This window comes from Sphingobium sp. L-44 (genome assembly GCF_056859495.1).
This window is the reverse complement of sequence record NZ_JBSXOQ010000123.1, coordinates 54,369-109,088: the sequence shown is the minus strand read 5'-3', so window position 1 is coordinate 109,088 and position 54,720 is coordinate 54,369. Positions and strand designations below refer to the sequence as shown.

The following is a 54,720-nucleotide window of genomic DNA, read 5'->3' as shown; positions in this document are numbered from 1 at the left end:
AAATCAGTCTTCCGGCGCGATCGTGACGCGCAGGCCGTCGAGCGCATCGCTCAGCACGACCTGACAGGACAGGCGGCTGGTCTCGTTGCGATGATCGCTGCTGTCGAGCAGGTCATTCTCGTCCTCGCTCATCGCCGGCAGGGCGTCGGCAAAGGCCGGGTCGACATAGACATGACAGGTCGCGCAGGAGCAGCAGCCGCCGCACAGCGCGAGCAGTTCGTCAAAGCCATGGTCGCGAATGACTTCCATCACCGAGAGACCCTTGTCCCCCTCAACAGTCTGTTCGGCACCATCACGGTTGACCACGATCAGCTTCGGCATCTACCCATTCCTTTTGGACTTATCCCCGCCGCTCTGACCGACAGCGACGGCGAAATCAAGGGCTGGACGGGCGGACATGGTAAGCACGGCGGAAGAATTGCGCGTCAGCCTGGACTTCATCGCTGCGGCGGAGCCGGCATTCGGCGCGGCCATCGCCAGCGTCGGCTATCCGGTGCCGCGCGTGCGCGAGCCGGGCTATGAGACGTTGCTGCGCACCATCGTCGGCCAGCAGGTCAGCGTCGCCTCCGCCGCGGCGGTCTGGCGCAAGCTGGAGGCGGAACTGGGCGTGGGCTGCACACCCGAAGCGCTGCTGGCGCGCGATTTCGATGCGTTGCGCGCCTGTGGCCTGTCGCGGCAGAAACAGGGCTATGCCCGCAGTCTGGCCGAACTTGTGGTGGACGGCACGCTGGACCTCCACGCCCTGCCCGCCGACGATGAAGTCGCGATCGCGCAACTGGTGCAGATCAAGGGGATCGGCCGCTGGTCGGCGGAAATCTATCTGCTGTTCGCCGAAGGCCGCCCCGACATCTGGCCGGCCGGCGACCTGGCGGTGCAGATCGCGGTCGGGCGGATATTGGGCTTGGGCGAGCGGCCGAGCGAGAAATTGACCCGCGACCTTGCCGAAGCCTGGCGCCCGCATCGCGGCGCCGCCGCAATCATGGCCTGGCACCATTATAATAGCGGGCAGGACATGCTGCAGAGCTGAGACGCGGCGGGGCAGAGACCCCGCCCGCCCGCCCGCGCTTCAGCCCAGCAGGGCGATGTTGAAGACGATGCCCAGCACCGCCGCCAGCGCCAGCGCCAGCAGGCACAGCGCAATCACCAGCGTCACCGAGATCGGGAAGCGGCTGTCGGAGTGAATCAGCCCATCCTCCGTCATGATCTTGCGCCGATCCCGCAATTCGGTCGCGAACTGGACATGGCGCACGATCCCGCCGGCCAGCAGCACGATGCCGAACACCAGCAGCGCCACGCCGAAATTGCGCGGCGCGTTGACATTCTGGATGCTGCCCGCGTCCTGCATCTTCTGGAATGCCTGGTTGATGGTGAAGCCGAAGCCGATGAGGGACAGCGCGGTGCGCATTTCCGACATCAGGGTCCGGTCCGCGCTCATCCGGGTACGCTGGAACGACATGCCGGTCCGGCGCATCGACATTTCGGTGCGATGCCCGGACAGGTCGGTGCGATATTCGGACAGGTCGGTGCGATGTTCCGACAGGCCCGTGCGATGGCGCGACAGGCCGGTGCGAAAATGCGAATAGGCGGTCGATGCCCCTTCGGGATCGCTCATGTCGACCGACGGAATGGGCGGCACGGGCTCGCCCACATTGCGGGCCGGGCGGATGGGCACGCCCCTGGGTTCCTGCGTTTCGGCCATATGCTCCCCTCCTGTCAGTTCGGCTTGATCGGCGGCGGAAAATTGGCGAGCACGGCGGTCACCGCCTTGTCGATTGTCGCCTGGTCGGGGCTCTTGCGGCTGACTTCCTGCGTGGCCGTGCCGTGCCAGACCGGCTGTTTCGTCCCGGTGTCATAGATATCGACCGTCAGCGTGCCGTCGGTCACGTTGCGCACATCGACATTGCGATAGCCGCCCCAGCCGGCCCACCCGCCCCAGGGACGATAATAGGTGGCGTAGGGACCGAAATCGGTCACCTCCACCCGGTCGCGGGCGCCCAGGGTAAAGCCGATGGCAAATTCGCCGGGGTTGGCCTGGCTATAGCCGCGCGCCGCGAGCGCGCTGTCGATCGACGCCTTCACCCGCTGGAACAGCAATGGGTTCATGCCCTGCGGCACATTGATCGACGCCCAGCTATAGCTGCGATAGCTGGCGAAATTGGCGGCGGGATCGGCATCATAATTGACCCGTGGCGTGGTGGCACAGCCTGCCAGCGCCAGCAGCAGACCCGTGACGAATATGCGCCTGATCATATCGCGACCTCCCTTTGAGCATCCCTGGGCATAGCCAAGCGGACGCCGGGCCAGCCATCGGGATTCTCCCCTAGGGACCGCCCCGGATATCCCTAACCAATGGCGTAAAGCGGCGCCCGAGAGCCGCGGTCGGACCAAAGCGGGACGATCGCCCGACCCCCGGAAAATCCGCTATGGCGCGATGCCCGCGAATGCGCGATCATCCCTATATTCCAGCGTTCGGACGGGTGAGTCGCGGCGCCAATCGCGAAACTTTTCCTGCCGATCGCAGCCCAGCAGAGGGAGCTGTGTGCGATGGTAAGAGACTGGCCTGCAATGGTCGCAGCGGGCGCCGGCATTTGTGTGGCACTGGCCACGGCAAGCAGCATGGGCACGCCGCAGGATGCAACCCCTACCGTCAGGCTGGCGCCACCGGCCCTGCCCTGGCTCGACGATCTGACCGCAGACAAACCGGCGGCGCGCGCCGGGCAGCAGCTCGCCAGCAACCGCTAGCGCGGCCATCATCCGAGCCGGACGGGCCTGCGTTGAACAGGCTCACGGATTCACGCTGAACCGGCCCAATTGAACCGGGAAACATTCGGCCGAGGCGGCACCAACGCCTGCCCAGCCCGCCTGCACAACCCTGCCCGGCGGCACGCCCCTGCCCCGGCGGCGGAATGCCAGCCTTCCTCATGATCGGGAGTATCGATGGATTTCCTACGCCTGTTCCAGTCGCTGGAAGATTTTCTCTATGAGGCGATGAGCTGGCTGGTCTTCTATCCCCGCACCCTATGGCGGACCATCCGCCACCCGATTCAGATGCTGCGCTATTCCGACAAAGAACTGGAGGATGCGCCGGACCAGCAATTCACCGACATGCTGAGCCCGCCCCTGTTCCTGATGCTGACCATATTGCTGTCGCACCTGATCGAGGTGGCGTCGCACCAGAAGATGCCTGAGGTCGCAACCACCGGCATCGGCAAGGAAATCACCGCGTCGGAGATGAACCTGCTGGTGCTGCGCGCCTTCCTTTTCGCCATTTATCCGCTGATGTTCGCGGTGCGGCGGCTGAAGGCGCAGCGCATGGCGCTCAACCGCGACACGCTGCGCCGCCCCTTCTACGCCCAATGCTATATTGCCGGGCCAGCCGCGCTGGTGCTGGGCATCGCGTCGATCCTAGCGCGCCTTGGCGATGTCGGCTGGGCGGTCGCCGCGCTGGTCATCATGCTGGTGACGATCAGCTGGTATCTGCGGATCGAGACGATCTGGCTGCGCCATCGCACCGGAAAGTCGACCTGGGCATCCTTCCGTTCGGCGTTCAACACCTGGCTGCTCGCCTCGTTGATCAACAGCGGGGCGAGCTTCCTGATCCTGGGCGGCTGAACCGGCTATTCGCCGTCCGGCGTCATCGCCATCACGTCGACGAAGCGACGTTGCCATCGAAGCGGCAACGGAAGCGCTTGATCCCCTCGCTGCCCTTGTCGACCGTGCCGTCGATGAAGAAACCACCGGGCGCCTTGGCGATCGCGCCGGTCTTCACATAGGACGGGCGGGTGCCATATTGGCCGGACACTTCCCCCCGACAATAAGCGGGCATGTTGCCGGGCGTCAGCGCCGGGCCGGTCGCCGCCGGCATCACCTGCGCTGCGGTCGCCGCCAGCGCCTGCACGCTGACGGTCAGGGTATAGTTGGCGACTTCATTGCGGCGGGCGGCATTGCGCATCAGATAGACGCGGATGCGATAATCGCCATTGGCGGGCAAGCGGCCGGAAAAGCTGTTGCCGGCGGACGAGCCGACGAACATCGCCGTATCCCCGGCACCGGGTGCCATCACGTTGAAATAATTCGAGGCGTTGCTGGTCTGAAGCCGGACATTCATGGTCTGGCCCGCCCGCGCGCCGACCAGATAATCGACCATGTCATAGCCCTTGAGCGACGCCTTGATAACCTTGGAGGCGGTCCCCCTGGCGAATTGCACCCGCTCGCTGCGCACCGGGGCCTGGGCGATGGCCGGCATGGCCAGTGCCGACAGCGCGATGGTCGCAATCATGGCATTCCTCATGATGCATCCTTTCGTTCAATAGGTGTCCATCGACATCACATTGCCATTGCCCGTCACAGTGCAGCGCGAGCGATAATGGCCGGACGCGACGATGATCTCATAGCGATCCCCACCTTGCGGATAGACGCTGACCGGCACGGAACTGCCCGCCGGCACATTCTGGAACTCGTCGCCGCGCCGGGCACAGGCCCGCTGCGCCGCCGCCGGCGCGCCCCGCACGATCTGGCTGTTGGCGGCAAGGCGATTGCTCCGCTCCGCATTGCCCGCCGAAAAGCCCGAATGATAGGCTTCGCTGTCGTTGCGATCATAGTCACCGCCATACAGGCCGTCATGATAGCCGCGCTCATATTCGCTGTCATGCTGGGCCGAGCTGTCATTATGGCTCTTCTTGTGGCTGGCAAGCGCCGCGATCAGGCCGATCGCTGCCACGCCGGCAACCGCTGCCGCCGCCGTGCTGCCGCTACCATGACCGCAATCGCCGTCCGACGCGCTGTCGATCACATCATAGCGGCCATTATAGGTGATGACGCGGATGCACTGGTCCTTCGCGCTGTTCCACCAATAGTTGGTGAGGCCATTCTGCTTGGCGATGCGATAGCCGCGCGATTGCAGCGCATTTTCGCCCGAAGAGCCTCGCGCGCCGACCAGATCATCGACATCGCGCGGCGGCGCCGCATGGGCCGGCGAGATCGGAAGGGCAGCCGCCAGCAAGGCGGTCACCGACAAGAATGTCGAAAAACGCGTCATCCTCATTTCCCCTGTTCCTGCGACGCCGGAAAGCGGAATCGCAGACGGCCGCATGCTACAGCAATGCTAGCGCGGCGCATTCGGCAAAGCCGTGGATAGGGCTCAGGGAAAATACCGAGAAATAAAGTCCGGGAGCGGTGCAAACACCGCTCCCGGACGGCCATGGTGCCCACCGCGAAAGGGGTTAAGCGGCGGCACGGACCCGCGCGCCGATTGGGGCGACGCGCTTATGGCAGAATTCAGACGACCAGCTTGGCCGCGTAGATCAGGCTGCCCCGGCCCAACTGGGCCATGACCTGCGACCGGACGCTGTCGCCGACCGCGAAACAGCCCTGGCTGCGCCCCAGCTTGCCGCGCGCACCGGCCAGCGTGGGTTCGGCATACCAGGCACCATGCAGCACGATCGCCCGGCTCATCGCATTGTCATTGGTCGGATCCAGCCCCTGCAAGCGCTGCGACGGGCCATGTTTCCCGACATAGGGATCGGCCGTCAGGAATGCGCCCGAACAGGAGGCGTTGGAGCCGGGCGCATTGGAAAAGCGCTCCAGCCAGCCGCTATGATCCGGGTCCGATCCGCTGCCATGCGCCACCAGATAGGAGGTGGTGGTGCCATCCAGCAGATTGACGATGTGCAGCCGCGGCTCCGACGAGGGCGCGGCAAAATCGACCAGCGCCATGCGGTGCCGGTTGACGATCTGCGGATGCCGTTCCAGCGCCGCGCGGGCCTGTGCAAACAAAGCGGGCTTCACCAGCGCCGGCGGGGTCGGCGTGGTGACCGGCGCGATCGGCTGGGCCGGCACCATGGGTTTCAGCGCGCGCATCGGCCCCGGCGCGGAGGCACGCGCGGTGCCAACAGCGCCCGCGACCAGAACGGAAGCGGAAAGGAGAAAACGGCGACGATCGGGGTTCATGGATTGTGCAACTAGGGTGCAGGCCCCGCCAAGGTCTTTGCCGGAATCGGGCGCCGCGCACAAAGTCTTGCGCACATCCGTCCGGCCCGGCATTTTTGTCGGGCGGGGCACGTCGAAGCGGGAGAAGCGGGACATGGCCGGAACGCGGCTATCGAGCGGCATCTATCGGGAAGCGGTCGCCACCATCGTGCGGCGCATCCAGAAGGCCCATGGCCTGTCCGACAGCCAACTGGCGGAGCGGATCGGCTGTTCGGCCGGCACGGTCAAGAATGCCCGCAACGAAGCGAGCAACCTGGATGCCGTGACCCTTGCCAATATCGAGCAGGTTTTCGGCCCCGGCGCGATCGACCCCTATCTGGCGCTGGCCGATGTTCGCGCGGTGCCGCTGACCCCGCCGGTGCCGGTCGAGCGGTTGCATCCGACGCTGGCGATCGTCGAGGCGCTGCACCGGATCATCGAGAAGCAGATGCCCGACAGCGAAGGGGGCACGCGCATCACATCCCACGAACTGCTGACGATCCTGAGCGAATTGCGCGAGGCGCGCGGTGTGTTCGACGCCCTCATCATGATCGCCGATCCCGCGATCGACAGCGGCGAGATCAGCTTCCGCGACAAGGGCCGCAAGCGACTTGCCGTGATCCACAGCCATGGCGGCACCATCACCCGCGCCGACATCATGCACAGCGAGGACGAGGACTGAGGACTAGCGGCAGTCGATATGCGCGCCGTCCAGCCGGTGCAGGCGCAACGCCTTACCGCGCGGTTCCGCCGTCACGAAATTTCGCCAGGACGATCGGGCCTTCGGCAGCCCCACCGCGACCAGCCGGCTGTCATCGCGGATGATGGTCTCCCCTTCCAGCGTGCCGATCCGCACCGCCATCTTGCCGCATTGCCCCGCCCGGTCCTGCGCAGCATCATGGGCCAGTGCCGTCAGCACGGCGCTGCGCTCGGCATAGGCATCGCGCAGGCAGGCCGGCTGATCATCGGCGAAGGCGCAACGATTGCGGCGCTGGAACCAGGCGTCCTGCCGTTCGACATAATTGGACGCGGCATCCAGCAGCCGGGCCTGATCTGCGCTGGGCACCCGGACACGCGCATCGGCAGCCTTGAGCGCCGGGTCGGCGCAGACCAGCTTGTCCACGACGAACGCCGATCCTTCGCAGCCGGCGAGATCGGCCGGGGTTGGCGGCGGCACGGCATCGGCCGCGACCGGCGTCAGGAACAACAGCAGGGAGCAGAGCCGGGCACGCATCATGACGTCAGCCTTTTCACGCGGGGCGCCGCGACCATAGGCCAGCGCCGCCCCGCCCGGCAATCGCCCGTCGTCAGCCCGCCGTCTTGGCAATCTCCGCCGCGTAGATTTGCGGCGCGCCGTCCATGTTGGAGCGGAAGATCATCCATTTGCCGTCGGGCGTGAAGGTGATGTTGGGCTCCAGCCGATAGTCATGCTTGCGCATGTCGACGATCTTCTCGACGCCGAAAGTGCCAGGCGCGATCAGGTCTGCGGCATTGTCGGCATGGATGCCGGCGACGTCGGGAATGGCCTGGGGTGTGAAGAGATAGAGATATTTGCCGTCGGGGGCATGGGCGACCATTTCGCTGTCGCCGCCGTCGCCGGAGAAATGCTGGAGGTCGGGCGCCTGGTTGTAGTGGACCGACCATTGGTTGCGATCGACCTTGAACCATTGGCGATGCCCGGTCGCCAGCTCATAGCCGGCGAGCCAGAACACCTCGCCACGCGGGGTCTGGAGATCATACCAGATCCACTTGCCGTCAGGCGAGAAGAACTCGTGGCCGGCGATTTCCATGTTCATCGTCCGCTTGTGGACCAGCTGCTGGCCGCTGCCGTCGGTGCGGATCGTCCAGATCCGGTCGACCTTGTGCCAGGGGCCTTCATGGCAATACATGATGAGGCCGGGGTCGGTCGGCGAAAACTGGATATGGTTGAGCCAGTCGGTCGAGGCGACCACCACCTTGCGCTCCCCGGTGCGGATATCGATGGTGAAGATCTCCATCGGGATGCGCGCTTCCAGCCGTTCATTGAGGCGCACTTCCTTCGCCTCGGCAAAGCTGAGCGGTTTTCCGTCCGGGCCGTTGGCGGCATAATTGGCCTGGCCGAACTGCTGCTTGATCTCCGGCGCGGCGCGCTTCTGCGTACCGTCGGGCTGGAGCGGCTTGTCGCTGGCCGCCCATTGGCCGAGCAGCAGCGTCTCGTCCGCATTGATCGAGCCGATCGAGCCGCGATCGACGGTCGCGATCTTGCGCACCTTGCCGCTGTCGATGTCGGCGGCATAGAGCGTCGTCGCGCCGGCGCCGTCGTCGCGCTTGTGGCTGGCATAATAGGCGGTGCGCGTCTTGCGCCCGGTGAAGAGCAGCTGGATATCCTTGCCCTTGACCAGCGGCCTGATGCTCCAGTCGGCCAGCGTCAGCACCGAAATGCCGTCGGGGGTGGAAATCACCATCTTGTCGCCCTGCGGCGTATAGCTGTTCTGGTGGAAATAGAGGCTGGCGCTGCCCGGCGTGTCGGTCAGCCGCAGCACGCGGTGGCCGGTAGTCTGGTCGACCCATTCGGCCACGGGCTTGGCCAGCGCCGGGGTCGCCGCGCTCACCGTCAGCGCCGCCATCAGGCCCATCATCATCGTCTTCATCTTATGGCCCTTCATCAGTTGGCAGCGTCAGCGAGCGCGTCGGGAATGAGCGCCAGATTCTCGATCGCGGCAAGGCCCCATTGCGACGCCGCATTGGTGGAGACGTCCGGCCATTCGACGATCGGGCGGACATAGGCCGGCCCCTTCAATGCCACGCGCGGATCGCCGTTCGACAGGCCGAGGCCCGCGTCGCCGCCCAGGAATTCCTTCCAGGCGCGGACCGCCAATTCCTTGTCGCCGGTCTCGCGCGCAACATAAGCGGTCAGGCGCGAATGGCCTTCCTTGAGGTTGCGGCGGCCGAAGGGCTGGTCGAACTTCGCCTTCCACTCCTGCGGCGGGGCATTGAACCAGCGGCAATAATCGAGCCAGGCGGCGCGATAGCGGGGCACGTCGAGCAGGTCGAGAAGCTCGGCATTCACCTCCAGCGCGCCGAACACGGCATTGAGGTGCGAGATGGAAATCTTGTCCCCCGCGCCCATGAAGCGCCCGGTCTTGAGATCATAGGGTGCGCTGCCCGCCAGCCAGCCATATTTCAGCCGACCGATGCTATCCATGCCGTTCAGCAGTCGCTCGCGCCACTTCTTGTCGCCGGTCCGCTCCCATTCGGTGAGCCAGGCCGAGGCGACCGAACACCACATGGTGCCGAAGCTCAAATCAATGACGCCGGCCGGCAGCGGCGTGCGCTCGGCCCCCGGCACCTTGCGGCCGATCTCGACATGCTCCAGCGACAGGTCGGACGTGACGAGATCGCGCATCAGGTCGCCGGCGCGCTCGTCGGCGGTCAGATAATAGAAGATGCGGCGATACATGGCGTTGCTGACGCGCGGCTGCTTGCTGCTGTCGCTCCAGTGCTGGACGCCATGGCGGGTGCCCAGCCCCTTGAACCTGCCGAGATGATAGACGTCGACCTCGCCGGTATGGCGGGTCAGCGCTTCGGCAAAGCGGAAGGCGGCGGCATTGCCGGTGCGCAGCACGCTGGTCCAGAACCACAGGTCCGGCGACAATTCGCTATTGTCCCAGGCGAAGCCGCCAATGTCGTAGCGCCACACATGCCGGTCGAAATCATAGGTGTGCATGATGTCGCCATGGTTCCAGAAACCATACCAGCGGCGGCGATCCACCTCACCGACATAGAAGTCGACCAGATTGCTATTCTGGTCCTCGATCCGCGCCTTCATGGGCGTCGAGCGGTCGGGCAGGCTCCAGATGCCGAACACGCCGGCGGCATGAATGCGGTCGGGCGTCACCATCAGCTGCGGCGGCACGGCGTTCGCCTGCGCCATCGCGGCCAGCGCATCGGCCGAGGGGGTAGCGGCGCAGGCCCACAGGGTCAGTTCGCTGGTGCGGGCAACGCCGGTCGCGGCATCCCAGCCGGGCTCATAATCCTCATAGGTGATATCGAGCCCTTCATTCTGGGCATCATAGCCCTCCATCCCCAGGACGCCGCGATAGGAGCGCATGTCCATCGGCTTGGCGTCGGGCGACCAGAGCCAGGCGGTCAGCGTCGCGGTGTCGCTTTCGGCGTCCCGAATGCTGATCTGGGACGGGTGGCGCTGCCAGAAATAGCGGGTGGCGATCGCCGCGCCGCCCTGGGGCGAGCCAATATAGCCCAGGCCCTGCGACCGGCTGCCAGCGACGGAATCGACCCAGGCATGGCCCTCCTGGGTGCGCTTGGCGATGGCGAAACCGTCGGCCGACAATTGGGTCAGGTCGAAATCGCCCCAGGTCGGGATGCGATCGAGCAGCTTGGCGACGCCCGGCGCCATCGCGTCCATCGGCACCGCCTTGCCGGCGATCTGCGCGGCACGCACTGCCTTGCCCGGATCGCGGCGCAGGCCGGTGAGCGGCCGCACCGCTTCGCTGAACAGGCCATCATCGGCGGTAGCGAGGCGGACATGGCGGTCATGCGGGGCGCCGGCCATCGGCACCGCAGCGGTGAGGCCGATGCCGCTGATGAAATCCTTCGCCGGATCGCCATCGAAGATGAAGCTGTGGACGATGCGCAGATGATCGCCGCCGGCATGGGCATAAAGGCGCAGGGTGAAGGGCAATAGCTGCCGCCCCTGCCCTTCATGCACGCCGGTGAGCTTGACAACGGCGCGGACCGGCCCCTTCTGCTCGACGGTGGCACTGGTGATGCGGCCCGTGAAGGGCGTGCGGGTGCCACCTTCGGGCGCGCTGTCGACGCTGGCGACCAGCGTCAGGGGACCAACGACAGTGCGATTGCCCTGCTGCGCCGACTGGATGATCGCATTGCCCGAACGGCCGATGCTCCAGCGCAGCGTACCGACCTGAATCTCGATCCGGTCGGCGAGTTCGCGCACCAGTACCGGCGCCTGCGGCGCGGCGGGCTTGCCCGACACCACGCGCAGCGCGCCGGGCTGGCCGGTGCCGGCGGGCAGTGCATGAGCGGTCCATTTGATCGACCCGTCGGGCCAGGTGGCCAGGGTCCAGTGCTGCGACGGCAAAGCAGTGCCATCGGCGCCCTGCACCGACAGCGGCTTGCCCGCGCGCAGCACGCCGCGCGGCCATGGCACGCCAAAGGTCTGGCCGAGCGAGAGCGGCGGGGCGGCATCGTCGATCCAGCGCACCGGGGTTTCCGGCATGGCGCCGCCACGCGCGCCAGTCGCCGCCTGCGCCGCGCCCGGCAGCAGCGCGGTCGCGCTCGCCATCAATCCCGCCTTCAGGCTGTCGCGCCGGCTGATCCCCGCCCTGATATCCATGCTGCTCTCCCTTTTTATGTTGTTCAGATCTTGGTGATGGTGAAATTGCGGACCTGAAGATGGCTCTGCGTCGTACGCAGGCCGAAATGGCCGCTGCGATAGGGATCGGGATCGTCGAGCGTGAACAGGGTCACCCCGTCCCGCTCCACCGCGATATGAGAGTCGTTGGCGATCAGGCCGATCGAAAACCACTGATTGGGCACCAGCATCGCCGCCTTGTCGGTGCGGTCATGTTCCGGCAGCAGCGGGCGATGGCCCGGCTCCCCCACATAGCGGCGCATCCGCGTGGTGCTGTTGCGGTTACCGCCAATGCCCACATAATAGGTGCGGAGGCTGTCATAATCCTCGAACGTGCCGCTGCGGGTGCGGCCGAGCGCCGATCCGCCGGGCGCCGCCTGGTCGCGCGCCATCCAGAAGGCGTTGACGTCGCTCACCTCGTCATAAGGGCCGCCGTCCGACACGGCGCGCACGTCGTAGCGGATCGCGACCGGCCCCTTGAGCGCCTGACGGAACCAGAGCGTCAGCCCCTTGGGCGCGACGATATCGAGCAGGCCATCCTGCGCGGTCACGCGCGTGTCGCCCACCGCCTCCAGCTGCCATTGTTTGAGGCCATGGCGGAAATCGTCGCGCCAGAGCGGCCCCCGCGCCGCAGCGTTCAAGGGGCCGGCGATCGGCGCCAGGGCCAGCGATGCAAGGAGGGTGCGGCGAGAGAACATGGCGACCTGTCCCGCTTGATCTTGAAAACATGATGCTGCGGGTCGGGCAGGTCCCGACCCGCAGCCTGTCTCATGACCTGGGGGAGGCCAGGCCATGAGCGCCAATCAGAGCTTGAAGCGGATACCGCCATAGACGCGGCGGCCGACCGTCTCGATGATGGTGCGGCGTTCGACGCTGTTGGCGTTTTCCTTGCGCGTCGCGTCGAGCAGGTTGACGCCTTCCAGGAACATCGAGATGCCCGGCATCAGCGTGACGTTGAGCGACGCATCGAGCTGGCCATAGGCTTCGCCGAACTCGGGATTATTGCCGCGGCCCTGCGCCGTAATCAGATATTTGGACCGCCAGTTATAGGCGCCCCGCAAGCTGACGACGTCGTCTTCATAATAGGCCGAGATATTGTAGGCATGGCGCGACAGGCCCTGGAAGGGCAGGGAATCGCCAGTGAAATAATCCTTCCCTTCGTAGCCGCTATCCTTGGAATAGGTATAGTTGGCCACCACGCCCATCTGCTTGAGCACCGGCACGTCGATGAAGTCGAACGCGATCTGCGCGCCGGCTTCCACGCCGTTGATCGTCACCTTCTGCGTGCCGTTGGTGGGCACGGTGATGGTGTAGGTCACGCCGCTGGCATCGGTATAGGGCTCGGTCGTGTTCTGGATGAACGAGCTGATTTCCTTGCGGAAATAGGTGACCGACGCGAAGCTGGTGCGGTTGATATAATATTCCAGGCCCGCATCATATTGGCGGGCGCGGAACGGCTGCAGATCCGGATTGCCGCGCGAACCCGACAGGCCGACCACGTCGATGGTGAAGCGCGGTGCCAGCTGCTGCGGCAGCGGACGGGCCATCACTTCGGTCGCGGTCGCACGCGCCATCAGCTTGTTGGGGATGAGTTCCGCCTTCATGTTGATCGAGGGCAGGAATTCGGTGCTGTTGCTGTCATAGGATACGGGCGAGATCACGCCACCGGTGCTGAGATAGCCCGAGGTGTTGACCTTGGTATTGACGACGCGCGCGCCGATCACGCCGCTGACGGGCACGGCCCCGACATCGAAGGCAAAGCTGGCCTGGCCATATCCGGCCAGGTTGCGTTCGCCGACCTTCCAGGTGTCGGTATAGACCTGGCAGGTGCCGTCGGCATTGGCCGGGCAGCCGCCTTCCGCGAACGGATCGGGAATGCCTACCGCATCGGCCACGCCCTGGGTCATGTTGAGCCAGCCGCTATAATCGCCGGTGAAGCCGAGATTGCCGGTGTGGAAGAAGGGCGAGGTGCCGAGCGCCGCATTGCCGCTGACGATGCTGTCGATCTGTGCCTGCACCGCCGGATCGCTGAAGCCATTGAGCGTCGTGGTGCGGGTGTAGAAGCGGCTCTTGACCGTCAGGTCGCGATACTGGCCACCGATCTTGAACGAGGTGAACAGGCCGCCATCGGTCTTATATTCCGCGTCCAGCTTGGCCATCTTCTCGGTCTGGTCGTCATAGCGCGGACGACGCAGCACGGTCAGCTGGTTGATGCCGGCCGTGGTGGTCGGATCATTGGGCAGGATGATGTTCGGCGCATTCTGGCCGTTGCTATAGTCGACGATCAGGCTGGACATGCCGGTGACGGCTGCGGTCGCGTTGATCTCGTTATTATAGGCCTTGGCCTTGGACAGCGAGATTTTCGGCGTCAGCGTCAGGTTGCCGGTCGTCCAGTCGGCGCCCAGCGCGACATTATAGGTGGTACGCTTGATGTCGCCCAGAATGTTGCGATAGGACACGCCCAGCTGGCTGGTCTGCGCCTTCGACGTATTGTTGGTCATCACCAGATATTCGACCGTATTGTCCGGGCCGATGATGGTGTTTTCCGTGTCGACGATGCCGCCGCTGGTGCCGGTCTGCAGATATTGCGAGGTCACCGACTGGATCGACTTGGTCCAGTTGCTTTCGACATAGGCCTTGAAATCGTCGCTCGGGCGCCATTCCAGGATGCCGTTCAGCGCATAGCGGCGGGTTTCCAGGCGGTTGATGACATAGCGCGGAATGTCGGGGAAGAAATCGCCGACGCCGTCATTGTTGAGGTCATAGGCCTGCATGCCGGCCGTATTGGGATCGCTGTCCAGCTGGACCCAGCCGGTGGTGCGCGCCTGATGGCTTTCGACATTGCGGTTCTCGAACGTGCCCGACACCAGCACGCCGATCGTGCCGTTGGCGAAGGTGTCGCTGCCGATCAGCGCCAGGCGCGGGTCCATATGGTCGCCGATATCGGCATAGATGGCCTGGGCGGAACCGGCCAGATAGGGCTTGCCGCCATTGTCGAACGGCCGGCGGGTGATGACGCGCACGGTGCCGCCGACGCCGCCTTCGGTCATGTCGGCGGTGGCCGACTTCACCACTTCCAGGCGATTGACGAATTCGGAGGGCAGATCGCGGAAATCGACGTCGCGGCCGCCGCCCACGGTGGTGGACAAGGCGGTGACGCCGTTGATCTCGACGCGGTTCAGTGACGGATCGGCGCCGCGGATGGTGATGCCGGAGCCTTCGCCGTCGGAACGGGTCAGCTGGACGCCGGTCACGCGCTGCAGCGCTTCACCGACATTCTTGTCCGGGAATTTGCCGATATCCTCGGCCGAAATCGCGTCCAGAACCTGCGCGGCGTTGCGCTTGGCGTTGAGCGCGCCCTGAAGGCTGGAACGGATACCGGTGACGACGATATCCTCGCTGCTCGCTTCGGGCGCCTGCTGGGGCTGTTCGGACTGCTGCTGGTCTTGTGCCGCGGCCGGCATGGCGCCCAGCAGGACGGCGGCGACGGCCGACGTCGACAACAAGGCGCGATAATTGGAAAACCTCACTTAAACATCCTCCCTATGCGTGCCCCCCCGTTTGGGCACGGGTTTGAGGTCGACCGCGACCAGACCCCGCCGCGACAACCCTTTGATATCCCATATATTGGGTATTCATATCTATATATGGACACGTAGAGATGGCGCTCTCTTTGCGACAAAGCGAGCTATGCCATCGATGAACCGTTGCCATAACGGACCATGGTTCCATCATGTGGATCATTAGGCGTCACCAGACGCTTCACCGCGAATCCGGGCGCGCCGGTCGCGTTAAGCCGTCCGGCGGATCGAGCGGCAATGCGTTCCAGATTGTGGAATGGGTGCGCCGTTCAGGCGACGGGTCGCGCCAGTAGGGCGTGCAACTGTTGTTCGACCGCGATGTCCGCCTGATCTTCGATCAGCCAGCACTCGCCCGCCATCCAGGGCTGACCGTCGATCAGCCCACTCCCCTGCAACGGAATGAACCAGAACGGCCCCTGATCCTGCCGAACCCGTTCGCCAGCCTCATGCACCAGATTTTCGAGCGTGAAGGGGGCGCCGGTTTCCTCCACCAGCATAGCGGCGCTGTCGCTGGTCACATGCTGTGCCAGCCGGTCATAGGATACGGGCTCACTAACAGCCATGCCGGCATCCAGATGCAGTTCGCGGGGGCGCCCATAATCAAACAGGCGATAGGTCACGTCGTTATTCTGCTGCACCTCGACGAGGGTGATGCCGCCGCCGATGGCGTGGATCGTGCCTGCCGGAATATAATAGAAATCGCCCGGCTTTACCGGCTTCCAGTCGATCAATTCCTCAATCGATCCATCCAGTGCGGCAGCCTTCAGCGCATCGGCATCGACCGTCCGGGTCAGGCCGATGCCCAGCCGAGCGTCCCCTTCGGTTGCCAGCACATACCAGCATTCCGACTTGCCGCCAGCCAGCCCCATGGCCTGCGCCTGGGCATCGTCAGGATGGACCTGCACCGACAATTTCTCGCTGGTGAACAGATACTTCACCAGCAAGGGCAGATGTGCTTCCGCTTCATCAGTGAACCATATCTCACCAATTCTTCGATCGGGATCCACGCCAAATTGCGTGGGCAAACCCTTGCATCCCCAAGGTTTCTCGACGGCGCTAGGAATCAGACGATAGGAAGACATGTGCTTGGCCATAGCAGAAAGGAAATCACTGTCACGCCATCATCGACGACAAATAATCACCCTGCCCCATACTGACATGATGCTTTATTGCGCTACTCGAACTTGATTGCCTAGCCAGCGAGCCCCTTGATATCGGCGGCCAGGTCCAGCACCTGTGCCGCCTCGAAACTGGCGACCGGATAGGCGCAATAATCGGCGGCATAATAGGCGCTGGGGCGGTGGTTGCCCGATGCACCCAGACCGCCGAACGGCATGCCGCCGCTGGCGCCGGTGGTCGGCCGGTTGCGGTTGACCACGCCGGCCCGACTTTCCAGCAGGAACCGGTCCCATAGCGCATCGTCGGCGGATACGAGGCCTGCCGCCAGGCCATAACGGGTCGCATTGGCGGCCGCGATCGCGGCGTCGAAATCGGCGACGCGGATCACCTGCAACAGCGGCGCGAAAATCTCCTCGTCGGGGGCATCCACCCCGGTCATGTCGATGATGCCCGGCGTCAGGAAGGCCGCGCCGAGGTCCGCAGGCTGTTCGAGCGGCAACAGCTCGACCCCGCCCAGCGCCAGCAGCGCGGCATGGCGCGCTTTGGCATGTTCCGCCGCCTCAGCGGAAATCAGCGCGCCCATATAAGGCTCAGGCTGGCTGTCCCAGGCACCGATCGTCAGCCGCCGGGCGAGCGCCACCGTCGCGTCGATGATCGCGTCGCCCGCCGCGCCCTGCGGCACGATCAGCCGGCGCGCGCAGGAACAGCGCTGGCCCGCGGTGATGAACGCCGACTGGACGATGATCGAGGCGACCGCCTGCGCATCGCCGTCCCAGGCGACCAGCGGATTATTGCCGCCCAGCTCCAGCGCCAGGATGACGCCCGGCCGGTCGGCCATCACGCGCGCGAAATGAGCGCCCGCGCCCGCCGATCCGGTGAACAACAGACCGTCGATATCCTGCGCGATCAATGCCGCGCCGGTGTCCCGCCCACCCTGCAACAAGGTGAAGACGCCATCGGGCAGGCCCGCGTCGCGAAACGCCTGCGCCATCAGTTCGCCGACCAGCGGGGTAAGTTCCGATGGCTTGAAGATAACCACATCGCCCGCCAGCAGCGCCGGCACGATATGGCCGTTGGGCAGATGGCCGGGGAAATTATAGGGGCCAAGCACCGCCATCACGCCATGCGGCTTGTGGCGCAGCACCGCCCGGCCGAACGGGGTCGCCTGCACGCGCGATCCGGCGCGCTCCGCCTGCGCCGCGATCGAAATGTCGACCTTGCCGATCATCGAGGCGATTTCGGTCTTCGCCTCCCATAGCGGCTTGCCGGTTTCCCGCGCGATCGCCTTGGCAAAGACATCGCTGCGGTCCGACAGCAGCGCCTTGTAGCGCCGCACATGATCCTCGCGCGCGGATTGCGGCAGTGCCGCCCAGGCCGGAAAGGCGGCGCGGGCGCGCGTCACGGCCGCCGCACAGGTCGCGGCATCAGCCGCCTCCCCTTCCCACAGGAGCGTGTCGCTGGCCGGGTCGATCGAACGGAAAATCATATGGCCTCCAGAAAGCGGGACAAGGATAGCGCACCCTTTTCCAGCCTCCTAGCGCCTTGCGGGCGCGACGGGATAATGAATCCCGCCGCGCCCTTCATGCCGATCCGGAATAAGCGGTGCCTATTCCAGATAGGTGGTACGCAGCGCCGCAATGTCCACCGGCGTCAGGCCGATTTCCTGAGCCAGATAGGCGTCCACCGCCCCCCAGCGCTTGTCGATCTCGGCAAAGGCATAGGAGAGGAAGGGCGTGCCGTCGGGCAGCACCAGCGGATTGGCCTTGGCCATCGCTCCGCCCTTCTGCATCTGTGCGAACATGCCGGCGATCGGGCTGCTCTGCGCGACGGCATCGCTCATCGGCGGCACTTCATATTGCGGGCGGCGCGACGGCGTCGAGAGCACATAGTCGCGATAGATGACATCGCGCGGCACGCCGAGCGCCGACAGGATCATCGCGCTGACAAAGCCGGTGCGGTCCTGCCCGGCCGAGCAATTGTATAGCAGCGGCCCGTCCTTCGACAGCAGGCGGGCAAAGACGATACGCAGTTGCGGCTTCAACTGGGTCGCCATGCCGCGATAGGTGCCGGCATAGGCTTCGGCCTGCTTGGCCATGTCCATATTCTTGGCATCGAACTTCATGCCGCTCATCATCGCGGCCATCGAATAGCCGACCGCATTATAGGGAATGCCGTCGAGCTTGGTCGGCGCGAACAACCGTTCCTCGTCCGAGCGCAGGTCGACCAGATTGGCGACGCCCAGCGCCTTCACCTGCGCCACATCGGCCGGGGTCAGCATCGCCTGCCCGCCCGAGCGATAGATCCGGCCCCAGCGGACATGCTTGCCACCGGCCGCCGGATAGCCGCCCAGATCCCGGAAGTTGGAGGATTGCTCCATCACCAGCACACGCTCGGCCACGCGCGTCACCGCGCCGCTCTTGCTGTCGCGCAGCAGGAAATAGGGCCGGGTGCCCGGCGCCACCTGCACCTCCTGCACGCCGTCCTTGTCCCTGGCCGACAGCAGCGTGGCGCTGGCGATGGCGGCATCGGGGCGATCCGCCTGCAACAGATCGACCGGATCGGCATCGCTCCAGCGGATCGCCAGCTTGTCGGGCGCCACCCGTTCCACCACCGGATCGGCGATGGTGCCGGCGAAGGCTGCGACTGACATCGTCAGGGGCAGCGCCACCAGCGCGGCGCGGATCATCATCTTGCGCATGATCTTTCCTCTCTCCCTCTATTTTAGAAGCGCACCGTGGCTTCCAGGCCATAGGTGCGCGGTTCGTTGAAAATGCCCAGTTGCAGCGACGAAGAGCCGGTCTGGAAGAATGTGTGCTGTTCGTTGAACAGGTTGCGCGCCCAGGCCGAAATCTGGAGCTTGGCGTCGCCCTTGAGCGTGATGTCGGCGAGCGACAGGCGGGCATTCACCAGGAAGGAGGAGTCGGTCAGCGCCGCGTCGCTGGACTGGGAATGATAGCCATCGCCGCCATTGGCATCGACATGGGCGCGCAGCGTCGCCCAATCGAGCGGCAGGCTATAGTCGATCGCGCCGCTGAAGGCGTTCTTGGGCGTGTAGACCACGAACACGGTTTGCAGCGCATTGCCGGCGAAGGGGTTGGCCGCCTGTGCCAGATCGCCCTTGGTATAGGCATAGGCGGCGGTCAGCGTCAGCCCCTCGACCGGCATCACCACCAGATCCGCCTCGAAGCCCTTGATCGTGCCATGGCCATCGACATTGACGGTCTCGATCGTGGTGCGGGTCGGACCGCCCGGCACTTCGGACAGCACCGCGTTGAAGTCGATCTGCTGATTCTTGTAGATCGTCTTGTAGGCGGCCAGGTTCAGCCGGACATGATGGTCGAGAAACTCGCCCTTGAAGCCGATTTCGGAGGTTTCGACCTCCTCCGGCTTATAGGCGCGATAGGTGACGGAGCGCGAATTGGCGCCGCCGGCGCGATAGGCGGTCCCCCATTTGCCATAAAGATGGATATTGTCGGTCGCGTCGAACGCCAGCGTGACGGTCGGGTCGACCCGGCTGCTGGAAATGTCGAAGCGGAAATCCTTGTCGACGCCATTGACCTTGAACAGGTCGCCGCTCTTCTTGTCGCGGGTATAGCGCGCGCCGCCGGTCAGGTGCAGCGCATCGTCCAGGATCGCCGGGGTCCAGGTCGCCTGGCCATAGAGGGCGAAGCTATCCGCCTTGGCGTCGCTGGCACGGTCGGGATAGGGCGTGACCTGGCCGGCTTCCAGCGTCGGCAGCCGGGTCGGCGCGTCGGCCGCGGTTGCGCCCCACTGCATAGTGTAGGGCGCCCAGGCCCAATCCTCGCCCTTTTCATGATAATAATAGGCGCCGGCGACGAAATCGATGCGCGAGGTCGAACCGACCAACTGCACTTCCTGGCTGAACTGATTCTGGTCGAGGCCCGCCAGGCTGTAGCGCGCGAACTTGGCATAGGGCGCAAAGGCGCCCTGATGCGCACCGCCATTGTCATATTGGCTCTGGCTCAGCTCACGATAGGAGGTGATGGAGCGCAGGTTGATGCCATCGGCGACCTGCCAGTCCATATGCAGCGCATGGCCATGGGTCTTGCCGATGCTCTTCTGGATCGGCACGCCGATGTCCGCGGTCCTGGCCCGATCGGGCTGGACCTCGACCATGTCCGCGACCGGCAGACGATCCGACTTGCCCAGCATCTGGAAATAATAGGGCGTGCTGGCGTCGTAGGAGGTGTCGAAATCATATTGGGCGGAGAAGCGGCTGCTCGGTTCCCATAGGATCGCGCCGTGCATGCCGCGCTGGTCGAGCTGGTTATAATCCTCCTCGCCCGCCATCGGATTGTCGGTGGTGCCGCCGCGCTTGGTGACGAGCGCGTCCAGCTTGACGCTGAAATTGGCGAAGCTCGGCAGGTCGAGATGGGTTTCGACCTTGTAGCCGTCATAATTCATGACGCCCATCGTCTGGCTGAGGTGAAACTCGCCGCTCGGCTTCCTGCTGACGATGCTGAGCGCGCCACCGGTCGAGTTGCGGCCGAACAACGTGCCCTGCGACCCCTTCAGCACCTCGATCCGTTCGACGTCGAACAAAGCCGTGCCCAGCCCCTGCGACCGGCCGAGATAGACGCCGTCAATATAGATGCCGACACCGGCGTCGCGGCTGGGCTGGTTGGCGTCGAACGGTACGATGCCGCGGATGCCGACGGTCAGCGCCGAATTGCGCGAGGCGAAGGGGGCGATGCGCAGCGATGGCACCGCACCGTCGCCCAGATCCTTCAGGCTCACCACACTGCGCGCCTTGAGATCATCGCTGCCCAGCACCGAAATGGCGATCGGCGTCTTCTGCAGATTGGTCTCGGTCTTCTGTGCGGTGACGACAATCGAACCAAGGCCGGCATCCCCTTCGTCAAGCGGCGCGTCCTCCGCATGGGCCTGAGCCACGAAGCCCGCCCCCATCAGCATGGTGCCGGCCAGAATGAGTGCGCGACGGCGCAGGACAGACGAACATTTCATGATGCGTATCCCCCGAATGATGTTGAATTCGGAGGGGCAGTTAGAACGTATGTATGCAGCCGCAGTTACATATGTATCTCAGTTTGATGACAGGAACAGCGGCAATATGACAGCGGCGAGACACGGATATCGCCCTGACGCAGCCTTTGCCAGTTCGGCGGGATATGGCATAGAGGACGTTATGGCGACGGCGGCACATTCGGAAAAAACATCGGAAATCGGCGCGATGGCGCGGCTTATCGAGGCCGTCCTCGACCTATGGGAACGTGATGGCGCGAGCGACACATCGGCCCGCGCGATCAGCCGCCTGGCCCAGACCCCCGTATCCGGAATCTATCATCACTTCGGATCACTGGAACAGTTGTTTCTATCCAGCCACGAGCAGGCCCAGCGCGAGTCGGAACGCTGGTGCGCGGCGCGGCTGGCGGAACTGGAGGGGGGCGTGCCCCTGTCGCGTGACGCCTTTGCGCCCCTGCTCGCCGCGCTGATCGACCAATGGTGCGAGGAACAGCGCCGGCTGGCCTTTGCCTGGCGCGAATGCCAGCTGATCGCCGCGCGGGAGGATCGCTATGGCCCGATCACTCAACGCTGGACGACCATGTGGCGCAATTTCTGGGAAGAGGTCTGCGTGCGCTGCGGCCATCCGGGCCGGGGCACCTTCACCGCCTATCTGTTCGACGGTGAGGCCACGCTGCACCTGATGCGCTGGCGCCGACCGGTCGACCGCGCCGCGCTGGACGACATGTGCGCCGGCTGGAGCGACTGGCTGTGCGGTCGCCCGGTGCGCGCCGGCCATTGGCGTCAGTTCGCTCGCGAACAGGCCGACCTTGCCCTGCCCGAACAGACGATCAGCAGCGGCACGATGGAACAGATTGCCGAGGCGGCTGCCGATGTGCTGGCGCAGGAGGGCATGGCGGCCCTGACCCATCGCGCCGTCGCCACGCGGGCGGGCCTGACGCTGGGCGTCGTTTCCTATAATTTCCGGTCCAGCGCCGAACTGGTCCGCGCGGCGTTCGAAATGATCTATCGCAAGGCGGTGGAATCGGGTGGCGGCGCCGTGCCCGAGGCAGTGACATTGACCGACGAGCAGTTGCTCGCGCGCTATTCCACCCCCCCGCCCCGCAACGACCGTATCCTGCCGGCGATCGACGAACTGATGCTGGCCGCCGCACGCGACGGCGACCTGCGCGATTTCGCGCCCCAGTTGCGCTATCGGCGCGGCCGTACCAGTGGCGGCCTGCTCCGCGCGATCCTGGGCCGCGATGTCGCGCCGCTGGAGCCCGCGCTCTTTTCCGGCGTCATATCGGGCCATCGCAAGACCTGTTTCGGCCTGACGCCGGCCGAAGCCGCCAGAGCCGGCGCACAGGCCATGCTGGACCTGCGCACGATGGTGCGCGCCGCTGCGGATACGGCTCAGTCGGAAAGCGCCTGAGCCCGCATCATGCGCCTCAATCCCGCCGCGTGCAACGGATCGATGGCCAGCGAGGCCAGCATCACCCGTGGCGCGCCGTTGCTCGGCGAGCATAACCATCTGGTCTATGGCGAGATATTGGGATTGCGTGACAGCGAAATTGACGACCTGATCGCCCGTCGCGTCATTTGGTAATCAGCCGCTCTTGCAAGTTCATCGCCAGCCATTAGAATTTTGCGAACGATTCGCAAAAAGGAAAGAAGATGGCGCAGCCCAATGTCTATCAGGTGTCGGACTGGAATGGATCGAGCGGTGAACGCTGGGTCACGCACCGGCAGCGGCTCGACGCCATGCTCGCGCCCTTTGGCGATGCGGCGATCGCGGCGGCGGCGGTCCGGCCGGGCGAGCGCGCGCTGGACGTGGGATGCGGCGCGGGCACCAGCAGCATCGCCCTTGCCCGCCAGGTCGGCGCGACCGGCGAGGTGCTGGGCCTCGACATTTCCGGGCCGCTGATCGCGCTTGCCCAATCGCAGCAGCCCGCCGACCTGCCGATCCGCTACGCGCTGGCCGATGCCGGCAGCGCGACATTGAACACCCACGGCTTCAACCTGCTCTTCTCGCGCTTCGGCGTGATGTTCTTCGACGATCCCGTGGCCAGTTTCGCGCATATGCGGCGCTGGCTGCGGCCGGGCGGGCGGATCGCCTTCGTCTGCTGGCGCGCGGCGGCGGACAATGACTGGGTGCGCCTGCCGATGGGCGCGATCCGCGACATCGTGCCGCCGCTGGCGCCGCCCGATCCCGAAGCACCCGGCCCCTTCTCCTTTGGCGATCAGGCACGGGTAACGCGCATCCTGACCGACGCCGGCTTTGCCGCCATCGACCTCACTGCGGTCGATGGCGTCATCCCCTTCGGCCAGGGCGCCGATCGCGAGACGGCGCTGGACGATGCCCTCGCCATGGCGTTCGAGGTCGGCCCGCTCTCCCGCGCGCTCGCCGATCAGCCTGCCGATATACGGGATCGCGCAGCCCAGGCCGTGCGCAGCGCCTTCGCCGCGCGGCCTGGCGAGACGGCGATCCTGATCGACGGCGCCGCCTGGATCGTGACCGCCACCAATCCGGGCTAGAGTAGCCGCACCGGCCGGGATATAGGCGCGCCATGACCGAGCATCCCGCCTATCGCCAGATCGGCCTCATCGGCACCGGCCGGGTCGCGCGCGCGCTGGGTCTGGCGCTGGCCCCGCACAGCGCCGCGCCGATCCTGGTGCAGGGTCGCAATCCGGATCATGCCGCCGCTGCGGTCGAGGCGATTGGCCGTGCGCAGGCCGTTGCCCTGTCACCTTCGCTGTCATCCGGCTGCGACCTGATACTGCTGGCGGTGGCGGACGACGCCCTGCCGGCGGTGATCGCGGACCTGGCTACCATGCCCCTGTCCGCCACCATCTGCCATGTCAGCGGGCGCAGCGGCGCGGCGCTGCTCGATCCGCTCCGGGCACAGGGCGCGACCACCGCCGCCGTCCATCCCGCCATGACCTTCACCGGCGATCCGGCCGCCGAAGTCGCGCGGATGCACGGCGCCCGCTTCGCCATCACCGGGGCCGACGCGCCTTCTATCGCGGCGGCGCGCAGGCTGGTCGCGCTGCTAGGCGGCGTGGCGGTCGAGGTCGCGGAAGAACATCGTGCCCTCTATCATGCCGCCCTCTGCCATGCGGCCAATCATCTGGTCACGCTGATCGCCGGGGCCTCCGATGCGCTGGTGACAGCCGGCGTGGCGGAGCCCGGCGCGCTGCTGGCGCCACTGGTCCGGGCCGCGCTCGACAACAGCCTGGATCGCGGGATCGATGCCCTGTCCGGCCCGCTGCTGCGCGGCGACCGACAGACGATCGGCAATCATCTGGCAGCGCTGACCTCGCACGCACCCGAGCTGCTGCCGGCCTATCGCGCCATGGCGCTGGCGACGCTCGACGCGCTGGACCGGGACGAGCGCGCGCTGCGCGACGATCTCAGCCGGCAAAGCGGCTGTTGATCATCCGGGTGGTCGACCAGCCGCCATCCACCGCGCCCGAGCGGTCGATGCGCCGCCAAATTGATGTCCCTTCTGCACAACAAGGACCGATAGGCCCAGATGGACCGCATGCACACCTATATCTGGAAACCGGCCACGCGATGACCCCGCCGGCCAAGGCGCCGATGAATGTCTACGAGGTGCGGGTTGTGGACGATCGGATCGAGATCGCCCGCTAGCCTGCCCGCGGCCGCATCAGGGCCAGGAAATCGGCCAGTGCCAGCCGCGGATCGAGCTGGGTGAAAAGCCGGATCGAGCGCCCGGGGATTTCAGCGCCATAGCGGGAATCATCCAGCAGACGCCGGCCGGCGATGATCGACGAGGCACTGCTCTCCGAAGACACGGACGTCAGCAATACCATCGGACTGTCGCCCAGGGTGATGGCGCCGCCCAGCTGGACGAAGGGCGGCAGATCGGCATAGCGGCCATAGAGCCAGTTCGCCGTCGCCGACATCGGCCGCAAGGTCGCCGTCATTTCCGCCACCGACATCTGTAGCTGGCGATAGGCACCGGCGGGAATTTGCCAGATCGGCATGCGGCTCCGCTCGATCACGGCACGCGCGGCTTCCAGATCGGTGGACAGATTATATTCGCTGCCGCCCTGCGGATAATCGGCGCCGCCGATCCAGACCAGTGTCATGCGATCGGCGATCGCCGGCTCCAGTTGCAGCGCCTGGGCGAGATTGGTGAGCGGCCCGCCGCAGGTGAAGAAGAGCGGCAGCGGATCGTCCCGCATCGCCTCCGCCACGATCGCCCGTGCCGCCGCCGACGCCTGTGCCCCGGCGACGCCGAAGCGCTCGCTGCCTGCGATCACCGGACAGAGATTCGTCAGCCCCATGATCTTCATCAGGTCGATCGCCGCCTGTTTGCCCGCCGCGGCGGTTGCGCCGGCCGGCTGTCCGCCCAGTGCCGCCAGCTTCGCGTCGAGCGCCGATGTCGTGACCAGCACTGGCCGGGCCGCCTTCGTCGCCAGTTGATGCGCGAGCGCGATCAGGCCGTCGGGATCGCCGGCGAAATCATTGTCGATGATGATGCGCGCCTTGGGCGCCTGCCGGATCACCGGCAGCGCGGATCGGGCGGCCGTGCCGATCATCAGGCTGGCGCCCGCTGCGATGAATCCGCGCCGATCGATCTGTGTCCGCATGCCTCTCCCCTGTCTGGGCCGAGGGCTGGCATGGAGCGGCCAAAGGGTCAAATAGCGATTTTCAGGTAGGCCATAGGCCAGCGCTATGGATGGCTGAGCAGCCCGCGCTGGCCCAATTTTCGGCGACCTGTAAGCACGTCCATTGGTGCGGCCGGCCGGTGAGGAATGCCGAGCGCCACGGCGGAGCGGCTGGGCTATGCTGAACAGACCAGCTTCGGCCGCGCCTTCAAGCGCTGGACCGGGCAGACGCCAAGGCAATTCCGTAACGCCTAGCGCAGCAGCCGCACCCAGGCATCGGACAGCGCCTCCAGACCGAAATGGTCGATCCGGTCGCCGGGGCGGATCGCGGTGGCGAGGTCCAGTTGCCGTGCCAGCGCATCGGCCATCGCCGCCGCATCGGCCGGGTCGACCAGTAGACCGCAGCGTCCATGATCCAGCAGGTCGACGGCGTTGCCGGCGCTGCGGGACGCGACGATCGGCACATCCACGGCCATCGCCTCCAGCAACACATTGGGCGATCCTTCCCACCAGCTGGGCAGGACAAAGGCATCGGCATGGGCGAGCCAGGGGAAGACATTGTCGACCGTGCCGGGCAGGTCGAGATCATCAGCTATACCGAGCGCCTTCGCCTGCGCGCGCAGGCTGTCGCAGGCGCGGTCGCGGCTTTCGCCCAGGATGATGAGGCGCGCCGGCCTTTGCCGCCGCAGCAGCGCAAAGGCCGCGAGCAAGGTGGCGAAATTCTTCTGCGGCGCCAGCCGGCCGATCGCCAGGATCACCGGCGGCGAGCGCCCCATCCAGCGATGCGGCACCGGCCCGTCCGCCAGGAAGCGGGCGGCATCGGCATCGATGCCATTGGGGATCACCGCCACCTTGCCCGCCCGCGCCGCGCCGGCAAAGGCAGGCGTATCCGCCAGGGTCGGCGACACCAGCACCAGATGATCGGCATCGCGCGCCAGCAGCCGCGCCATCGCGGTGCGACCAAGGCGTCCAAGCCCGCCCGAGGGCGCCCCCGCCGCATTGCGCATGATGTCGTTGCTGATGCGATAGATGCGCCGCACGTCGCGCAGCCCCTGGCTCGCCGCCCAGGCGGTGCCATGGCCATGATTGCCCGCCGAAATCAGCGTCGCCCGCCCCCGCGATCGCAGATGCCGCCGCAGCGCCGCGATCGCCTGCAGCTTTTCGCGCGGGCGCGACGGGTTTGGCCCGGCCAGCAGCGCATGATGCGGCACGCCGGTCACGCCCTCGCCGCCCGGCAGCGCCGTCACCAGTTCGACATCCAGCCCGCGCGCCGCCAGTTCGGCGGCCAGGATACGGACATTGCGCACCACGCCGGTCGCGGCCAGCGCATGGACATAGAGGATGATCACGCCCGGCGCGGGTCGCGCTCGATCGCGCCGGCCGCCTGCCAGCGCTGCGGCGGCAGATGGCGCAGATGATGGCAGTAAAGCGCGCCCAGCCGGCTGTCGGCCAGCCCCCGGCCGCTCACCAGTTGCATGATGTCGGTGCCGGGGTTCCAGTTGCCTTCGACCAGCATCGGGCCGTCCGGCGTCAGGCCAATATCCCAGCCGATCACGGTAAAGCCCGATCGGAAAGCGAGATGCGCGCGCAGCGCGAGCGCCACGGCGGCATCGAGATCGGGCACCGGCCGGCCGCTGATGGGCGCACCGGTCAGCGGATGCCGGTCGCAGCGGATCGGCGCGCCGTCCGGCCCCGCCTGCCAAACGGGGCCGCAACACCCGTTGCCGTCGACCGACAGCACCAGATTGCCGGCATTGAAATTATCCACGGGTCGGCCACCACCGGCGGACAGGCGCAGCGCCAGCGCGCAGGCCTCGGGCGTGCCGACCTCGTCCAAACAGGTAACGACCCGCAAGGTCGGCAGCGCGCCCGGCGACATGTCCGCCAGCGCTTCATGGGTGGCCAGGCAACGCTGGATCACCCCGCCGGCCGCCCACAGCGCCAGCAGGCGCGCGCGCAGCGCGTCGTCGGCGATCGGCCCTTCACCCCCTTCCCAGCGTCCACCCTTCTTCTCGAAGCGCACCACGCCCTGCCCCTTGGAGCCATAACTGGGCTTGGCGATGATGACGCTCTGGCCATGCAGCCAGCTGGCGATATCACTCGTCTCCAGCGCGAAGCTGTCGGGCAGCGGCAAGCCGGCAGCGACGGCATGGCGGGCGAAAAGCTGCTTATTCTTGAGCGGATTGGCCTCGGCCGGGAAGGCACCGGGATTGAGCAACCGATGCAGCCCCTTGCGATCGCGCATGCTGAGCCCCTGCGCCCGCACCGTCTCGCACAACAGGCGCCGTTCCGACGCCGCCCAGCCGCTGCGCCCGCTCGCCGCGATCAGCCGCGCAACCGTTCGGCGACCCACCGGCCAATGTCGACGCAACCCGTCATGATAGGCCGCCAGCAGGACATTGCCGTCGGCCGGGGGCAGCGCACGCAGCGTGAACAAGGGTCAGGCCGCCTCGACCCGCGCCAGCCGCCGCTCCAGCAATTCGCTTGCCACGCCATGGCTGCGCGCATTGTCGACGTCGATCGCGACCGCGCCGTCGCTCAGGATCACCGGCGCGATCACCATGCGAAAGCGGCGGGAGAAACGCGCGAAAGCCTGACCCAGCGTGCCGATGCCGAAGCGGAAACGGATCAGGTTGAGCAGGCCGAAGGCGCCGATGATGCGCATCGGATGCTTCACGAATTGCCCGCCCGAGCGGAAGGTCTCGGCCGCCGCCAGCGCCTTTGCATCCTTCAGCCAATAGGTGTTGCAGTTGGAAAATTCGTCGTCGGCGAAGCGATAGAATTTGCGTTGCCCCTGCGGATGCGCCGCCAGCACCGACGCGCGCCGGGTGAAGGCGACGGCGGCGTTCGCACCCTGCGCCGCGCAGCCGTCCAGCATTTCGGCCAGGGCATCGGGCGTCAGCAGCACATTATCGGCGGTGGTGATGAGCAACGGGAAGCGGGCGCCATCGGTCGCCGCCAGCACGGAATCAACCAGATTGGGCCGGGCCGGAATCGCGACCAGCCGCCCGGTGTTCCGTAGCCCCCGCAGCTGCGGCAGGGTGTCGAGCACCGCCACATCCTCGATCGCGACGCGGATCTCGCCAATGCGCGGACTGGCCGCCAGCGCCTCGATCACATGGACCAACATCGGCTGGCCGACCACCGGGACCAGGCATTTATGGGTGACGCCCGCCGCCTGTGCGAGCGGATCGGTCGCGCCGTCGCGCTTGCCGGCGAGCACCAGCGCCGTTGCCGTGCCGGGCATCAGGCGGCCTCCAGCACCGGCATTCCGGTCAGCAGGCCATGGCGGGCCAGGCTGTGCGCGACGATGGTTTCGACCAGGCTCTGATGATCGACGCCGATCGACGCGGCAGAGCGCGAGATCGTCTTTTTCGACCAGAGATTGCAGGACAGGTTCACTTCCATGAACAGCAGCTCGCCCGACGCCGGATCGTAGCGATACTCGAACCGGCCATAGTCGAACGGCCAGAGTTCGGGCAGCAGGCGGCGGGTCATATCCTCCAGCCGCGTCCGCAGGTCATGGTCCTCGACCAGGATCAGCGGATCATCGCCCGCATCGATCAGGCCGCGCTTTTCCTCATAGCTGCGCTCGCGATGCGGATCGGCCGGCACATACATCATCGGCGGGAGAATCCAGGGCTGGCCGCCGCTGCCGCCGACGACCGGCACGGCCACGTCGAGCAAGGGCGCCCAGGCCTCGACCAGCACGTCATGGCCCAGGCCATGGAGATGATCGGCATGGGCATGGGCCTCCGTCCAGTTGTCGACCATCGCGAGGCCCCAGGAGGCCGAGGACGCGTTGGGCTTCACCACCAGCCGTTCCGCCTGGAATTCCGGGCCGGCCGGCATGGCACCCCGACGCAGGATACGCGCCGGCATGGTCGGCACGCCATGGGCGCGAGCGATCAGCTTGGAGAGATATTTGTCGTCGGACACGCCACGGACGATCGGGCTTGCACCCAGGAAGGGCACGCCGCGCCAGGACAGCAGGAGCGGCGCCAGCATCTCGCTATTCTGGAATCCGCCGCGATTGAGCAGGGTGACGACGAAGTCGACATCCGGCCTGTCGAACAGCGCATCATAGCTGTCGGCGACCGCGACATGGAGGCCGATCGCCTCCAGCGTCGATCGCATCTCATGATGATAGACGGCATGATTGCCATCCACGCTGTCGGCGCCGCCGCCCTTGCAGGCATGCTTGGCCAAGAACAGGAGGCGCAGCCGGGCCTTGTCGGCCGGGGAGATGCGCATGCAACGGTCGATCGGGTTCAGCATGGCGCCGCAATAACGCGCGCCCGTTACGCTGGATTGACGGTGCGATGACGCCGGTTGGTCGATCCGGCGACAGGGTCGTTACGAAATGGCTTCAGTTTTCGGACAATGGCTCGAACAGGGCCGGGTGGCGCGCGCGCAGCGTCAGCAGCAGGATCACCAGCTTGCCATCCTGCAATTGCTGCGTCTCGAACCGGCGCCACAGGTCGGCGAGCGGCAGTTCATGGACCAGGATATTCTCCTGCTCCTCGACCAGGCCACCGCCATCGGCGACACGGTCCCCCGCGTAATAGGGTGCCAGGAAATAATCGATCTTCTCGGTGACGACGCTGGGAATGCTCCAGATCTGGCCGACCGGCTCCAATATGTCGAGCGCCACGCCCGCTTCCTCCAGCGCTTCGCGCCGGGCGCAATCGGCCGGTTCATCCTCCAATATGCCGGCGATCGCCTCCAGCATGTCGGGCAGGCCCGCGAGCATCACCGGCGTACGCGGCATCGAGACGACCAGCGCAACTCGCCGTTCCGGATCATAAGGCAGCACCGCAACGGCACGGCGCATCTCCACCACATGGCGGTCGCATTCCACGCCGTCGTCCATCCGCAGCCGCACCAGCCGCAGGTTGAGCCAGCCTTCATACAGGGCGCGGCTCGACAGGATTTCGGTCACGCCGCCACCATCTGAACCGCCACCGCCTCGGCCACCTTGATGCCGTCGATCGCCGCCGAGAGGATACCCCCGGCATAGCCCGCGCCCTCGCCCGCCGGGTAGAGGCCGGCAACGTTGAGGCTCTGAAAATCCTTGCCGCGCGTGATGCGGATCGGCGAGGAAGTGCGGGTCTCCACGCCGGTCATCACCGCGTCGGGATCATCATAGCGGGCGATCTGGCGACCAAAGGCGGGCAGCGCCTCATGAAACGCCTCGATCACATAGTCGGGCAGGCAGAGCGACAGGTCGGTCGGCGTGACCCCCGGCTTGTAGGAGGGCACGACCGATCCCAGCTGGGTCGAAGGCCGACGCGCGAGGAAGTCGCCGACCGTCTGCCCCGGCGCCCAATAGGAAGAACCACCCGCGACATAGGCCAGGCTTTCCCAATGGCGCTGCAGTTCGATCCCGGCCAATGGCCCCTCGGGGAAATCGCGCGCCGGATCGATGCCGACGACCAGCCCCGAATTGGCGTTGAACTCGGCGCGGCTATACTGGCTCATGCCATTGGTGACGACGCGCCCTTCTTCGGAGGTCGCAGCGACCACCCGGCCACCCGGACACATGCAGAAGCTGTAGACGGTGCGGCCATTGGCGCAATGATGGGCGAGGCTATAGGCGGCCGCGCCCAGGTCGGGATGGCCAGCGCAATTGCCATAGCGCGCCTTGTCGACCCAGCTTTGCGGATGCTCGATCCGCACGCCGATCGAGAAGGGCTTGGGTTCTATATGCACGCCCTTGCCGTGCAACATCTCGAAGGTCGGGCGGGCACTGTGGCCCACCGCCATCACGACATGATCGGCCTCGATCACGCTGCCGTCGTGCAGCACCAGCCCGCGCAACTTCTGCGTGCCGTCGCCCTGCCGTTCCAGCACCAGGTCATCGACGCGGTGCTGCCAGCGATATTCGCCGCCCAGCGACTCGATCTGCTTGCGCATGGCTTCGACCATCGAGACCAGGCGGAAGGTGCCGATATGGGGGTGCGCCTCCCACAAGATATCGTCAGGTGCGCCGGCGGCGACAAACTCCTCCAACACCTTGCGACCCAGGAAGCGGGGATCCTTCACCCGGCAATAGAGCTTGCCGTCGGAGAAGGTGCCGGCGCCGCCTTCGCCGAACTGGACGTTGGAATCGGGATTGAGTTCGGCCCGGCGCCACAGGCCCCAAGTGTCCTTGGTCCGCTCGCGCACCACCTTGCCGCGATCCAGGATGATCGGCTTGAATCCCATCTGCGCCAGGATCAGGCCGGCGAACAGGCCGCACGGCCCGGCGCCGATCACCACCGGGCGCTTGCCCTGCCAGCCGTCGGGCACATGGGCGACGAACTTGTAGCTGGTGTCGGGCGTCGGCCGGACATCATGGTCCTTGGCAAAGCGCTCCAGCACCGCGGCCTCGTCGGCTACCTCAATATCGAGCGTGTAGACCAGCTGGATCGCGCTGCGGCGGCGCGCATCATTGCCGCGCCGCACGACGCTGTGGCCAAGCAGTTGCTGCGGCTCCAGCCCCAGGCGTTCGCAGATGGCGACGGGCATCGCCTCGGCCGGATGGTCGAGGGGCAATTTCAAACCGGAAAGACGGATCATGGCGCCGCCCATAGTCGCAAATCGCCCGAAATGCTATTCCCCGAGGCCGTGGCACGGCCGATCGTCCTGCGCATCTTCTAACCTTGACGTAAACGTAAAGCCGTCATAGTCTTTGCTCATGAACACGCGCACCAGCATTGCCGGCATCGAGCTTCCCGATGACCGTGACCAGCAGAGCTACAGCATCACCGACCTCAGCGAGGAATTCGGCGTCACCGCCCGTGCCCTGCGCTTCTATGAGGATGAAGGGCTGATCGCGCCGGAGCGCCAGGGCCTAGCCCGCGTCTATTCGCGCCGCGACCGGGCGCGTCTGGCGTGGATCCTGCGCGGCAAGCGCGTGGGCTTCAGCCTCAACGATATTCGCGAGATGATCGACCTCTATGACGCCGACGAAGGTCATGAGGAACAGCGCCGCGTGACGATCGACAAGTGCCGCGCGCGCATCGACCTTCTGACCCGCCAGAAGGACGATATCGATGCCGCCATCGCCGAACTGGCGAGCTTCATCGGAACGATCGAGAAATAAGCCGGAGCCGCATCGTCGGCTCCCCCGCAGCAGAACAAAAACGCCTGGAGAAGATTCATGCCCAGCTATAACGCCCCTGTCCGCGACACCCGCTTCGTGCTCGACCATGTCGTCGGGCTGGATCGCTACGCCAATCTGCCCGGTTTCGAGAATGCGACCCCCGATTTGGTCGAGGCGATCCTGACCGAAGGCGGCAAGATCGCGTCGGAAGTGCTGTTCCCGATCAATGCCGTGGGCGACAAGGAAGGCTGCACCCGTCATGCCGACGGCAGCGTCACCACGCCGACCGGCTTCAAGGCGGCCTATGACCAGTTTGTCGAGGGCGGCTGGACCACGCTGCACGCGCCGACCGAATTTGGCGGCCAGGGCCTGCCCAATGTCGTCGCCACCGCCGTCACCGAATATGTGCTGTCGGCCAACCAGGCGTTCGAAATGTATCATGGCCTGACCGCCGGCGCGATCGCCGCGCTGATCGCCAAGGGCAGCGACGAACAGAAGGCTACCTATCTGCCCAACATGGTGTCGGGCGTCTGGACCGGCACGATGAACCTGACCGAGCCGCATTCCGGCACCGACCTCGGCCTCATCAAGACCAAGGCCGTGCCGAACGGCGATGGCAGCTTCGCGATCAGCGGCACCAAGATCTTCATCTCGGCCGGCGAACATGACCTGGCGGAGAATATCATCCACCTCGTCCTCGCCAAGACGCCGGGTGCGCCCGACAGCAGCAAGGGCATCTCGCTATTCGTCGTGCCCAAGTTCATCGTCAACGAGGACGGCTCGCTGGGCGACCGCAACGCCGTGTCCTGCGGTTCGCTCGAACATAAGATGGGCATCCACGGCAACGCCACCTGCGTCATGAACTATGACGGCGCCAAGGGCTGGCTGGTCGGCGAGGAGAATAAGGGCCTGGCCGCCATGTTCATCATGATGAACGCCGCGCGCCTAGGCGTCGGCCTGCAGGGCCTGGGCCAGGGCGAGATCGCGTTCCAGAACGCCGTCCATTATGCCAAGGACCGTCGCCAGGGCCGCGCGCTCACCGGCCCCAAGGAGCCGGAGGAAAAGGCCGACACGCTGTTCGTCCATCCCGATGTCCGCCGCATGCTGATGGAAGGCAAGGCGCTGACCGAGGGCCTGCGCGCGCTGATCCTGTGGGGCGCATTGCAGCATGACCTGTCGCACAGCGCCGCGACCGAGGAAGAGCGTCAGGCGGCCGACGATCTGCTGCAACTGCTGACCCCGGTGATCAAGGGCTATGGCACCGACAAGGGCTTCGACGTTGCGGTGTCGAGCCAGCAGGTGTTCGGCGGCCATGGCTATATCTGGGAAAATGGCGTCGAGCAGTATGTCCGCGACGCCCGCATCGCCCAGATCTACGAAGGCACCAATGGCGTGCAGGCGATGGACCTGGTCGGCCGCAAGCTGCCGATGAATGGCGGCCGCGCGCTCCAGGCCTTCCTCAAGATCCTGGCCACCGAAATCGCCGAGGCCAAGACCAACGAGAAGCTGGCGAGCTTCGCCGATGCACTCGAAAAGGCCAAGGGCCAGCTCGAAGCGGCGACCATGTGGCTGATGCAGAACGCGATGAAGAACCCCGACAATGCCGGGGCCGGCGCGCATCATTACATGCACATCCTGGGCATCGTCGCCACCGGCCTGATGTGGCTGCGCATGGCGAAGGCCGCCACCGGCCTGCTCGACGCGGGCGAGGGCGATGCCGGCTTCCTGGAAGCCAAGCTGGTCACCGCGCGCTTCTTTGCCGAACGCATCATGCCCGACGCCGGTTCGCTCCGCCGCAAGATCGAGGGTGGCGCCGACACGCTGATGGCGCTCGACCCGGACATGTTCCTGGCGGCCTAAGCAGGCTTAATCCCGCCCTGCCGTGCCTTCGGGCCGGGAGGGCGGGCATTCGCCGATGCGGCGGCCGTTGAGGAGATAGCGTGTCTCGCCGCGAACCCGCTCCATTTCGATCGTTGCGAGCATCACCCCCTGGATTGTCTCGGCGGACAATATCGCGCTCAGGCGCATGTCGGTGCTGCCATAACGCGACGGACAGGAGCGGGTGACACTCAGCCGCCCCTCCTCCACCTCCATGCGTGCCAGCATGCAGCCCTTGAGCCCCTCGCGCTCGAAATGATCATCGACAAATTGCTGCAACGTCTCCGCATCGCTGCGGCTGAGGCATAGCTGATAGCGATAGCCCGGCGGCGCCGGCGCCGGGCTGCTCTGCGGGCGGGCGCCGATCACCTTCCACCCTACCATCTGGGTGAACATCCGGCCCTTATCGATCTCCCACAGGCCCGGCCTGATCCGGTAGCGCGATCCGGTCACAAGAATATCCGCATTCCGTTCGACCGGCGGCAGGCTGATCTGCGGACCGGGCAGCGCGACCGAAGCGACCGGTTGCCGCGCCTGTTCCAGCGCAGCGGGACGAACGAGGACCACATCCTCCGCTTCCATATCCGCATCGACCAGCGCCGCGATCCGGTCGCTGACGCAGGCCTGCGCCTCGCGCCGTCGGCCATGGCCATCGGCCACGCACTGGCGCACGAATTCACACATCGCCTGATCGACCCGATCCTCGCCGCTGCTGCGCGTGATCGTGCAGCGGACAAGGTCGCGGCCGCGCACATCATAGTCGATGCCCACCTTGCGCAACTTGGCGGCGGTGACGACGATCGGATCGTCCGCATCGGCCGCGACGAGCGACGAGGACAGAAGCATCAGCGCGCCTGTTGCGATCGGTCGCATGTCCCGCCTCTCCTGCTCTGTCCTTGGCCAAGGATCACCCGAAGCGCGCCGCCATGCAAGTCCGAACGAAGGCGCAACGATCCGCTCTGGCCCTGCACCCTTTTCACCGATAGACAGGGGCGATGAACAGCCCGCCGCCGGCACAGGATGTGATCCCCCACCGCCCGGTGCGGACGCTGGGGCTGGCCGCCTGCATCGCGCTGGTCATGGGCAACATGATCGGATCGGGCGTGTTCCTGCTGCCCGCTGCGCTCGCCCCCTTCGGCTGGGATGCGGTCGCCGCCTGGGTGTTCACCATCGCCGGCTCCTTGATCCTGGCCTTCGTGATCGCCCGGCTGACCGTCGCCATGCCCGATGCCAATGCCGCGCAGATGAGCGCGCGCGCCTATGACCCGTTGGCCGGCTTCGCGATCGGCTGGATCTACTGGCTGTCGATCATCATCACCAATGTGACGATCGCGGTCGCGGCCACCGCCAACCTGTCCAGCCTGCTGCCGGTGCTGAACCGGCCGGGCATGGGCGCGCTCTGTTCGATCGGCTTCATCTGGCTGACCACCGCGATCAACCTGCGCGGCGCCCATGCCGCCGGCACGGCGCAACTGGTAACGACGATCATCAAGGTCGTGCCGATCCTGGTCGTGCTGGTGCTGCTGGCGCTGACGATCGGGCGCGGCACGGCGGAAATCGTGCCCTTCCCGGCCCAGGGCTTTACCGGCAGCGGCATCACGGCAGCGGCGGCACTGACGCTGTGGGCCCTGCTCGGTTTCGAATCTGCCTCGGTCGCGGCCGACAAGGTCAAGGATCCCGCTCGCACCGTGCCGCGCGCGACGATGATAGGCACGGCGGTCACCGGCCTACTCTATCTGTTCGTCTGTTCCGGCATCGCCCTCACCCTGCCCGGCGCGGAAAGCCAGACCGGGTCGCCCTTCGGCGCCTATGTCACCCATTATTGGTCGGCCGGCCCCGCCAGCCTGATCGCGACCTTCGTCGTCATCAGTTGCCTTGGCGCGCTCAATGGCTGGACCTTGCTGCAAGGCGAAGTGCCGCTGGCGATGGCGCGCGCGGGCGAACTACCGGCCTGGCTGGCGGGCACGGATGCGCGCGGCACGCCGGTGCGCGGACTGATCCTGTCGAGCATCCTTGCCAGCCTGCTACTGGTGGCCAACAGCCTGCAGGGGCTGGTGGCCTTGTTCACCGCCATGGCGCTGCTCGCGACATCGGCTACGCTGTGGCTCTATGTGGGTTGTGCGCTGGCCGCGCTGCGGCTGCGGATTGCAGTTCCGGCGGCGGCGATTGGCCTCGCCTATGCCTGCTGGACTTTATGGGGCGCGGGTCTCATTCCCAGCGGCGCCAGCTTCCTGCTGATGGCGGGTGGCCTGCCCTTCTACTGGTGGGCGCGGCGCACCAGCGCCACGCCCTGACCAGCCCTGTGGGGAGGCTCAGTCCCCCCACAATTCCTTGAGCTTGCCGAAGAAGCCGCTCGATTGCGGGCATTCCTCGCCGGTCTCGGTCTCGCGGAAGGCCTCCAGCAGTTCGCGCTGCTTGGCCGTCAGCTTGGTCGGCGTCTCGACATCGACCTGAACGACCAAGTCGCCCTGACCGCGGCCGTTCAGCACCGGCATGCCGGCGCCGCGCTGCTTGATCTGCTTGCCCGACTGGATGCCGCTCGGAATCTTGATCTCATGCCGCTGGCCATCAAGGCCCGGCACTTCGATCATCCCGCCCAGCGCCGCCGTCGTGATGCTGACCGGCACGCGACAGAATAGCGTGGTGCCATCCCGTTCGAAGATGCTGTGCCGCTTCACATGCAGGAAGATGTAGAGGTCGCCCGCCGGCGCGCCACGCGCACCGGCCTCGCCCTCGCCCGACAGGCGAATGCGAGTGCCTTCGTCAACGCCCGCCGGGATATTGACCGACAGCGTCTTGGGCCGATCGACCCGGCCTTCGCCGCGACAGGATTTGCAGGGGCTTTCGATCACCTGGCCCGCGCCATGACAGCTGGGGCAGGTGCGTTCAACCACGAAGAAGCCCTGCTGTGCCCGCACCTGGCCATGGCCATGGCAGGTGCCGCAAGTCTTGACCCCGGTGCCCGGCTGGGCGCCCGACCCTTCGCAACTGTCGCAGGCGGCCGACACCTCGATCTGGATCTCGGTCTTCTTGCCATGATAGGCTTCGTCCAGCGTGATTTCGAGATCATAGCGCAGGTCCGCGCCGCGGCGCTGCTGCTGGCGTCCGCCACCACCGCCGCCAAAGCCGGCCTGGCCAAAGATCGTCTCGAAAATATCGCCAAGGTCGGAGAAACCACCGGCACCGCCGTGGAATCCGCCGCCGCCGCCGCCCTGTTGCTGCTGCTTGAACGCGGCATGACCGAACCGGTCATAGGCCGCCCGCTTCTGCGGATCCTTCAGGCAGTCATAGGCTTCGGAAACAGCCTTGAACTTGGCCTCGCTGTCGGTGCAGCCCCCGGTCTTGTCCGGGTGATATTTCATCGCCAGCTTGCGATAGGCGCTCTTGATCGCGGCCCCGTCGGCTGTGCGTTCTACTTCGAGCAGTTCGTAATAGTCGATTTCGGTCGTCATCTCGCCCTCGGCGCGCACGGTCCCCGGCCTCGCTCCGAACGGATGCACTGGTCAGAAACCAGCATGTCCGCCCGAAGCGAAGTCGAGGAGCGTTTCATGGGGCTTACGCCTTGTTGTCGTCCACTTCGGAGAATTCGGCGTCGACGACGCCGTCATCGGCCTTCGGCGCTTCGGCCTCCGGCGAGGCTGCAGCAGCCTGCTCCTTCTCGTAGATCGCCTGGCCCAGCTTCATCGCGACGGTCGCGAGTTCCTGCGCCTTGGCCTTCATGGCTTCGGCGTCGCCGCCTTCGATCGCCGACTTGGTTTCGGCAATCGCGGCTTCGATCTCACCCTTCAGCGAAGCGTCGACCTTGTCGCCATGTTCGGCCAGCTGCGCCTCGGTCGTGTGGACCAGGCTTTCGGCGTTGTTCTTGGCTTCGGCCGCCTCGCGACGCTTCTTGTCCTCTTCGGCGAAGCGCTCGGCATCCTTGACCATCTGGTCGATGTCGGAATCGCTGAGGCCGCCCGAGGCCTGGATGCGGATCTGCTGTTCCTTGCCGGTGCCCTTGTCCTTGGCGGACACGTTAACCAGGCCGTTGGCGTCGATGTCGAAGGTGACTTCGATCTGCGGCACGCCGCGCGGCGCCGGCGGGATGCCGACCAGGTCGAACTGACCGAGCAGCTTGTTGTCCGCCGCCATTTCACGCTCGCCCTGGAACACGCGGATGGTCACCGCCTGCTGATTGTCGTCGGCGGTCGAATAGACCTGCGACTTCTTGGCAGGGATGGTGGTGTTGCGGTCGATCATGCGGGTGAACACGCCACCCAGCGTCTCGATGCCCAGCGACAGCGGAGTCACGTCGAGCAGCAGCACGTCCTTGACGTCACCCTGCAGCACGCCGGCCTGAATGGCGGCGCCCATGGCGACGACTTCGTCCGGGTTCACGCCGGTGTGCGGTTCCTTGCCGAAGAATTCCTTCACGGCTTCGCGCACCTTGGGCATGCGGGTCATGCCGCCGACGAGGACGACTTCACTGATCTCGCTGGCGGTCACGCCGGCGTCGGCCAGAGCCTTCTTGCAGGGCTCCATCGTGCGCTTGATGAGGTCGGCGACCAGACGCTCCAGATCGGCGCGGGTGATCGTCTTCACCAGATGCTTGGGACCATTCTGGTCCGCGGTGATGAAGGGCAGGTTGACTTCGGTCGACTGGGCCGAGGACAGCTCGATCTTCGCCTTTTCAGCGGCTTCCTTCAGACGCTGGAGGGCCAGCTTGTCCTTGGTGAGGTCGATGCTTTCCGCCTTCTTGAAGTCGGCAGCCAGATATTCCACCAGCTTGGCATCGAAATCTTCGCCGCCCAGGAAGGTGTCACCGTTGGTCGACTTCACTTCGAACACGCCATCGCCGATCTCCAGGATCGAGATGTCGAAGGTGCCGCCGCCAAGGTCATAGACGGCGATGGTCTTGCCGTCCTGCTTGTCGAGGCCATAGGCGAGCGCGGCCGCGGTCGGCTCATTGATGATGCGCAGCACTTCCAGGCCCGCGATCTGGCCGGCGTCCTTGGTCGCCTGACGCTGGGCGTCGTTGAAGTAGGCGGGAACGGTGATGACCGCCTGCGTCACGGTTTCGCCGAGATAGCTCTCGGCGGTTTCCTTCATCTTCTGCAGGATGAAGGCGCTGATCTGCGACGGGCTATATTCCTCGCCACCAGCCTTGACCCAGGCGTCGCCATTCGGGCCCTTCGCGATGTCATAGGGGACGAGTTCCATGTCCTTCTTGGTCATGGGATCGTCGAAGCGGCGGCCGATCAGGCGCTTCACCGCGAAAATCGTGTTGTCCGGATTGGTGACAGCCTGGCGCTTGGCCGGCTGGCCGATCAGACGTTCGCCATCCTTGGCGAAGGCGACGATCGACGGCGTGGTGCGCGCACCTTCCGCATTCTCGATCACCTTGGGCTTACCGCCGTCCATCACAGCGATACAGCTGTTGGTAGTGCCAAGGTCGATACCGATAACTTTTGCCATTTGTGTCCTCTTTGAACCCCAAAATAAATTCAGCGGTTGACGGCCCAATACCTCACGTAAGCGCCAAGGCAAGGCCGGTTTGCGCAAGGGATATAGGCGCGCTTTCGCTTGGCACAAGGATCAGGCGCGATTAGTCAGGCATTGACCGGAAACGAGACAGTCACGGAGCCCTGATCCATGCGTGCGCCCCTTGCCCTTATTGCCCTCGCCGCGCCGCTGGCCCTTGCCGGCTGCGGCGACCCTGCACCCAGCTATGTCGACCAGGCCTGGGTCCGGCTGTCACCCAACAAGGAGACGCCTTCGGCCGGCTATTTCGTGGCGCATGGCGGCGACGCCGGGGTGCAGTTGCGCGGGGTGATGACCGACTATGCGCTCAAGGTCGAGATGCATGAAAGCGTCGGCAAGGACGGCATGATGTCGATGCAGCCGATCGAAAGTGTCGACGTACCCGCCAAGGGCACGGTGGCCTTCGCGCCGGGCGGCAAGCATCTGATGATCTGGGGCGTCAACGATACCGCGATCAGCCGGGGCAAGATGCAACTCACCTTCCTGATGTCGAACGGCGATCGGTTGCTGGTCGATGCGGTGATCCGCAAGCCCGACGGCAGCGCACCGGCGGCGCCTGCTGCGGACAACGCGACGGAAGAGCATAAGGCGCATTGACCAGCCGCCCGCTGACACTTGAGGAGGCCGCGCTCGCCCGGACGATGTTCGGCGGCGCGATCGCCTATGACCGGGTGCGGGTCCACAACCGGAAATGGTGGCCGTTCCAGCCGCGCGCCGTGACCATGGCGCCCGACGGCGACCTGTGGTTTCATCCCGAAGGCGGGCTCTTCTGCGACGATTTCTGCGCCAGCCCGCTCAGCCTGCAGGGCCTGTTCATCCATGAGATGACCCATGTGTGGCAGGCGCAGCGGTCGGGCAAATATTGGCTGCCGCTGATGCGCCACCCCTTTTGCCGTTATGATTATGCGATCGAGCCGGGCAAGCCCTTCGCCCGATATGGCATCGAGCAGCAGGCCGAGATCGTCCGCCATGCCTTCATCCTGCGCCAGGGTGGCCGGGTGGAAGACAAGCCGGGGATCGAGATTTATGAGGCACTGTTGCCGTTTGCCATGACCTGATCGCTCCCCTCACCCGCCATGGCCGCTGCGGCAGCCGTCGGGGACGACACTGCGGCTGAGCGAAGCGGTGGAGAAGATATCGGCTTCGGGCAGGCTGTGGCTGTAGGTGAGGACCGCGCTGGTCAGGCGCTCCGTCGCGTCATCATTGGCGTCATGGATCGTCGCCGCGATGATCGCGCCATCGTCGAGCACATCATAGGTGCGCAGATTGCCGTCATCGGCGACCGCGATGCGGGATACAGGGCCATAGCGACCGCCGGTCTCCCGCCCCAGAAATTCCTTGGCGACCAGCTTGCGGTTGGCGTTGACGCCACAGGCGGCGGCCGCGAGTGACGGCGAAGTTGACACTTCACCAGTGCGCACGTCGAGATGCTGCGCCTCCCCGGTCGCGCAATTGGCGACGATGCGGTCGCGCGGGGTTTCGACCCGGTGACGGTCGCCCTGATGATATTCGGCCGCCCATTCCTTGAGCTGCACTTCCTCGCTGGGCGTCACCACATTCCAGGTGCAGACCGCATATGTCGCTTTCGTTGTCCGCGTCAGCGCCAGCACCGCGCCCACATCTTCAGGCGGGGCCGCTGCCGTCAGCAGCAAGGGCAGCAGGATCATCCCCTGACGTCCAACAGGTTTCCGCATCGCCGGCACCTCCTTGATCGATCGGTACCCAAGCTAGAGCCTGATCGCGCGCTGGCAATGGGCAAAGAAAAAGGGCGGACCAGATGGCCCGCCCTCTTCAGATTTCCGGCATGATGCCAGAGACTTAGTATACGCGCGCCTTCGGCTTGATATACTCGGCCTCGTCGGTCATCGTATAGTCGTGGACCGGACGATAATCGAGCGTCACCTTGCCGCCCGAACCACCCCAGCCTTCGAACCAGCTGATGGTGTGCTTCATCCAGTTTTCGTCGTCGCGGTTCGGGAAATCCTCATGCGCATGGGCGCCGCGCGATTCCTTGCGGGCCTCGGCGCCTTCCATCGTGCAGATGGCCTGGCTCATGAGATTGTCCAGTTCCAGCGTCTCGATCAGGTCGGTGTTCCAGATCAGCGAACGGTCGGCGATCTTGACGTCCTGCAAGCGCTTGTTGACCGCCTGCATCTTGACGACGCCATCGGCCAGCAATTCGCTGTCGCGGAACACGGCGGCATGCTTCTGCATGGTGCGCTGCATGTCCATGCGGATGTCCGCCGTCGAGGTGGTGCCGTTGGCGTTGCGGTAGTGATCGAGGCGCGACAGCGCCAGATCGGCCGCATTGGCCGGCAGCGGCTTGTGCGGGGTGTTGGGCTTGAGATTGTCCTTGAGGAACAGGCCGGTTGCGCGGCCGAACACGACAAGGTCGATCAGCGAGTTGGAGCCAAGGCGGTTCGCGCCATGGACCGACACGCAGGCCGCTTCGCCGACCGCGAACAGGCCCGGCACCACGACTTCCGGATCGTCGCCGACCTTCGTCACCACCTGGCCATGATAGTTACAGGGGATGCCGCCCATATTGTAATGGACCGTCGGGGTCACCGGCAGCGGCTGGCGGGTCAGATCGACACCGGCAAAGATCTTGCCGCTTTCGGTGATGCCCGGCAGGCGCTCGGCCAGAACCTTGGGGTCGATATGGTCGAGGTGCAGGAAGATATGATCCTTGTGCTCGCCGACGCCACGGCCCTCGCGCATTTCCATCGCCATCGAGCGCGACACGACGTCACGCGACGCCAGATCCTTCGCCGACGGGGCATAGCGTTCCATGAAACGCTCGCCTTCGGAATTGGTGAGGTAGCCGCCTTCGCCGCGCGCGCCTTCGGTGATCAGCACGCCCGCGCCGTAGATGCCGGTCGGATGGAACTGGACGAACTCCAGATCCTGCAGCGGCAGGCCGGCGCGCAGCACCATGCCGCCGCCGTCGCCGGTGCAGCTATGGGCCGAAGTGGCCGAGAAATAGGCGCGGCCATAGCCACCGGTCGCCAGCACAACGGCATGGCTGCGGAAGCGGTGGATACTGCCATCTTCCATGCAGATGGCGATGAGGCCGCGGCATTCCTTGCCGTTCGGGCCATCTTCCATGATCAGGTCGATGGCGAAATATTCGATGTAGAAGTCGGCGTCATACTTCAGGCTCTGCTGATACAGAGCGTGCAGCATGGCGTGGCCGGTACGGTCGGCGGCGGCGCAGGTGCGCTGCACCGGCGGGCCGGCGCCCATATTCTGCATGTGGCCGCCAAAGGGGCGCTGATAGATGGTGCCGTCCTGGTTGCGGCTGAACGGCACGCCGGCATGTTCCAGCTCGATCACCGCCGCCGGCGCTTCGCGCACCATATATTCGATCGCGTCCTGGTCGCCCAGCCAGTCCGACCCCTTGACGGTGTCGTACATGTGCCAAGTCCAGTGGTCGGGGCTGTTATTGCCGAGCGAGGCGGCGATGCCACCCTGCGCCGCCACGGTGTGGCTGCGGGTCGGGAACAGCTTGGTGATGCAGGCGGTCTTGAGACCCGCTTCGGCGCTGCCCATGGTGGCGCGCAGGCCCGAGCCGCCGGCACCCACGACGACGGTGTCGTAGGTATGGTCGATGATCTTGTAGGCTTCGCTCATTACTTGACGACCCCGATGAAGGCGATCTTGGCGATCGCGAAGACGCCCGCGGCAGCGCCGGCATAGGCATAGAAGTTCAGCAGCAGCATCGAGAAGAAGGCCAGGCCCTTGTCGTGGACATAGTCCTCCAGCATGACCTGCATGCCCAGGCGCAGATGCATGAAGATGCTGACGACCATCAGCATCAGCGGCACGGCGACCAGCGGATTGTGGATCCAGTTGACCACGCTCTCATAATCGAGGCCGGGCAGTGCGATCAGGCTGAAGAGCAGCCACAGCACCAGCAGCAGATTGCCGATGGCGGTGTAGCGCTGTGCCAGCCAGTGGTGCGCGCCATGCTTGGCCGAGCCAAGACCGCGGACGCGGCCGATTCCGGTTCCGGTACCCATCAGAATTTCCCCAGGCAGATCGCGGCCCAGAAGGCGGCGGTAGCGATCGTCGACAGCACGAAGGTCAGGATCGACCAGGTCTTGCTGGTCTTGAGATCATAGCCCGCACCCATGTCGAGCACGAAGTGACGCAGACCCGAGAAGAGATGCTGGAAGAAGAACCAGGACAGGCCCGCCATGACCAGATAGCCGATCGGCGAGGTCGCGCAGGTGACGAAGGTGGCATAGGCTTCCGGGCCGGTCGCGGCGGCCATCAGCCACCAGATGAGGCCAAGAGCACCAGCGGTGGCCAGGCCATTGCCCGTCACGCGGTGAATGATGGAGACGGCCATTGCCGGCCCCCATTTCCAGATCGTCAAATGCGGCGAGAGCGGCCGGCTTGTGGTTCGCGCCATGTCTACCCAGGTCCCTGCTATGTCCTTTGAGTCCGCTCCCCTTAGGAGCGAAGACGCCGAAGGGCAAGCCGCGCGGAACATGTCGATGCGCGCGCCCAAATAAGAAGTGATTAACCAAATGGCGCTATCACCGCCTGGTTCGTCCTGACACCTATTTGGGGTTCTGCAATCCATGACTTCCGCCACCACGCCCAGGAACGCCATCGCCCAGATGCTGGCCGAAGTGGACCCCCGCGGTGATCTGGCCCGTGGCATGGCCGAAATCGAGCAGCTGGTTGCCGACGATGCGGTGATTGCCGCCCGCACCTTCTTCTCCACCTATATGGACAGTTCGGGCCTGCGAAACCGATTGCAGCCAACGACGCTGGCGAAGATCGAGACCGCCGCGCATGAATATGTCCGCCAGAAGCTGCGCCATTACAGCGCCGGCGACTGGGCGCTGTCCTCCACCGCCTGCGTCCGCCACGCCCGCAAGCACGGCATTTCGGTGCGCGGCGTGCTGCTGCCCGTCGCCGCGGCCAACGAGAAACTGACCGATATCATCTGGGAACGCGCAGCCGACGACGCCACCCGGCGCCGGCTGGTCGACATCATGGCGCAGGTCGGCATGGTCGATGCCGGGCTGATGGCCAATGTGATCGCGATCGACGATGCCGAAAGCCAGCGCAATGCGCGCCAGCAGTTCGGCGTCCTGTTCGAACAGCGCATCATGGGCGAGATCGACGGCGCGTCGCAGCTGGGCGAATCGCTGCGCGAACAGGCCAAGGATGCCTCCGCCGCGACCCGCGGCATGCTGGGCAAGGCGTCGGAAGTCGCCGCCGCCGCCGAACAATCCGCCCTTGCGATGCGCGAGGCCGCCCGCACCTCGGCCGGCCTGATCCGCGCGATCGAGGACGCGCGCACCGAAGTGGAAAGCGCCGCCGAAGTGGCACAGCGCGCCGCGTCGCAATCGGGCGACGCCGTTTCCATGTCGGCCACCCTGTCGGACCATGCCAAGTCGATCGAATCGATCCTGGGCCTGATCCGCGACATTGCCGGCCAGACCAACCTGCTGGCGCTCAACGCCACGATCGAGGCCGCCCGTGCCGGTGACGCCGGTCGCGGCTTTGCCGTGGTGGCGCAGGAAGTGAAGAGCCTGGCCAACCAGACTGCCCGCGCCACGGACGAAATTGCCGGCAAGATCGCCGCCATCCAGGCATCGACCCGCCAGTCGGTGGAGACCAACGAGCGCATCCGCGACACCGTCGGCGAAGTGCAGGCCAGTGCCCAGCGCATCCGCCACGCCATGGACGCCCAGGCCCAGACCGTGACGATGATCACCGCCGCCGTCGACGAGACCGCGCTGGCGGCCGACTCGATGTCGACCACCATTTCGGCGATCCGCCAGGACACCGAAGTGGTCGCATCGGAAATCGACCAGCTGGAACGCGGCTTCATGAGCGTCGAGGGCAAGCTGTCCAGCCTGCGGCATGCCTCTAGCGACTTCGGCCGCCAGGTCGCCTGAGACTGGGCTGAGGCCGGGCTGCAAATAGCGCCTTTCTGCGCTTCCGGTGCTCACGTGCTTCAAGCACGTTCCGTCGGACCGAGGCACGTGACTCGGTCCGAGGTTCTCGAAAGTCACTATTTTCGCTCCGGCCTGAGCCCAATCTGACAATTGCCAGATGCTTCCCCTCTTCCCTCTGCTGGTCTAAAGGCGGCGGCATGAATGATGTCGCTGCGCCAGCCGCCCAGAGCTGGAAAGTCACCCTGCCCTGCACCCGCGCCGAAGCGGAGGCGCTGGACGGGGACATCGCCGCCTTCGCCCTGATGGAGCATCCGCCGGTGCTGATGACCAGCGAGGCGGAGCCGGACGACGAGAATAAGTGGCAGCTCGACGCCTATTTCGAAGGCAAGCCGAGCCCGGCGGCGATCAAGCTGCTCAAGACCCTGGTGCCCAGCGCATCAGGCATCAAGCCGCAGGTGGAAGCGCTGCCCGACGAGGATTGGGTAACGATGAGCCAGCAGGGGCTGGAACCCGTCACCGCCGGCCGATTCCATGTGCGCAATGTCGCCAGCGACCCCGAACAGCCCGGCCATGTCAATTTCCTGATCGAGGCGAGTCGCGCCTTTGGCACCGGCCAGCATGAGACCACCGCCGGCTGCCTGGCGATGATCGACCGGATGCGCAGCGTCGGCATGCGGTTCCTCAATGTCGCCGATATCGGCACCGGCACCGGCCTGCTCGCCTTTGCCGCAATGACATTATGGCCGCGCGCCCATGCGATTGCTTCCGACATTGATCCGGTGGCGGTCGACATCAGCCGGGAAAATGCCGTGGCGAACGGCATTGCCCTGGGCGGGGGTGCCGGCCAGTTGGCGCTCTGCACCGCCGCCGGCGTAGATCATCCCGCGCTGGTCGGCCGCGCGCCCTATGACCTGCTGATCGCAAACATCCTGGCCGGGCCGCTGATCGAACTGGCGCCTTCGCTCTGCGCGCTGGTGGAGGATGGTGGCACGATCGTGCTCGCCGGCCTGCTCAATGAACAGGCCGATGCGGTAATCGCCGCCTATCGCGCGCAGGGCATGCGCCTCGCCGAACGCAGCGATCGCGGTCATTGGCCGACGCTGCGCCTGCGCAAACGGCCGCAGATCGGCTGGAAGCGCCCCCGCCGCATCAATACCGCCGCGCGTGGCGAAGCCCCCGGCTTCGGCAGCATCTGACTTTTCGACTTATCCACAGGAGACGCTTTCATGGTCCTCACCCGTCAGACGATCATCCATGACGGTCCGGGCGGCACGTTCGAAAGCGTCGCCGTGGTCGACAATGCTGCCGCCGGCCCGGTGCCGGGCATCCTGCTCGTTCCCAATGTCCTGGGCACCAAGGAAGCCGACTTCCTCTATGCGGAGAAGGTAGCGGCGCTGGGCTATGCGGTGCTGGTCGCTGACGTCTTTGGCCAGGGCAAGCGCACCACCCGCACCGATCCCGATGCCGGGCGCTATATGAACGAACTCAACGCCGACCGCGCGCTGCTGCGCGATCGGATGCTGGGCGCCCACGCGCTGCTCAGGGATATGCCGGCGGTCGATGCCACCCGCACGGCCGCGATCGGCTTCTGCTTCGGCGGCAAATGCGTGCTCGACCTGGCCCGCGCGGGCGCCGACATTGCCGGCGGCGTCAGCTTCCACGGCGTCTATGAGGCACCGCCCTTCCCCAACGCCACGATCACCGCCAAGCTGCTGGTCTGCCATGGCTGGGAAGACCCGATCGCGCCGCCCGAGGCGACCGTCGGCCTGGCGAAGGAACTGACCGAGGCGGGCTGCGACTGGCAGATTCATGCCTATGGCCACACCGGCCACGCCTTCACCGACGAAAGCGTCCATATGCCCGAAAAGGGGCTGGCCTATAGCGCCGACGCCGACCGCCGCAGCTTCCGCGCGATGGTGAATTTCCTGGAGGAACTGTTCGGCTAAACCGCCAGCAGCTTCTCCACCGCTGCCGCGATCGCGAACAGGCGCTGGTCCTGCCCTGCCCGCGCCATCAGCATCAGGCCGACCGGCAGGCCGTCCTCGCGCGGCAGCGGCAGGGAAATGGCGCACAGGTCGAAGCTGTTGCCGAGGCCGGTGTTGCGCAGCAGCAGCCGGTTGCGGGCCACGAAGGCCTCGGCATTCGCCACTTCGGCCTGAGTCGGCGCGACGATCGGCGTGGTCGGCAGCACCAATATGTCCAGTCCGGTCAGGCGCGCGTCCATCGATCGCACCAGCGCGGCGCGCTCCACCAGCATCTGCCGGTGGCGTTCGGGCGTCACGTCACGGCCTGCCTGCATCCGTGCCAGCACGATCGGATCGAAATCCTGCGCACGGGTCGCGATTCGATCGCGATGAATGGCATAGGCCTCGACCGAGGCGATCGGCACCGGCGACTGAAGCGCCTGCATCGCGTCGAATTGCGGGAAGACTTCGTCACTGAGCGTCATGCCCGCCTTGCCCAGCCGCGCCAGCGCATCGGCGAAACGCGCCGCGACGGTCGCGTCGAGATCGCCCAGCGGCAGGCCCTGCGGAATGCCGGCGCGCAGCCCCTTGAGCGGCGCGATATCGAGCGGCCGTGCTGCTTCCCCCGCCAAGATCGCATCGGTGCGGAAACAGGCATCGACGCTGGTCGCGATCGGTCCGATCGAATCGAGCGTGGGCGACAGCGGAAAGGCGCCATCGGTCGGCACCCGCGCCTTGGTCGGCACCCGCGCCTTGGTCGGCTTGTAGCCGACGACGCCGCACAGCGCGGCGGGAATGCGGCAGGAACCACCAGTATCGGTGCCGATGGCGATCTCGCACATGGCATCGGCCACCGCGACGCCGCCGCCACTGGTCGATCCGCCCGGCACGCGGGCCCGGTCGGCCGGATTGCCCGGCGTGCCATAATGGGGATTGGCGCCGACGCCGGAAAAGGCGAATTCGACCATGTTGGTCTTGCCGACGATCACCGCACCGGCCTGCTTCAGCCGGGCAACGACCGGCGCATCGACGGTGGCGGGCGGGGCATCGGCCAGGATCAGCGAACCGGCGCGGGTCGGCTCGCCCGCGACATCGAACAGATCCTTGATGCTGACGATGGCGCCGTCGATCGGCGAGAGCGGCGAAGCGGCGCGGGCATCGGCGGCGTCCGCCGCCGCCCGCGCGCTGTCCGCATAGAGGGTGAGGTAGGTGCGCCTGCCCTCCCCCGCCGGGTCGGCGATGCGCGCGAGCGCTGCTTCCAGACGCTCGCGCGACGGGCGGGATTTGGCAATGGCCGGCGCGCCGACCATGCCGAGCGCCATGGCGCCACCGGCGCCGTGCAGGATCGTCCGTCGCGTCACGCCACCATGCTCCATCTATTGCCCCCGATCAGCCCGGTCAGATATCCTCGATCATCTCCGCCAGCACCGCCAGGCAATCCTTGCCGAGCTGCGCGGAACGGGCCGGCGACCAGCCGAAATCGGCGTCGGGCAGATCGTCATTATCCTTGAACGGCATTTCCAGCGTCATCGCGACCGCGCCGAAGCGTTCGGCCAGCTGGTTGGTCGACATGGCGAGATTGGCCTTGCCGCCGCCCGCCACCGGATAACCGAGGCGCGTCTGGAAATCGGGCGTGCGGGCCGCCAGCGTGTCGCGATAGCGATGATAGAGCGAGAGCTGTCGGTCGGTGATCGAGGGAATGCCCTCGAAGCCGGCCAGGAACACCGCCGGGATCGCCTCGTCGCCATGCACGTCCATGGCGAAATCGACGCCGGTCTCGTCCATCGCGGCGCGGACCAGATAGACTTCCGGGCTCTTGTCCATCGACGGCTCATGCCATTCGCGGTTGAGATTGATGCCCGCCGCATTGGTGCGGAGATGACCGCGCCGGCTGCCGTCGGGATTCATGTTGGGGACGATGTGGAAGGTCGCCTTCTGGCGCAGATAGCGCGCCACCGCATCCTCGTCGTCGGTCAGGCGCTCCAGCGCGCCTTCCATCCACCACTCGGCCATGCTTTCGCCGGGATGCTGGCGGGCATAGAGCCAGACATTCTTGGGGCCTTCGCCGACGCTCAGCATGTCGAGCGGCTGGCCGTCCAAGGTCAGGCCCAGTTCGCGATGCTCGACGCCCGGCTGGCACGCGGCCCAGGCGACCAGGTCATGATGGCGCTCCATCGAATAGGGCGCAAAATAGGCAAGCCAGACGGCATTGCTGTCGGGCGAGAGGCGGATCGTCAGCGTACCGGCGGCATAGTCGGTATCGGCCTGCAGCCAATTCTCGCGATCCTCGCTCATCCGCGCCTTGTAGCCCGGCCAGCCGTCGGGATAGGCCGAGCCCGCGCAGTTCACGATCGCCAGTTCCACCTCCCGTCCGGCGGCGCCCGCCAGACGGAAATGGAACCATTGATAGAAGTCGCTGTCCTTGTCCTTGACGATTTCCAGCTCGGCGCGGACGCCTTCTGGACTGTCGGTGATGGAAAGAACGCGGATGTTGCCGCTGTCGAAGGCGCTCGAAATGGAGATGGTCATTTGACCGTTATAGTGCGCCCGGATTCGCCCGGATAGCCCCCGAGGAGGGCGGCAGCGAGCTTTTGCGCGACGGCGCGCGGCTGCGACTCGGGCGTGCCTTCACGCGATTCGGTCGAGGCGCGGCCTTCCCAGATGGCGGCCTGATCGCTGCGACGGCGAATCTGGATCTGCAATTCGGTGGAGACGATATCCTTGGGCTTGCCCGACAGATTGATGCCGACGCCGAGACCGAGGCCGGAATAGCCGCCACTGCCCAGCGCCCCGCCAACGCCCACGCTGACCGGCTTGTCATTGCGCGCGGTGCCGGTCGGGCGGAAGCTGCGGCGGAAGCCGACCAGCGCGACATAGTCGCTGCCCGCATCGCCCGCATTGGTGAAGCCGATCCGCTGCAGTTCCTGGCTCACCGCGCCGGCATAGGTGCGAAATTCCAGGCCAACGTCCGGATTGCCGGGGATTTCCTGTACAGCGATCGATCCGGTCTGTGCCGGGCTGCCATTGTGGAATCGCGTCACCTCCACCGACGGCACCGTCGCGCAGGCGGCGAGCGACAGGGCAAGACAGGAGGAGAGGATGATCTGTTTCAACATGCGATTGCACTCCAACGGGACTATGTCCAACACGCCGCCGACATAGCATTCCCTTCCAACGGGTGAAGCCATGACTTGGCTGCATGCAGGATGAACGGTGGCAAAAGGCGGTGGCCTGCGCTTGACTTTCGGCCGCCTCCCCCATAGGGGCTGCGCTTCGATTTTTCCAATCAGACATGATTCCAGAAGGCTGACAATGAAGATCCGCAACTCGCTCAAGTCGCTCAAGGGCCGCCACCGGGACAACCGCGTGATCCGTCGTCGTGGCCGGACCTACGTCATCAACAAGACCAACCGTCGCTTCAAGGCCCGCCAGGGCTAATAAGCGCGGACGGATCGGCTCGCCGATCCTCCGGACCTTCCAAAGGTCTTATTGAGCGCCCGATCCCATGGATCGGGCGCTCAACGTGTTGGCGCGGCATTTTTACGCGAATCGATTCGCGGCCATGAAAAAAAGCGCGGCCGCCCGAATGGGGCGGCCGCGCCGAATCGATCATGCCAAAGCCGTCAGGCCGGCAGGCTGGGCGTTTCGTCGCGCCCCTTCAGCTCGTCGCCGCGCACGGTCGCCACGTGCAGCACATTGGTCGAACCGGGCGTGCCGAAGGGCACGCCGGCCAGCACCACGATCTTGCCGCCCTTGGCGCTCATGTCGTGGCGCAGCGCCATGCGACGCGCCTTGCCGATCATTTCCTCGAAATTGCCGATATCCTTGGTGCGGATCGCATGGACGCCCCAGGTCAGGCCCAGCTTGCGCGCCGTGTCCGAACGTGGCGTCAATGCCAGGATCGGCGCGGACGGCCGCTCACGCGCCACGCGGCGCACGGTGCTGCCCGACGAGGTGAAGCAGGTGATGACGCTGGCGCCGACGACCGGCACGATGCCGGCGGCAGCCTCCGCCAGGGCGTCAGCGGTGGTCGGATCAGGCCGCGTTTCGGTGAAGTGCAGACGGGCGAAATAGCCCGGATCGCGCTCCACGCTATGGGCGATGCTGTCCATCATCGACACTGCCTCGACCGGCCAGTCGCCCGCCGCCGTTTCGGCAGACAACATGATCGCATCGGCGCCGTCATAGACCGCGGTGGCCACGTCCGACACTTCGGCGCGGGTCGGGGTCGGCGCCTTGATCATCGATTCGAGCATCTGGGTCGCAACCACCACCGGACGGCCCATGCGGCGCGCGGTGGCAACGATCTGCTTCTGCAGCGGCGGCACCGCCTGCGGCGGCAATTCGACGCCCAGATCGCCGCGCGCAACCATCACGCCGTCGGCCATCTCGATAATCTCCTCCAGCCGCTGCACGGCCGAGGGCTTCTCGATCTTCGCCATCAGCGCGCCATGGCCGCCCATCAGCTTGCGCGCCTCGGCCAGATCCTCGGGCCGCTGCACGAAGCTCAAGGCGATCCAGTCGCAGCCCTGATCGACCGCGAAGCTGAGGTCTCGGCGATCCTTGTCGGTCAGCGCCGGCACCGGCACGACCACGTCAGGCACATTCACGCCCTTGCGGTTGGACAGGGTGCCGCCGATTTCGACGATGGTGTCGATTCGCGTGTCCGTGACGGCCTTCACCCGCAGCACCAGCTTGCCGTCATCCAGCAGCAGCCGGGTCTCGGGGACCAGCGCGGCATAGATTTCGGGGTGCGGCAGGTTCACGCGCTCAACGGTGCCCGGCGTGTCGTCCCGATCGAGGACGAAGGGCGCGCCGGTCTCCAGCACCACCAGCCCCTTCTCGAACGTGCCCACGCGCAGCTTGGGGCCCTGAAGGTCGGCCAGGATCGTGGTCGGCCGGGAAAATTCCTTTTCCAGCTCGCGGATCGTGGCGATGCGGGCGGCATGATCCTCATGCGCGCCATGGCTCATATTGACTCGAAAGGCGTCGGCACCCGCGACAAACAATGCGCGGATCATCTCTGCGCTCTCGCTGGCGGGACCGAGGGTCGCGAGAATGCGAACCTTGCGCGAGCGGGGCGATAGTCGTGTCATGTCTTCTCCTGGCCGTATTGATCGCCTCTGGCTTGCCAGGGCGTCGTTATCGATTATCCGTGCTGCACGACAGGATGATGTAGATTAAGCGAAAGGTTCCGCCTGTGTCCGCTACCATACTCAGTGACGCCGTCGCTGCAACCGCCTTCCGTCGGCTGATCGCGCATTTGCAGCATCGGACCGACGTGCAGAATATCGACCTGATGGGCACGGCCGGCTTCTGCCGCAACTGCCTGGCCGACTGGATTGCCGAGGCGGACGGCGATCTGACCCGCGACGAAGCTCGCGAGGTCGTCCACGGCATGCCCTTTGCCGAATGGAAGGCCCGCCATCAGGGCGAGGCGACGCCGCAGCAGATCGCGAAGATGCAGGAGAGCGTGGCGAAAAACGCGGACAACCATTAAGCGTTCAGCAGATCCTGCCGGACCGGCGCCGCGCGCGAAACGCAGTCCGAATTTCCCGAATGGAGCCTGATTCACGGTATCGGCGGACGCGCAAAGCGCTTCCACCTCGCCCGATCAGGCTCTAGGAGCGTCCACCAACCGATTCACACTGACACGGAGATTCCCATGAGCGAGGGCAATATCGCAGCCGACCAGCTGCGCCTTCTAATCGAGCGCATCGAGCGCCTGGAAGAAGAAAAGAAGGGCATCGGCGACGACATCAAGGACGTCTATCTGGAAGCCAAGGCGACCGGTTACGACCCCAAGATCATGCGCCAGATCATCCGCCTGCGTAAGATGCAGCCGCATGACCGCCAGGAAATGGAAGCGATCCTGCAGACCTATCTGTCCGCGCTGGGCATGGAATAAGGCGGTCCACGCCTTATTCCCGACCGGTGCATGCCACCGGACCTTGCCGAGGGGTGCTGTCGACCTACATCTGGTCCAGCCCCCTCGCGCCAGGGGCGCCACCAAAGTGAGAGGACGCCCCTTATGACCGACATCATCGTCAGCACCACCAGCCGCCTGGAAGGCCGTCCCGCCCAGGATTATCTGGGCATTGTCACCGGCGAAGTGATCGTCGGCGCCAACCTCTTCCGTGACCTGTTCGCCAGCGTGCGCGACATCGTCGGCGGCCGATCGGGCGCCTATGAGGATGTGCTGCAACGCGCCCGCAGCGAAGCGATCGAGGAGATGCAGGGCAATGCCCGCAAGCTGGGCGCCAATGCCGTTGTCGGCGTCGACCTCGACTATGAGGTGATCGGCGCCAATGGCTCCATGCTGATGGTCTCCGCCTCGGGCACCGCGATCCGCTACTGATCACCGCGCCTCCGCCATCCTCTAGCGTTGCAGGATGGCGACGCGCTCGCTAGAGAGCGCGCTTCGGTTTCACAGAAAATGTCAGGAGAAGGCCGTGGCCGGCCATTCCAAATTCAAGAACATCATGCATCGCAAGGGTGCGCAGGACAAGAAGCGCTCGTCGATGTTCTCCAAGCTGTCGCGCGAAATCACCGTCGCGGCCAAGATGGGCATGCCCGATCCGGACATGAACCCGCGCCTGCGCCTGGCGGTCAACGCCGCCAAGGCCCAGTCGATGCCCAAGGACAATATCCAGCGCGCGATCGACAAGGCGATCGGCGGCGACATGGAGAA

The 54,720-nt window shown here is 65.7% G+C and carries 56 protein-coding genes (1 of these 56 cut by a window edge); 23 read left to right on the top strand and 33 right to left on the bottom strand.

Going from position 1 to position 54,720, the window contains the following annotated elements; all coding sequences use genetic code 11:
- Window positions 1-3 precede the first annotated feature (3 nt).
- Window positions 4-321 (bottom strand): 2Fe-2S iron-sulfur cluster-binding protein, encoded by a 318-nt coding sequence (locus tag AC13EK_RS24420; RefSeq protein WP_004210272.1) that lies wholly within the window; start codon window positions 319-321, stop codon window positions 4-6.
- A 76-nt stretch (window positions 322-397) separates the two neighbouring features.
- Between AC13EK_RS24420 and AC13EK_RS24415 the strand changes: the two genes are divergently transcribed.
- The gene (locus AC13EK_RS24415; RefSeq protein WP_004210270.1) at window positions 398-1,027 is read left to right on the top strand and encodes a DNA-3-methyladenine glycosylase family protein; all 630 of its coding nucleotides are present in this window, start codon (window positions 398-400) and stop codon (window positions 1,025-1,027) included.
- A gap of 39 nt (window positions 1,028-1,066) precedes the next feature.
- Here the strand turns inward: AC13EK_RS24415 and AC13EK_RS24410 are convergent, their stop codons facing one another.
- Both AC13EK_RS24410 and AC13EK_RS24405 read right to left on the bottom strand, forming a co-directional pair.
- A complete protein-coding gene (locus AC13EK_RS24410) occupies window positions 1,067-1,699 on the bottom strand; it encodes a YidH family protein (RefSeq protein WP_069336510.1) in 633 nt (210 codons plus the stop codon).
- A 14-nt stretch (window positions 1,700-1,713) separates the two neighbouring features.
- Window positions 1,714-2,250 carry a DUF4136 domain-containing protein gene (locus AC13EK_RS24405; protein ID WP_069336511.1) on the bottom strand — a complete coding sequence of 179 codons (537 nt, stop codon included), beginning with the start codon at window positions 2,248-2,250 and terminating at the stop codon, window positions 1,714-1,716.
- A 294-nt stretch (window positions 2,251-2,544) separates the two neighbouring features.
- On the opposite strand from AC13EK_RS24405, the gene AC13EK_RS24400 reads away from it, so the two are divergent.
- Both AC13EK_RS24400 and AC13EK_RS24395 read left to right on the top strand, forming a co-directional pair.
- A complete protein-coding gene (locus AC13EK_RS24400) occupies window positions 2,545-2,742 on the top strand; it encodes a hypothetical protein (RefSeq protein WP_069336512.1) in 198 nt (65 codons plus the stop codon).
- A gap of 195 nt (window positions 2,743-2,937) precedes the next feature.
- Entirely contained in the window at window positions 2,938-3,612 is a 675-nt protein-coding gene (locus tag AC13EK_RS24395; protein WP_069336513.1) for a hypothetical protein, read from the top strand.
- A 31-nt stretch (window positions 3,613-3,643) separates the two neighbouring features.
- Here the strand turns inward: AC13EK_RS24395 and AC13EK_RS24390 are convergent, their stop codons facing one another.
- The 3 genes from AC13EK_RS24390 to AC13EK_RS24380 form a co-directional block, all read right to left on the bottom strand.
- The gene (locus tag AC13EK_RS24390; protein ID WP_234792141.1) at window positions 3,644-4,291 is read right to left on the bottom strand and encodes a hypothetical protein; all 648 of its coding nucleotides are present in this window, start codon (window positions 4,289-4,291) and stop codon (window positions 3,644-3,646) included.
- 15 nt (window positions 4,292-4,306) lie between these two features.
- Complete coding sequence (locus AC13EK_RS24385) at window positions 4,307-5,038, bottom strand: hypothetical protein (RefSeq protein WP_069336514.1); 732 nt, start codon at window positions 5,036-5,038, stop codon at window positions 4,307-4,309.
- Between the two features lie 239 nt (window positions 5,039-5,277).
- Window positions 5,278-5,949: a murein L,D-transpeptidase catalytic domain family protein gene (locus AC13EK_RS24380; protein WP_037506242.1), complete on the bottom strand. Its 672-nt coding sequence runs from the start codon at window positions 5,947-5,949 to the stop codon at window positions 5,278-5,280.
- Window positions 5,950-6,082: 133 nt separating this feature from the next.
- Here AC13EK_RS24380 and AC13EK_RS24375 point away from each other — a divergent pair, with 133 nt between their 5' ends.
- A complete protein-coding gene (locus tag AC13EK_RS24375; protein WP_069336515.1) occupies window positions 6,083-6,649 on the top strand; it encodes a helix-turn-helix domain-containing protein in 567 nt (188 codons plus the stop codon).
- Between the two features lie 3 nt (window positions 6,650-6,652).
- Here AC13EK_RS24375 and AC13EK_RS24370 read toward each other — a convergent pair whose 3' ends face one another.
- From AC13EK_RS24370 to AC13EK_RS24330, 9 genes are all read right to left on the bottom strand, one after another.
- Entirely contained in the window at window positions 6,653-7,204 is a 552-nt protein-coding gene (locus AC13EK_RS24370) for a lysozyme inhibitor LprI family protein (RefSeq protein WP_234792144.1), read from the bottom strand.
- 70 nt (window positions 7,205-7,274) lie between these two features.
- Window positions 7,275-8,597: an oligogalacturonate lyase family protein gene (locus AC13EK_RS24365; protein ID WP_277788294.1), complete on the bottom strand. Its 1,323-nt coding sequence runs from the start codon at window positions 8,595-8,597 to the stop codon at window positions 7,275-7,277.
- A gap of 14 nt (window positions 8,598-8,611) precedes the next feature.
- Complete coding sequence (locus AC13EK_RS24360) at window positions 8,612-11,320, bottom strand: exo-rhamnogalacturonan lyase family protein (protein WP_069336518.1); 2,709 nt, start codon at window positions 11,318-11,320, stop codon at window positions 8,612-8,614.
- 23 nt (window positions 11,321-11,343) lie between these two features.
- Complete coding sequence (locus AC13EK_RS24355; RefSeq protein ID WP_069336519.1) at window positions 11,344-12,036, bottom strand: DUF6250 domain-containing protein; 693 nt, start codon at window positions 12,034-12,036, stop codon at window positions 11,344-11,346.
- Window positions 12,037-12,141: 105 nt separating this feature from the next.
- A complete protein-coding gene (locus tag AC13EK_RS24350) occupies window positions 12,142-14,868 on the bottom strand; it encodes a TonB-dependent receptor (RefSeq protein ID WP_069336520.1) in 2,727 nt (908 codons plus the stop codon).
- A gap of 320 nt (window positions 14,869-15,188) precedes the next feature.
- On the bottom strand, window positions 15,189-16,001 hold the full coding sequence (locus AC13EK_RS24345) for a type I phosphomannose isomerase catalytic subunit (RefSeq protein ID WP_069336533.1): 813 nt from the start codon (window positions 15,999-16,001) through the stop codon (window positions 15,189-15,191).
- Between the two features lie 110 nt (window positions 16,002-16,111).
- Window positions 16,112-17,524 carry a succinylglutamate-semialdehyde dehydrogenase gene (gene astD / locus AC13EK_RS24340; protein ID WP_483022428.1) on the bottom strand — a complete coding sequence of 471 codons (1,413 nt, stop codon included), beginning with the start codon at window positions 17,522-17,524 and terminating at the stop codon, window positions 16,112-16,114.
- A gap of 120 nt (window positions 17,525-17,644) precedes the next feature.
- Entirely contained in the window at window positions 17,645-18,736 is a 1,092-nt protein-coding gene (locus tag AC13EK_RS24335; RefSeq protein ID WP_069336522.1) for a tyrosine-protein phosphatase, read from the bottom strand.
- A gap of 23 nt (window positions 18,737-18,759) precedes the next feature.
- Window positions 18,760-21,024 carry a TonB-dependent receptor gene (locus AC13EK_RS24330; protein WP_069336523.1) on the bottom strand — a complete coding sequence of 755 codons (2,265 nt, stop codon included), beginning with the start codon at window positions 21,022-21,024 and terminating at the stop codon, window positions 18,760-18,762.
- 181 nt (window positions 21,025-21,205) lie between these two features.
- On the opposite strand from AC13EK_RS24330, the gene AC13EK_RS24325 reads away from it, so the two are divergent.
- The 5 genes from AC13EK_RS24325 (at window position 21,206) to AC13EK_RS24305 (ending at window position 24,676) form a co-directional block, all read left to right on the top strand.
- The gene (locus AC13EK_RS24325; protein WP_069336524.1) at window positions 21,206-22,456 is read left to right on the top strand and encodes a TetR/AcrR family transcriptional regulator; all 1,251 of its coding nucleotides are present in this window, start codon (window positions 21,206-21,208) and stop codon (window positions 22,454-22,456) included.
- Between the two features lie 9 nt (window positions 22,457-22,465).
- On the top strand, window positions 22,466-22,630 hold the full coding sequence (locus tag AC13EK_RS24320; protein ID WP_234792148.1) for a hypothetical protein: 165 nt from the start codon (window positions 22,466-22,468) through the stop codon (window positions 22,628-22,630).
- Window positions 22,631-22,698: 68 nt separating this feature from the next.
- Window positions 22,699-23,559 (top strand): class I SAM-dependent methyltransferase, encoded by an 861-nt coding sequence (locus tag AC13EK_RS24315; RefSeq protein WP_069336525.1) that lies wholly within the window; start codon window positions 22,699-22,701, stop codon window positions 23,557-23,559.
- A gap of 32 nt (window positions 23,560-23,591) precedes the next feature.
- Window positions 23,592-24,458, top strand: a complete 867-nt coding sequence (locus tag AC13EK_RS24310) for a Rossmann-like and DUF2520 domain-containing protein (protein WP_069336526.1) — start codon at window positions 23,592-23,594, stop codon at window positions 24,456-24,458.
- Window positions 24,455-24,676, top strand: coding sequence for a Rieske (2Fe-2S) protein (locus AC13EK_RS24305; RefSeq protein WP_069336527.1), 222 nt, complete (start codon window positions 24,455-24,457; stop codon window positions 24,674-24,676). The genes AC13EK_RS24310 and AC13EK_RS24305 overlap by 4 nt, the downstream gene beginning before the upstream one ends.
- Here the strand turns inward: AC13EK_RS24305 and AC13EK_RS24300 are convergent.
- Window positions 24,673-25,641, bottom strand: coding sequence for a nucleoside hydrolase (locus AC13EK_RS24300; protein ID WP_069336528.1), 969 nt, complete (start codon window positions 25,639-25,641; stop codon window positions 24,673-24,675). The genes AC13EK_RS24305 and AC13EK_RS24300 overlap by 4 nt on opposite strands.
- Before the next feature lie 165 nt (window positions 25,642-25,806).
- Here AC13EK_RS24300 and AC13EK_RS24295 point away from each other — a divergent pair, with 165 nt between their 5' ends.
- Window positions 25,807-25,914, top strand: a complete 108-nt coding sequence (locus AC13EK_RS24295; RefSeq protein ID WP_010339317.1) for a helix-turn-helix domain-containing protein — start codon at window positions 25,807-25,809, stop codon at window positions 25,912-25,914.
- Here the strand turns inward: AC13EK_RS24295 and AC13EK_RS24290 are convergent.
- From AC13EK_RS24290 to AC13EK_RS24265, 6 genes are all read right to left on the bottom strand, one after another.
- Window positions 25,911-27,008, bottom strand: a complete 1,098-nt coding sequence (locus tag AC13EK_RS24290) for a glycosyltransferase (RefSeq protein ID WP_069336529.1) — start codon at window positions 27,006-27,008, stop codon at window positions 25,911-25,913. The genes AC13EK_RS24295 and AC13EK_RS24290 overlap by 4 nt on opposite strands.
- Window positions 27,005-28,096: a sugar-transfer associated ATP-grasp domain-containing protein gene (locus AC13EK_RS24285; RefSeq protein WP_069336530.1), complete on the bottom strand. Its 1,092-nt coding sequence runs from the start codon at window positions 28,094-28,096 to the stop codon at window positions 27,005-27,007. Before AC13EK_RS24285 ends, AC13EK_RS24290 begins: the two co-directional genes overlap by 4 nt.
- Window positions 28,097-28,099: 3 nt before the next feature.
- A complete protein-coding gene (locus AC13EK_RS24280; RefSeq protein WP_004210209.1) occupies window positions 28,100-28,906 on the bottom strand; it encodes an NTP transferase domain-containing protein in 807 nt (268 codons plus the stop codon).
- On the bottom strand, window positions 28,906-29,937 hold the full coding sequence (locus tag AC13EK_RS24275) for a D-alanine--D-alanine ligase family protein (protein WP_069336531.1): 1,032 nt from the start codon (window positions 29,935-29,937) through the stop codon (window positions 28,906-28,908). Before AC13EK_RS24275 ends, AC13EK_RS24280 begins: the two co-directional genes overlap by 1 nt.
- Window positions 29,938-30,028: 91 nt before the next feature.
- Entirely contained in the window at window positions 30,029-30,601 is a 573-nt protein-coding gene (locus AC13EK_RS24270) for an NUDIX domain-containing protein (protein ID WP_069336532.1), read from the bottom strand.
- Entirely contained in the window at window positions 30,598-32,220 is a 1,623-nt protein-coding gene (locus AC13EK_RS24265) for an NAD(P)/FAD-dependent oxidoreductase (RefSeq protein ID WP_069336534.1), read from the bottom strand. Before AC13EK_RS24265 ends, AC13EK_RS24270 begins: the two co-directional genes overlap by 4 nt.
- A 118-nt stretch (window positions 32,221-32,338) precedes the next feature.
- Between AC13EK_RS24265 and AC13EK_RS24260 the strand changes: the two genes are divergently transcribed.
- A complete protein-coding gene (locus tag AC13EK_RS24260; protein ID WP_004210206.1) occupies window positions 32,339-32,746 on the top strand; it encodes a MerR family transcriptional regulator in 408 nt (135 codons plus the stop codon).
- 57 nt (window positions 32,747-32,803) lie between these two features.
- Complete coding sequence (locus AC13EK_RS24255; protein ID WP_037506263.1) at window positions 32,804-34,606, top strand: acyl-CoA dehydrogenase C-terminal domain-containing protein; 1,803 nt, start codon at window positions 32,804-32,806, stop codon at window positions 34,604-34,606.
- Window positions 34,607-34,612: 6 nt separating this feature from the next.
- On the opposite strand, the gene AC13EK_RS24250 is transcribed toward AC13EK_RS24255, so the two are convergent.
- Window positions 34,613-35,497 (bottom strand): DUF3617 domain-containing protein, encoded by an 885-nt coding sequence (locus AC13EK_RS24250; RefSeq protein ID WP_483022427.1) that lies wholly within the window; start codon window positions 35,495-35,497, stop codon window positions 34,613-34,615.
- A gap of 122 nt (window positions 35,498-35,619) precedes the next feature.
- On the opposite strand from AC13EK_RS24250, the gene AC13EK_RS24245 reads away from it, so the two are divergent.
- Window positions 35,620-36,918 carry an APC family permease gene (locus tag AC13EK_RS24245; protein WP_483022426.1) on the top strand — a complete coding sequence of 433 codons (1,299 nt, stop codon included), beginning with the start codon at window positions 35,620-35,622 and terminating at the stop codon, window positions 36,916-36,918.
- A gap of 18 nt (window positions 36,919-36,936) precedes the next feature.
- On the opposite strand, the gene dnaJ is transcribed toward AC13EK_RS24245, so the two are convergent.
- Window positions 36,937-38,076 (bottom strand): molecular chaperone DnaJ, encoded by a 1,140-nt coding sequence (gene dnaJ / locus AC13EK_RS24240; RefSeq protein WP_069336877.1) that lies wholly within the window; start codon window positions 38,074-38,076, stop codon window positions 36,937-36,939.
- A gap of 103 nt (window positions 38,077-38,179) precedes the next feature.
- The gene (gene dnaK, locus AC13EK_RS24235; RefSeq protein WP_004210200.1) at window positions 38,180-40,078 is read right to left on the bottom strand and encodes a molecular chaperone DnaK; all 1,899 of its coding nucleotides are present in this window, start codon (window positions 40,076-40,078) and stop codon (window positions 38,180-38,182) included.
- A 177-nt stretch (window positions 40,079-40,255) separates the two neighbouring features.
- Here dnaK and AC13EK_RS24230 point away from each other — a divergent pair, with 177 nt between their 5' ends.
- Both AC13EK_RS24230 and AC13EK_RS24225 read left to right on the top strand, forming a co-directional pair.
- A complete protein-coding gene (locus tag AC13EK_RS24230; protein ID WP_069336873.1) occupies window positions 40,256-40,741 on the top strand; it encodes a copper chaperone PCu(A)C in 486 nt (161 codons plus the stop codon).
- The gene (locus AC13EK_RS24225; RefSeq protein ID WP_069336872.1) at window positions 40,738-41,202 is read left to right on the top strand and encodes a vgr related protein; all 465 of its coding nucleotides are present in this window, start codon (window positions 40,738-40,740) and stop codon (window positions 41,200-41,202) included. Before AC13EK_RS24230 ends, AC13EK_RS24225 begins: the two co-directional genes overlap by 4 nt.
- 9 nt (window positions 41,203-41,211) lie before the next feature.
- Here the strand turns inward: AC13EK_RS24225 and AC13EK_RS24220 are convergent, their stop codons facing one another.
- The 4 genes from AC13EK_RS24220 to sdhC form a co-directional block, all read right to left on the bottom strand.
- Window positions 41,212-41,838 carry a hypothetical protein gene (locus AC13EK_RS24220; protein WP_483022425.1) on the bottom strand — a complete coding sequence of 209 codons (627 nt, stop codon included), beginning with the start codon at window positions 41,836-41,838 and terminating at the stop codon, window positions 41,212-41,214.
- A gap of 124 nt (window positions 41,839-41,962) precedes the next feature.
- Window positions 41,963-43,777, bottom strand: coding sequence for a succinate dehydrogenase flavoprotein subunit (sdhA, locus tag AC13EK_RS24215; protein WP_483022424.1), 1,815 nt, complete (start codon window positions 43,775-43,777; stop codon window positions 41,963-41,965).
- Window positions 43,777-44,166, bottom strand: a complete 390-nt coding sequence (sdhD, locus tag AC13EK_RS24210; RefSeq protein ID WP_004210192.1) for a succinate dehydrogenase, hydrophobic membrane anchor protein — start codon at window positions 44,164-44,166, stop codon at window positions 43,777-43,779. The genes sdhA and sdhD overlap by 1 nt, the downstream gene beginning before the upstream one ends.
- Window positions 44,166-44,498, bottom strand: a complete 333-nt coding sequence (sdhC, locus tag AC13EK_RS24205) for a succinate dehydrogenase, cytochrome b556 subunit (protein ID WP_004210189.1) — start codon at window positions 44,496-44,498, stop codon at window positions 44,166-44,168. Before sdhC ends, sdhD begins: the two co-directional genes overlap by 1 nt.
- Window positions 44,499-44,772: 274 nt before the next feature.
- On the opposite strand from sdhC, the gene AC13EK_RS24200 reads away from it, so the two are divergent.
- The 3 genes from AC13EK_RS24200 to AC13EK_RS24190 all read left to right on the top strand — a co-directional run bounded on the left by AC13EK_RS24200 (window position 44,773) and on the right by AC13EK_RS24190 (window position 48,011).
- Window positions 44,773-46,065 (top strand): methyl-accepting chemotaxis protein, encoded by a 1,293-nt coding sequence (locus AC13EK_RS24200; protein ID WP_010339301.1) that lies wholly within the window; start codon window positions 44,773-44,775, stop codon window positions 46,063-46,065.
- Between the two features lie 197 nt (window positions 46,066-46,262).
- On the top strand, window positions 46,263-47,261 hold the full coding sequence (locus AC13EK_RS24195) for a 50S ribosomal protein L11 methyltransferase (protein WP_277788296.1): 999 nt from the start codon (window positions 46,263-46,265) through the stop codon (window positions 47,259-47,261).
- A 30-nt stretch (window positions 47,262-47,291) separates the two neighbouring features.
- Window positions 47,292-48,011, top strand: coding sequence for a dienelactone hydrolase family protein (locus tag AC13EK_RS24190; RefSeq protein ID WP_069336866.1), 720 nt, complete (start codon window positions 47,292-47,294; stop codon window positions 48,009-48,011).
- Here the strand turns inward: AC13EK_RS24190 and AC13EK_RS24185 are convergent.
- The 3 genes from AC13EK_RS24185 to AC13EK_RS24175 are packed head-to-tail and all read right to left on the bottom strand — an operon-like array spanning window position 48,008 to window position 51,145.
- Window positions 48,008-49,390, bottom strand: a complete 1,383-nt coding sequence (locus tag AC13EK_RS24185) for an amidase (RefSeq protein WP_234792236.1) — start codon at window positions 49,388-49,390, stop codon at window positions 48,008-48,010. The genes AC13EK_RS24190 and AC13EK_RS24185 overlap by 4 nt on opposite strands.
- A gap of 37 nt (window positions 49,391-49,427) precedes the next feature.
- The gene (locus tag AC13EK_RS24180) at window positions 49,428-50,558 is read right to left on the bottom strand and encodes a M14 family metallopeptidase (RefSeq protein WP_069336865.1); all 1,131 of its coding nucleotides are present in this window, start codon (window positions 50,556-50,558) and stop codon (window positions 49,428-49,430) included.
- Complete coding sequence (locus AC13EK_RS24175) at window positions 50,555-51,145, bottom strand: DUF4136 domain-containing protein (protein ID WP_069336864.1); 591 nt, start codon at window positions 51,143-51,145, stop codon at window positions 50,555-50,557. The genes AC13EK_RS24180 and AC13EK_RS24175 overlap by 4 nt, the downstream gene beginning before the upstream one ends.
- A 196-nt stretch (window positions 51,146-51,341) precedes the next feature.
- On the opposite strand from AC13EK_RS24175, the gene ykgO reads away from it, so the two are divergent.
- Complete coding sequence (gene ykgO / locus AC13EK_RS24170) at window positions 51,342-51,467, top strand: type B 50S ribosomal protein L36 (RefSeq protein ID WP_004210176.1); 126 nt, start codon at window positions 51,342-51,344, stop codon at window positions 51,465-51,467.
- Window positions 51,468-51,652: 185 nt separating this feature from the next.
- On the opposite strand, the gene pyk is transcribed toward ykgO, so the two are convergent.
- Window positions 51,653-53,125, bottom strand: a complete 1,473-nt coding sequence (pyk, locus tag AC13EK_RS24165) for a pyruvate kinase (protein ID WP_010339297.1) — start codon at window positions 53,123-53,125, stop codon at window positions 51,653-51,655.
- Window positions 53,126-53,229: 104 nt separating this feature from the next.
- Here pyk and AC13EK_RS24160 point away from each other — a divergent pair, with 104 nt between their 5' ends.
- From AC13EK_RS24160 to AC13EK_RS24145, 4 genes are all read left to right on the top strand, one after another.
- Window positions 53,230-53,529: a DUF1244 domain-containing protein gene (locus AC13EK_RS24160; RefSeq protein ID WP_069336863.1), complete on the top strand. Its 300-nt coding sequence runs from the start codon at window positions 53,230-53,232 to the stop codon at window positions 53,527-53,529.
- A gap of 165 nt (window positions 53,530-53,694) precedes the next feature.
- Complete coding sequence (locus tag AC13EK_RS24155) at window positions 53,695-53,937, top strand: DUF2312 domain-containing protein (RefSeq protein WP_004210171.1); 243 nt, start codon at window positions 53,695-53,697, stop codon at window positions 53,935-53,937.
- 123 nt (window positions 53,938-54,060) lie between these two features.
- Window positions 54,061-54,387, top strand: coding sequence for a heavy metal-binding domain-containing protein (locus AC13EK_RS24150; protein WP_004210170.1), 327 nt, complete (start codon window positions 54,061-54,063; stop codon window positions 54,385-54,387).
- 94 nt (window positions 54,388-54,481) lie between these two features.
- A protein-coding gene (locus AC13EK_RS24145; RefSeq protein WP_004210169.1) for a YebC/PmpR family DNA-binding transcriptional regulator crosses the window boundary here: on the top strand, window positions 54,482-54,720 show its start. It continues 505 nt past the right edge of the window; the window shows 239 of its 744 coding nt (coding positions 1-239); the start codon lies at window positions 54,482-54,484; its stop codon lies off the right edge, out of view.

What these genes read in the sequence shown, in the direction of transcription:
- AC13EK_RS24405 (WP_069336511.1), bottom strand. Translation starts at nt 2,250, where the DNA reads ATGATCAGGCGCATATTCGTCACGGGTCTGCTGCTGGCGCTGGCAGGC.
- sdhC (WP_004210189.1), bottom strand. Translation starts at nt 44,498, where the DNA reads ATGGCCGTCTCCATCATTCACCGCGTGACGGGCAATGGCCTGGCCACC.
- AC13EK_RS24360 (WP_069336518.1), bottom strand. Translation starts at nt 11,320, where the DNA reads ATGGATATCAGGGCGGGGATCAGCCGGCGCGACAGCCTGAAGGCGGGA.
- AC13EK_RS24400 (WP_069336512.1), top strand. Translation starts at nt 2,545, where the DNA reads ATGGTAAGAGACTGGCCTGCAATGGTCGCAGCGGGCGCCGGCATTTGT.
- AC13EK_RS24195 (WP_277788296.1), top strand. Translation starts at nt 46,263, where the DNA reads ATGAATGATGTCGCTGCGCCAGCCGCCCAGAGCTGGAAAGTCACCCTG.
- AC13EK_RS24275 (WP_069336531.1), bottom strand. Translation starts at nt 29,937, where the DNA reads ATGCTGAACCCGATCGACCGTTGCATGCGCATCTCCCCGGCCGACAAG.
- AC13EK_RS24255 (WP_037506263.1), top strand. Translation starts at nt 32,804, where the DNA reads ATGCCCAGCTATAACGCCCCTGTCCGCGACACCCGCTTCGTGCTCGAC.
- AC13EK_RS24335 (WP_069336522.1), bottom strand. Translation starts at nt 18,736, where the DNA reads ATGCGCAAGATGATGATCCGCGCCGCGCTGGTGGCGCTGCCCCTGACG.
- sdhD (WP_004210192.1), bottom strand. Translation starts at nt 44,166, where the DNA reads ATGGGTACCGGAACCGGAATCGGCCGCGTCCGCGGTCTTGGCTCGGCC.
- AC13EK_RS24245 (WP_483022426.1), top strand. Translation starts at nt 35,620, where the DNA reads ATGAACAGCCCGCCGCCGGCACAGGATGTGATCCCCCACCGCCCGGTG.
- AC13EK_RS24260 (WP_004210206.1), top strand. Translation starts at nt 32,339, where the DNA reads ATGAACACGCGCACCAGCATTGCCGGCATCGAGCTTCCCGATGACCGT.
- AC13EK_RS24300 (WP_069336528.1), bottom strand. Translation starts at nt 25,641, where the DNA reads ATGCGGACACAGATCGATCGGCGCGGATTCATCGCAGCGGGCGCCAGC.
- dnaK (WP_004210200.1), bottom strand. Translation starts at nt 40,078, where the DNA reads ATGGCAAAAGTTATCGGTATCGACCTTGGCACTACCAACAGCTGTATC.
- AC13EK_RS24385 (WP_069336514.1), bottom strand. Translation starts at nt 5,038, where the DNA reads ATGACGCGTTTTTCGACATTCTTGTCGGTGACCGCCTTGCTGGCGGCT.
- astD (WP_483022428.1), bottom strand. Translation starts at nt 17,524, where the DNA reads ATGATTTTCCGTTCGATCGACCCGGCCAGCGACACGCTCCTGTGGGAA.
- sdhA (WP_483022424.1), bottom strand. Translation starts at nt 43,777, where the DNA reads ATGAGCGAAGCCTACAAGATCATCGACCATACCTACGACACCGTCGTC.
- AC13EK_RS24420 (WP_004210272.1), bottom strand. Translation starts at nt 321, where the DNA reads ATGCCGAAGCTGATCGTGGTCAACCGTGATGGTGCCGAACAGACTGTT.
- AC13EK_RS24190 (WP_069336866.1), top strand. Translation starts at nt 47,292, where the DNA reads ATGGTCCTCACCCGTCAGACGATCATCCATGACGGTCCGGGCGGCACG.
- AC13EK_RS24295 (WP_010339317.1), top strand. Translation starts at nt 25,807, where the DNA reads ATGCCGAGCGCCACGGCGGAGCGGCTGGGCTATGCTGAACAGACCAGC.
- AC13EK_RS24345 (WP_069336533.1), bottom strand. Translation starts at nt 16,001, where the DNA reads ATGTCTTCCTATCGTCTGATTCCTAGCGCCGTCGAGAAACCTTGGGGA.
- ykgO (WP_004210176.1), top strand. Translation starts at nt 51,342, where the DNA reads ATGAAGATCCGCAACTCGCTCAAGTCGCTCAAGGGCCGCCACCGGGAC.
- dnaJ (WP_069336877.1), bottom strand. Translation starts at nt 38,076, where the DNA reads ATGACGACCGAAATCGACTATTACGAACTGCTCGAAGTAGAACGCACA.
- AC13EK_RS24380 (WP_037506242.1), bottom strand. Translation starts at nt 5,949, where the DNA reads ATGAACCCCGATCGTCGCCGTTTTCTCCTTTCCGCTTCCGTTCTGGTC.
- AC13EK_RS24150 (WP_004210170.1), top strand. Translation starts at nt 54,061, where the DNA reads ATGACCGACATCATCGTCAGCACCACCAGCCGCCTGGAAGGCCGTCCC.
- AC13EK_RS24355 (WP_069336519.1), bottom strand. Translation starts at nt 12,036, where the DNA reads ATGTTCTCTCGCCGCACCCTCCTTGCATCGCTGGCCCTGGCGCCGATC.
- AC13EK_RS24410 (WP_069336510.1), bottom strand. Translation starts at nt 1,699, where the DNA reads ATGGCCGAAACGCAGGAACCCAGGGGCGTGCCCATCCGCCCGGCCCGC.
- AC13EK_RS24320 (WP_234792148.1), top strand. Translation starts at nt 22,466, where the DNA reads ATGCGCCTCAATCCCGCCGCGTGCAACGGATCGATGGCCAGCGAGGCC.
- pyk (WP_010339297.1), bottom strand. Translation starts at nt 53,125, where the DNA reads ATGACACGACTATCGCCCCGCTCGCGCAAGGTTCGCATTCTCGCGACC.
- AC13EK_RS24415 (WP_004210270.1), top strand. Translation starts at nt 398, where the DNA reads ATGGTAAGCACGGCGGAAGAATTGCGCGTCAGCCTGGACTTCATCGCT.
- AC13EK_RS24175 (WP_069336864.1), bottom strand. Translation starts at nt 51,145, where the DNA reads ATGTTGAAACAGATCATCCTCTCCTCCTGTCTTGCCCTGTCGCTCGCC.
- AC13EK_RS24230 (WP_069336873.1), top strand. Translation starts at nt 40,256, where the DNA reads ATGCGTGCGCCCCTTGCCCTTATTGCCCTCGCCGCGCCGCTGGCCCTT.
- AC13EK_RS24250 (WP_483022427.1), bottom strand. Translation starts at nt 35,497, where the DNA reads ATGCGACCGATCGCAACAGGCGCGCTGATGCTTCTGTCCTCGTCGCTC.
- AC13EK_RS24220 (WP_483022425.1), bottom strand. Translation starts at nt 41,838, where the DNA reads ATGCGGAAACCTGTTGGACGTCAGGGGATGATCCTGCTGCCCTTGCTG.
- AC13EK_RS24155 (WP_004210171.1), top strand. Translation starts at nt 53,695, where the DNA reads ATGAGCGAGGGCAATATCGCAGCCGACCAGCTGCGCCTTCTAATCGAG.
- AC13EK_RS24395 (WP_069336513.1), top strand. Translation starts at nt 2,938, where the DNA reads ATGGATTTCCTACGCCTGTTCCAGTCGCTGGAAGATTTTCTCTATGAG.
- AC13EK_RS24310 (WP_069336526.1), top strand. Translation starts at nt 23,592, where the DNA reads ATGACCGAGCATCCCGCCTATCGCCAGATCGGCCTCATCGGCACCGGC.
- AC13EK_RS24330 (WP_069336523.1), bottom strand. Translation starts at nt 21,024, where the DNA reads ATGAAATGTTCGTCTGTCCTGCGCCGTCGCGCACTCATTCTGGCCGGC.
- AC13EK_RS24325 (WP_069336524.1), top strand. Translation starts at nt 21,206, where the DNA reads ATGGCGACGGCGGCACATTCGGAAAAAACATCGGAAATCGGCGCGATG.
- AC13EK_RS24280 (WP_004210209.1), bottom strand. Translation starts at nt 28,906, where the DNA reads ATGCCCGGCACGGCAACGGCGCTGGTGCTCGCCGGCAAGCGCGACGGC.
- AC13EK_RS24200 (WP_010339301.1), top strand. Translation starts at nt 44,773, where the DNA reads ATGCTGGCCGAAGTGGACCCCCGCGGTGATCTGGCCCGTGGCATGGCC.
- AC13EK_RS24265 (WP_069336534.1), bottom strand. Translation starts at nt 32,220, where the DNA reads ATGATCCGTCTTTCCGGTTTGAAATTGCCCCTCGACCATCCGGCCGAG.
- AC13EK_RS24370 (WP_234792144.1), bottom strand. Translation starts at nt 7,204, where the DNA reads ATGATGCGTGCCCGGCTCTGCTCCCTGCTGTTGTTCCTGACGCCGGTC.
- AC13EK_RS24375 (WP_069336515.1), top strand. Translation starts at nt 6,083, where the DNA reads ATGGCCGGAACGCGGCTATCGAGCGGCATCTATCGGGAAGCGGTCGCC.
- AC13EK_RS24390 (WP_234792141.1), bottom strand. Translation starts at nt 4,291, where the DNA reads ATGAGGAATGCCATGATTGCGACCATCGCGCTGTCGGCACTGGCCATG.
- AC13EK_RS24365 (WP_277788294.1), bottom strand. Translation starts at nt 8,597, where the DNA reads ATGAAGACGATGATGATGGGCCTGATGGCGGCGCTGACGGTGAGCGCG.
- AC13EK_RS24315 (WP_069336525.1), top strand. Translation starts at nt 22,699, where the DNA reads ATGGCGCAGCCCAATGTCTATCAGGTGTCGGACTGGAATGGATCGAGC.
- AC13EK_RS24180 (WP_069336865.1), bottom strand. Translation starts at nt 50,558, where the DNA reads ATGACCATCTCCATTTCGAGCGCCTTCGACAGCGGCAACATCCGCGTT.